Source organism: Flavobacterium sp. BFFFF1 (assembly GCF_002256285.1).
Taxonomy (GTDB): domain Bacteria; phylum Bacteroidota; class Bacteroidia; order Flavobacteriales; family Flavobacteriaceae; genus Flavobacterium.
In genome coordinates this window covers 65,246-122,916 of the sequence record NZ_NKJE01000005.1, presented here as the reverse complement: position 1 = coordinate 122,916, position 57,671 = coordinate 65,246, and the positions used below count along the sequence as shown (strand labels likewise).

Genomic DNA, 57,671 nt, shown 5'->3' with positions numbered 1-57,671 from the left:
AGCCGAATCGACTTTAGCGAGCCGCTTGACGCCGCTAAGAAAAAGGATGTCTGCCAAAACCTGCGCAGCATTAAAGGGATTACCTCCGACAGCATTATCGTCAAAAACAACGTGGTCGTGTACTTTCACGACAACCGTTTTACGGATTCCCAGAAAGTCTTTAACCAACTGATGGCAAAGGGCCACTATGATGCCAAAATGTTTACGGTACCCCGTGAACTGGCCTCAAAACAGGTTTGCCCGGCCATGGACCCGAAGAGCTTCAAATACAAATTCGCACTCGCGGTACAAAGCGTATTCAATTAATTCTAAATAATATCTTATGACAAAGTTTAACAAAGGCGCACTATTGGCGATGTTTCTATTCGCCGGCGTAACGTTCGTATCATGTAACAATGATGACGACAATGAACCAGTAACCCCTTCAATCTACGAAAGATTGGGCGGAACGACTATGGTTGCCGATCCGGACAATGCAGGGCAAATGATTGAGCAGGGACGTTTGAGCTACCGCAAAGTGGTAAACTCTACCGTTGGCCTGATTGTTGCCGACGTACAATCCAATGCTTCAGGGAATTTATCGGCGCACTTCGCCCCGTTACTTGCTGAAGTAGGCGCTGGCAATACGACCAACCTCGCCTTCTTAGTAGACAACCTTACCGACTTCTTCTCGTTTAACACAGGTGGCACCAATGCTGTAAATACGTACAACGGACTGTCTATGGCAGCGGCGCACAATCCTGCTATGAACTCGAGGATGGGTGTGAAATCAACAAACGCTGATTACACAAAATTTGAAGGATACGTAGGTGCTGCAGCACAGGCTAATGGCGTTGCTGCAAACACGCAATTGTATACAGACGTTGTAGCCGTCCTGGAATCACTAAGGCCGACTATCGTACAGGCCCCATAATGATTTGAATTAGTTATTCGCAGAACCGCCCCAAAGTATTGGGGCGGTTTTTTATTTTGCTTCGTCTGCCAGATGCTCCAGCATGTCGACGGTCATGGTTTCAAGATCGTACTGATGCGTCCAGCCCCAGTCCCTGCGGGCTTCCTGGTCATCAATACTGGCGGGCCAGCTGTCCGCAATCTTCTGCCTGAAATCCGGCGCATAGGTGATTTCAAATCCTGGGATATGCTTTTTAATCTCGGCGGCAATCTCCGTGGGTGTAAAACTCATCGCTGCCAGATTGTACGAAGAATGTATTTTAATTTGTTCAACCGGTGCCTGCATAATTTTAACCGTCGCATTAATCGCATCATCCATATACATCATCGGCATCCTGGTCCCGGCACTCAGGAAACATTCATACTTCCCCTGGGATAGCGCCTTGTGGTATATATCAACGGCATAATCCGTAGTCCCGCCTCCCGGAGGTGTTGACCAGCTGATCAGTCCCGGATAGCGGATGCTGCGCACATCGACACCATAAATGTGGTGGTAATATTCGCACCACCTTTCGCCGGACTGCTTGCTGATGCCGTACACGGTAGAAGGCTCCATGATCGTGTATTGCGGCGTATTTTCTTTGGGCGTGGTAGGTCCGAAAACCGCAATACTGGAAGGCCAGAAAATCTTTTTGATCTTTTTGGCTTTGCCTAAATTCAGCACGTGGAATAAGGAATTCATATTCAGGTCCCATGCAAATGCAGGGTTTTTCTCGGCGGTCGCGGAAAGCAGTGCGGCCATCAGGTACACTTCCTCGATATGGTGTTTCTCGACCAGGTGCTCAATTTGGTTGAAATCCAGCGCATTGACTACTTCAAACGGGCCCGAGTTCACCATTTCGGTATTGAGCTTCCGGATGTCCGAAGCGATTACGTTATCCGTTCCATAAATGCTTCGGAGTTTTTGGGTAAGCTCGGTTCCTATCTGTCCGCAGGCACCGATAATCAGGATTTTTGGCATGTTGTTGTTGTTTACTGACACAAATATAAGATTTTCACCTGCGGGAGCATTACATATTGAAACAGATTTTTTACGCTAAAAATTCTTTAAATTTACCGGGCCATTTACGCTCTTTTAGAACTAAAGAGTAACTTTGCGCTTCAATTCCTAAAAATGAGAAAAACCCTGCTGATCTTAAGCGTTTTCGCGATGCTGCTGTCTTCCTGCCAGGAGGACACGGTAAAACGCGTCGCGGAACAACAAAGAGACATCAAAAAGAAGGAAGCAGTATTTAACGTCATTGAGCGCTCCTGGAACTTTGCAGACCAGCCCATCAACGCCCAAACCCAGGCTATCGCAGGAAATTGGGGAGAATGGCGTTTATTTCTTACCGAATTGCGCCAAAAGCCAAAGAGCTCCATTGCCGCATTCCAGAAAAAGGCAAAGGAACTATCAACACGCGTGAACGATTTAAACAACAATATCCCAATTAAATTTTCGCAGCCGGAAATCAAAAGCCGGATTGCTGCACTGACGACAAAAGTGCGTTCATTGGACCTATACATCAGCCTTGATGACATTCCGCAGCAAAAGGTGGTAATGTGCATTTCAGACATCAACGCGACATTATTTTCACTTAAATTACAAATGGAGGAATTGGTTGCCAAAGACAACATTCCGGTGGAACAGGGCGAATCAGACATGATACGGATGCTGGACACCACAAGGGCAATCCCCAATAAACCCATGAAATAAAAGAAGCCAGATTGAGTAAAACGGCCCTGTTTAATAAGTTTGACCATTCCGAAAAGACGAACCAGATTGCCGCCAGAATGCAGTTGGGCGACCAGAAACTGCATTTGAAAGGCCTTGCGGGCTCGCAATATTCGTTTATTGTAAATGCGTTGTTCCGGGAATCAGAACACTCCTTTTTATTGGTGCTCGATGACAAGGAACAGGCAGCCTATTTCCTGAACGACCTGGAGCAGATGATCAATGCCGACGATGTCCTATTCTATCCCGGCTCGTACCGCAGCCCTTACCAGATTGAGGAAACCGACAACGCCAATATCCTGTTGCGCGCTGAAGTGATGAACCGAATCAATTCGCGGAAAAAACCTGGGATTATTGTCACGTATCCCGAAGCGCTGTTTGAAAAAGTGGTCACGAAAAAGGAACTGGATAAGAACACCCTGAAAATTGCGCTCGGCGATAAAATTTCAATTGATTTTATCAATGAAGTGTTGTTCGAATATGAGTTTAAACGTGTGGATTTTATTTCAGAGCCGGGAGAATTTTCTGTGCGCGGCGGTATTATCGATGTATTCTCTTTTTCCAATGACAATCCGTACCGCATTGAATTTTTCGGCAATGAGGTGGAAAGCATCCGGAGCTTTGACGTGGAAACACAACTGTCGATTGAACGGCAGAAGAAAATCACGATCATCCCCAATATGGAAAACAAGTTTTTCCGGGAAAACAGGGAAAGTTTCCTTGATTACATCAGCCCAAAATCGGTGCTGTTCTTCTCAAACACGGAAGGATTGGGCTACAAGCTGGACAAACTATACGAGAAAGCCGGCGAAGCCTTTGGGAAACTCAACACAGAGATTAAACATGCCAGTCCTGAGAAACTGTTTATCGACCAGGCCGCTTTCCTGAAAAAAGCTTTGCTTTTTACGGTAATCGAAACGGGTTCAAAAGCGGTATTTAAAACCGACAGGGTATTTGAATTCCATGGCCGCCCCCAACCATCATTTAACAAGCAATTCGATTTGCTGCTGAACAACCTCAGCGACAACCATTTTAATGGCATAAAAAACTACCTTTTCTGTTCCAATGAGCAGCAGGCCAAGCGCTTCCACGATATTTTTGAGAGCCTCGACGAAACCAATTCTGAGGACCTTAGGAAACAATATGAAACCATCGTAATGCCTTTGTACCAAGGCTTTATCGATGAAGAGAATAAGATAGCGTGTTACACGGACCACCAGATTTTTGAACGTTACCATAAGTTCAGCATTAAAAACGGCTATTCCAAAAAACAGACCATTACGCTAAAGGAACTTACCACACTTTCAGTAGGGGATTATGTGACGCATATCGACCATGGTATCGGGAAATTCGGCGGCCTTCAGAAAATTCAGGTCGAGGGCAAGACACAGGAAGCCATCAAGCTCGTCTATGCCGACAACGACATTGTGTATGTGAGCATCCATTCATTGTATAAGATTGCCAAATACAACGGCAAAGACGGCGCTCCGCCCAAGATATACAAGCTAGGCTCCAATGCCTGGAAGCTTTTAAAGCAAAAAACGAAGGCCCGCGTCAAGCACATTGCCTTTAACCTCATCCAGTTGTATGCAAAAAGGAGGCTGGAAAAGGGATTTCGGTACAATCCGGACAGTTACATGCAATTGGAGCTGGAGAGCTCTTTTATTTATGAAGACACGCCAGACCAGACGAAAGCCACGCAGGATGTAAAAGCGGATATGGAGAGCGATCGCCCAATGGACCGCCTGGTGTGTGGTGACGTAGGATTCGGGAAGACAGAAGTCGCCATCCGGGCTGCATTTAAGGCGGTAGACAACGGAAAACAGGTAGCGATCTTAGTACCTACGACGATTTTGGCCTACCAACATTTCCGAACTTTCTCTGAGCGTTTGAAAGACATGCCGGTGACCATAGGTTACCTAAACCGATTCAGGACCGCAAAACAAAAATCCGAGACCCTGAAGGACCTTGCTGAAGGCAGGCTTGATATCGTCATCGGGACGCACCAGTTGGTGAACAAAAATGTAAAATTCAAGGATTTAGGCTTATTGGTCATTGACGAAGAGCAGAAGTTCGGCGTGAATGTAAAGGACAAACTGAAAACCATTTCCGCCAACGTAGATACGCTGACATTAACGGCAACGCCTATTCCGCGTACATTGCAGTTTTCTCTAATGGCCGCAAGGGATTTATCGGTGATTACCACCCCGCCACCCAACCGGTATCCAATTGAGACCAACGTGGTAGGATTCAACGAAGAGTTGATCCGGGATGCCATTTCCTATGAAATCCAGCGAAACGGCCAGGTGTTTTTTATCAATAACCGAATCGAAAACATCCGGGAAGTGGCCGGGATGATCCAACGCCTCGTGCCCAATGCCAGGGTCGGTATTGGCCATGGCCAGATGGATGGAAAAAAACTGGAAGAGCTGATGCTGGCCTTTATGAATGGGGAGTTTGACGTTTTGGTAGCCACTACGATTATTGAAAGCGGACTTGACGTACCGAATGCCAATACGATTTTCATCAACAATGCCAATAACTTCGGGCTATCGGATTTACACCAAATGCGTGGCCGGGTGGGACGAAGCAATAAGAAAGCGTTCTGTTACTTCATCTGCCCACCGTATTCGGCAATGACTGATGATGCCAGAAAAAGAATCCAGGCATTGGAGCAATTTAGTGAATTGGGTAGTGGATTCAGCATTGCGATGAAAGACCTCGAAATCCGTGGTGCTGGTGATTTATTGGGGGGCGAGCAAAGCGGCTTCATCAACGAAATTGGCTTTGAGACATACCAGAAAATCATGAACGAGGCGATTGAGGAGTTGAAGGAAAATGAGTTCAAGGATTTATATGCCGATGAGGAAAGCGACCTCGAAAAAGAATATGTAAAGGAAATCCAGATTGATACCGACTTCGAGCTGTTGTTCCCGGACGATTATATCAACAACATTTCAGAGCGGCTGAACCTGTACAACGAGCTGAGCCTGATCAAGGATGATGACACCCTGATGGCTTATGAACAAAAACTAATCGACCGATTTGGTCCTTTGCCCAAGCCGGCAAAAGCACTATTGAACAGCATCCGCCTGAAATGGATTGCTACAAAAATCGGTATTGAAAAGCTGGTGATGAAACAAGGGAAGATGATTTGTTATTTTGTTTCCGACCAACAATCGGATTACTATGTTTCTGCCCAGTTTAGAAAAGTACTGCAGTTTGTGCAAAAAGAGCCCGCGCTTTGCCGTATGAAAGAAAAACAGACGCCAAACGGATTAAGGCTATTGCTGACATTTGAACAGGTTAAATCGATTGCAAAAGCATTGCAGTTGTTGGAGATGGTTTAAAGAAGTCCGTTTACAAACTATATTTTTTTAAACAGTAGCATACTGTTCCTTATAAACCAAAAAAAAGCCGTTTCATGTGAAACGGCTTTTTAAATATATACAGTTGAATTTAATTACATTTTCAACACTTTGAAATTGGCTTCCTTATCCTGAGATTTCATTTTGAAGAAATAGGTCCCAGCGGCAAATGATGAGATATCTACTGTGGTATCCACAGCATTCACTTTTTTGCTGTAAAGCAGCCTGCCTTCAATATTGTAAACCATTACCTCATCAATAGTGGTTTTAGCACTGATGTTTACAACGTCTTTAGTTGGGTTTGGATAGAATGCAAAATCAATTGTTGTATTGTCAATCACGCCAAGGTTACCCATTGTAAATAGCTTCTCTGAAAAAGTGGTATACAAGTATTCTGAACAGACTGGCCTTACTTTCACACGGTACTGCGCATTGGGTATCAAGTCGATCGCAGTATACGTCATTGTATTGACGATCTCGGACAATTCAAATTCGCTGCTTGCTTCGGTTACAGATACTTCCCATTGGTCAGCGCCATTTGTATCTGACCAGGTAACCGAAACAGAAGTAGTTGAAGTTGGGGAAACCATCACATTGCTGACACGATTTATACACGCTTCAAAACAGGTTGTGCTGAGACAGGATGAATTATTTACGAAACTCACCACAGCGTCAGACACTTGAGGCCCAAATCCATTATTAAATGAAATTCCAACCCCTGAAACGAGGTGGCAGTAACTCATAATCGTTCCTTTTGCAGATGCAGATGGAATAGGCCCTACGGCGCAGTCTCCCTCTGCATAACCCGCGCAACCGTCAATACACGTGTTATTGCCATTCCAGACACAGGCGTGCGTATGCCTTGCGCCAAAGACGTGTCCGTTTTCGTGAGTAGAAACCTGAACAGTCCAAGAATAGGTCGGTACGTCATTGTAGTATGGGTCAATATCTGCGTAGCTATAGTTAGAATTGGTACAGATTCCCCCAATACCTGCTGCCACGCCTCCAAGTCCTCCAGGGTCAACGCCCATTAACTGGCCTACGTCACCATCAAAATTTCCATGCAGGGTTCCGAACTGGTCGCGATAATCAGAAGAGCTTCCCCCACTGTACGGGTCCGGCGCAGTCCACATAAAAACCGATTTCAAGGCGATGTTAACGGTTTCATTTGCATAAAGCGTCTGGACATTGTTAAACATTGCAATGAGCCAATCAGCGTTGGCGTATATGTTATTTCCATTAGCCTGATACATGTTATAGTCCAGCTCATAATACATCGAAACACACTTAAATGTTTGCGGTGTCGCGGCTTCATTACGGTGTGTATCAAGATTGCCCTTGATGTTTTTGTCATCTGTATGACAGTCAAAATCCTGGCTTACCTGCATATTTTGATCTTCATATAGGATGTAGTTGTCCACATTTCCAGCTTGTTTAAGCTTTCCAATAACTAAATTACTGAGCGCCTGATTGGATATGATTGCACTAATCTGGCCGTTGTAGAAACTGAATGAAGCGATTGAATTTTCGTCATCCTTCACCATTCCGCGGTAATACACCCCAGGCGTATAATCGACATTCTTCCCTTTATCCGTATCAAGGTGAAAGCCCTCTGCCAAAACCTCTACACGATAAAGCTGCACTGTAATATTCTCATTGTGGTATGGCACTGAAACTTCAATTGTTGGGTATTTCTGTGACACGACATCGTTTACTGACGCCATATTGATTTTAGCATATGCGGCATCTTTAACGATGTTTTCACGACTTTTATCAATTGTGGTTACAGGCGTTAAAACCTGAATACTTTTGAAGACTGCTTTTTTAGCAATCAACTTTTCAACATCTTTTACTACGGCCTTCTGTGCCTGAAAGCTTATAGAAAAAAGGAATGCTGTTAAAAGGATAATTTTTTTCATAGTATTTTAAAAATTAAAGAAGTCAAATATAATATATAAAATTGTTAAATTTTTGATTTACAAAGTTTTCAGGTCTTTAATTACCTTAAAAGCGATATCAACATCATCTTCGCTGACCAAAACCGTAAATTCATAGGACGTAGAAATCACTTCATTGATAATGATTCCTTCCCACGCAAGCCGTTGGAAAATAAAATAGTAGACTCCAGGAGTAGATACGTTATCTTTCGGTAATTTGATTGTTATAGAGGCCAGATTTTCGAATTTATGCAGCAATTTTTCACCTGCAAAATGTTTGTCTACAAGGTGGCTGACACTGTCACTCACTACGATATTGGTTTCGCTGACACCTCTCGAAGACGTGTAAAATATGTCGGAATAGTTGTTGATTTCCGAAATCAGCTCAGCTTGTTTGTTTAAAATAGTATCCGAAACGGCAAAGGTAAAATCAGACAACGAAGACCGGACGGTAATTTCCCCAAGATTTTTCAGGACCTTTACAATTTTGTGGTTCAATCTGAAATCAAGGTCTTCCGAAAGTCTTTTAAGTGCCATTACGATAGCTCCTTGTTTCACGTCCTTTCCGAGTTCAATCTGCAGTTCAGGGAGCATATTTCTTGACAATGATGTCAGGTTAATGATTCCCTGCGACAGCGCGCTGAGCAGAAATGGCTTGGTCTTGATGTAGTTTTCGACCACAGCAGAAATTGTTTTCATAGATTTTAAAGTAGTGTTGTTGTCTGCAAACATACAATTAAAAAACAATTTGTTACAAATATAACATGCTAAAAATGGTAGAATGCGTCTTCCAAATGCTCCATTACAAAGGTGTTGTTTACGGCGTGAATGGCGATGATGTCGAAACGTACTTCGGCGTTAATATTGTTACTTTCGACATATTCATTAACTGCTTTTACGAGCAATTGGATTTTTTTTGCTTTTACAAATTCCTGCGGAAGGCCAAAATCAAGTGATGAGCGGGTTTTAACTTCAACGACCGCAAGTGTGCCGTTTTTTAGCGCAATGATATCAATTTCGGCTTTTCCAAAAGTCCAATTGGTTTCCAGAATTTGGTAACCGTTTGATTGTAAAAATCCAACGGCCTGTGCTTCCCCTTCTTTCCCAAGCTCATTATGACTTGCCATGTCTCATTCAAAAGTTACTTTGGAACCAATTTCATTTACGTCTACAGAAACTGTTTTCCCAAAAATCATCGCTCGGTTATCCTTGATATGGCCCGCGGGGAAGTTGAATATCACCGGGATTTTGTAATCTTTTAAAATATCCTGAATGATTTGCAGCGCATCTTTACCCCACGGAATATCGTTGTCATTCATCTCGGTCATGCCTCCTATGAGAACTGCTTTTAAACCGTCGAAATATCCGTTTCTCTTGAGATTCATCATCATGCGGTCGATATGGTAAAGGTATTCGTCAAGATCTTCGATAAAGAGGATTTTGCCTTTGTAATCCACTTCTGATTTTGAGCCTAGGATACTATACAAGACCGACAGATTTCCACCGACAATTTCGCCAGATGCCTTCCCGTTTTTGTTGTAGGGATGGTGTGTCATTTTATATTCCAGCTTTTCCCCAAATAACGCTTTTCTCAGCGATTCAATTGCTTCCGGCGTGGCCGTTTTCACGTTCATCGCCATCAGCGCATGCATGGTTTCTATACCCATATTGTTGATATGGCTATGCAGGACGGTCATATCGCTGAATCCGACAACCCATTTTGGTTTCTTTTTAAAGTTGCTGAAATCGATACGGTCAATAATGCGGACTGTGCCGTAGCCGCCTTTCGCAGCCCATATCGCCTTAATCGACGGGTTGTCCAGCATTTCCTGGAAGTCAGTGGCACGAATCCAGTCGGGGCCGGCGAGCTGGTGGTCTTCTTTTCCAATGGTTTTTCCAATGACGACATGCAGCCCCCAGCTTTCGAGCAGCTTGATCCCGGGCTGTAATGTGGCCATTTCGATTTTCCGCGCCGTGGCTAAAATACCCACGGTGTCGCCTTTCTTTAAAAATTCGGGTGTCATCATTTTTCTTTGTGCTTGTATGTTTTGGTGGATGAAAAATCCGCATATGATTAGTAAAAATAACGGGCCTGGCTTTTTCATAGTATTGTAAAACGGTATACAAAAGTATCAATAATTTTCCGGACGAAAAGTTGCATTGTCCGGCGAATCAACTCGCAAAGTATAAAACCGGACTGGAATTCGCATTTCTCTGGACGAGACATTGGGCTGACCGCATAGCCCTGATGGAAGCGGCATCCTTTTTATCCGCTTTTCGCGGTAAAAAGATATAGCGGACAGCAGGAAACAGCTCCAAAAAATCCTTATTTTTGCAATCAATTAAACTGAATCATGTTGCAAAATCCAAAAAGATATACGGTTACGGCCGCCTTGCCTTATACGAACGGCCCCATACATATTGGGCATCTCGCCGGTGTTTACGTCCCTTCAGATATTTACTCCCGTTACCTGAGATTACAGGGCCGCGATGTCGCATTTATTTGCGGCAGCGATGAGCATGGGGTTGCGATTTCGATGAAGGCACGAAAAGAAGGCATTACACCGCAGCAGGTTATTGATAAATACGACAGCATTATCCGTAAATCGTTTCTGGATTTTGGCATTTCCTTTGATAATTATTCCCGTACCTCTTCGAAAATCCATCATGAAACGGCGTCTGATTTTTTTAGAAAATTATATGAAGAGGGCAAATTCATCGAAGAAACGACTGAGCAATTGTATGATGCCCAGGCCAATCAATTCCTTGCGGACCGTTTTGTAATTGGGACTTGTCCTAAGTGCGGCAATGAAGAAGCTTATGGTGATCAATGTGAGCGATGCGGGTCATCATTGAATGCAACCGATCTGATCAATCCGAAATCGACGATTACCGGGACAGTTCCGGTGATGAAATCAACCAGGCACTGGTTTTTGCCGTTGGATCAATATGATGCTTTCTTAAACAAATGGATTCTTGTTGATCATGCAAAGGATTGGAAAACGAATGTTATCGGTCAGGTAAAATCGTGGCTTGACGACGGATTGAAGCCGCGCGCGGTTACGCGGGACCTCGATTGGGGCATTCCGGTGCCCGTAGACGGCGCTGAAGGCAAAGTGCTTTACGTCTGGTTTGACGCGCCGATTGGCTATATTTCTTCCACAAAAGAATGGGCGCAGCGTGAAGGAAAAGACTGGGAGCCTTACTGGAAAAGTGAGGATACCAAGCTGGTCCATTTTATCGGAAAAGACAATATTGTTTTCCATTGTGTCATTTTTCCCGCCATGCTGAAAGCAGAAGGGAGTTTCATACTTCCCGATAATGTTCCGGCAAATGAGTTCCTGAACCTTGAAGGCAATAAATTATCAACATCGAAAAACTGGGCGGTTTGGCTCCACGAGTATCTAGAGGATTTTCCGGGCAAACAGGATGTTTTGCGTTATGCGCTGACATCCAATGCGCCAGAGACCAAAGACAATGATTTTACGTGGAAGGATTTTCAGGCACGCAATAATAATGAACTGGTAGCGGTTTTTGGAAATTTCATCAACCGTGTGGTGGTGCTTACAAATAAATACTACAACGGCATTGTACCGGACCCAAACGACTTTTCGGAAGTTGATATTCAGACGCTCACCGAAATGCGTGCCTATCCTGACGTTATTGCGAGTTCTATCGAGCGCTACCGTTTCCGTGAAGCTTTGACCGAAATGATGAATCTCGCTCGGCTTGGCAATAAATATCTGGCGGACGAAGAGCCCTGGAAGTTGGTGAAAGAAAATCCTGAGCGCGTAAAAACGCAGATGTATGTTGCGCTTCAGATTGCGTCTGCGTTGTCCATTTTGTCGGCGCCGTTTTTACCATTTACATCGGATAAGCTTAAAAAGATGCTTAACCTTCAAACGGTTATAAGCGAAGGAAATGCGTGGGAAGCGGTCTCGGAAGACGAACAAATCCTTCACCCAGGCACGCAAATACTTGAAGCTGAACTTCTTTTTGCAAAAATCGAAGACGAAGAGATTCAAAGGCAAATTGAAAAGCTTGAAGCGACGAAATCTGCCAACAAGGCGGAAAACAAAAAAGCGGAGCCCCAGAAAGATTTAATACAATATGAAGATTTCTCTAAAATGGATTTGCGGGTGGGCACGATTCTCGAGGCTGAAAAAATGCCAAAAGCAAATAAACTCCTGGTGTTGAAAATTGATACGGGTATAGACGTAAGAACAATAGTCTCAGGCATCGCTGAAAGTTTTTCCCCTGAAGAGATCATTGGAAAGAAAGTTACTGTTCTTGCGAATCTTGCGCCGAGAAACCTGCGGGGTGTAGAAAGTCAGGGAATGATCCTTATGACCAATAATTCCGAGGGGAAACTTGTTTTTGTAAGTCCGGAGGAAGCGGGAGTTGCCAATGGCGAAACAATCAATTAATTGCAATATGGATATCAAAGTAATTGCATTTGACGCAGATGATACGCTATGGGTCAATGAGCCCTATTTTCAGGAAACAGAAGAAAAATTCTGTGAGCTTCTGGCGCCTTATTTATCAAGACATACGCTGTCACAGGAGCTTTTCAAAACAGAGATTGCTAACCTTCGCCTTTACGGCTATGGCATCAAGGGCTATATCCTTTCGATGATTGAGGCTGCCCTGGAGATTTCCAACAATACCATCAGCAATGAAATCATCTCGAAAATCATCGTGTATGGTAAAGAATTGCTGGAAAAACCAATTGAATTGCTCGACGGTGTGGAAGAAGTATTGGAAATCCTTAATCCCAAATATAAAATCGTGGTCGCCACAAAAGGTGATTTACTGGATCAAAGGCGAAAATTACATAATTCCGGCCTCGGAAAATATTTTCATCATATTGAAGTGATGTCTGATAAGCAGGAAAAAGACTATGCTGATCTAGTAACCCGGCTTGATATTCATCCCTCAGAATTCCTGATGATAGGAAATTCCCTGAAGTCGGATGTGCTTCCGGTGTTGGGCATCGGCGGACATGCCATCCACATTCCGTTTCACACGACGTGGGCTCATGAAAAAATTGACCATCAGGTGGTGCATGCAAACTTCCGCGACTTTGAAAAAATAAAAGATGTACTTTCTCTTTTTCAATCATGAAAAACTATCTGGAGCTGGAAAGCTGGCCGCGCAGGGAGCATTTTGAGTTTTTCCGAAAATTTGACGAACCTTTTTTTGGCGCGACGGTCACTGTTGATTGTACGCGGGCATATACAGTAAGCAAAGAACGTCGGTATTCTTATTTTCTCTATTATCTGCACAAAACACTTGTAGCAGCCAATGCGGTACCTGCTTTTAAGTACAGAATTTCAGGAGAAAAAGTAATCATTCATGAAGTTATCCACGGCTCTGCCACCATTGGCAGGGAAGATGGATCATTTGGTTTTTCGTTGATTGAGTTTGATCCGGATTTTGACCATTTTGCAAAAAAGGCACTTGTCGAAATTGAGCGTGTCAAAAAAGCCTCAGGCCTTTTCACAAGATCTTTTGATGAGGACAACCTGATTCATTTTTCTGCCTTACCGTGGGTTAATTTTACTTCACTGTCCCATGCCCGGAATTACGCATTAGCTGACAGCTGCCCAAAAATCTCTTTCGGAAAAATGCTCTCAGATGCAGCAGGCGATAAATCCATGTCAATGTCGGTGCATGTGCACCATGCGCTGATGGACGGTTTACATGTTGGCGAATTTATTGACTGTTTTCAGCAGCAAATGAATTTATAATTCCGTAATTTTCAACTTTAAATTTGCTTCGGAATGAAAAATATTGCTTGTCTCTTCATGTTTGTATTCGTTGGCTTTGGCTTTCGCCTTTCTGGGCAGACAGTCCTCAGCGCGACTGCTGTAGAATTAAAAAAAGGCAAAGACCAGTACGTTTCTTTCAATGCTGTTAATGAGCGGAACAACGAAGTATTTGCGCTGCTTTCAGACAAAGAATCTGTTCATTTTCTTCGGTACAACAGTGCCTTATTTCTAAGGGATACGCTCACTGTGGCCAGACCTGAAAAATCATATACTTTCATCCTGGGGTATGCTTTTGAAGACGATAACCCTATCGTATTCTGGTCAGATGATCCAATTAAAAAAATACTTGAAGTCAGTTTTGATGTAAAAAACAAAAAATCTACTTCACGGCAGCATGAATTATTTTCCGGCGATGAGCATTTCGTTTGCAGTTTTACAGAAAGGAATATTTTTTATGCAATCACCGCTTCAAAAAACGCTCAAAATTTAACGGTCCATTATTACGGTAGTGGGCGATTCATTTCTAAAACAATCGATTTGTCGGCATTTGAATTCCTGAATGCTAATAACGCCAAAGTCCCTTTTAATGACCTTATTACCCAAAATCCGATTGAAAAAATCGAACCAAAGAATGTTAACGGCCTTGTGTCCGGCATTCAAAAGATTAAATTGTACGTTGAAAACAACCAGGTTTTTATTACAAACGACCTAAACCATGTCGCCACCCAAATGTTGCGAATTGATTTGGGAAGCTTCGCCGTGACCGAACAAAACTTCCCGCACCAAACGTCTGAAGACAGCTCCAGACTTCATAATTCGTTTCTTAAAAACCAAAGATTGTATCAACTCGCTGTCAGTGACCAAAAGCTGTCATTGGCTTCAAGATCGATTGATAATACCTCAGATATTAAAATTTTCAGTAGCGCTGAGAAGGACACCATTAGTTTCCGGAATTCTCCTTTTTTCAGCGCAACTGGGACGCAGCGGCCTACAGTGATAAAGTCTCTGAAGAAATTTTTTCGAAAACTATCATCTTCGCGAACGGGAATTACTGTCTATGAATACAATTCAGGCCACTTGCTCATCACTGTGGGCGGCCTTCGCGAGACGAACACGACCGGCAGCGTTATTGCTGGGATTGCGCTGTCTGTAGGCACCATTGCTACAGGAACCGATGCAGACGTAACCGATCTCTTCGATAGCGACACGGCGGAAACAGTCTATTTTGAAACTGTCGTCGATGATCAATTTAACCATATGATTGCGGCTGACGAGCTATTGGCTGATGATTTTATCTCACAATTTCTAAACGAAAGTGAAGACGTAATCGTTTCAAACGTATTTTATTACCGGGGTTTCTATGTCCTTTCTTACTACGACAAAAGGGCGAAACAATATGTCCTCCGCAAATTTGAGGACGCTACAATGAATTAAGCTATTTGCCAAGTAGCAGCAAATCAGTTACCACTACTTCCGTTATGTATTTCTTTTCTCCGTTTTTATCATCATAACTCCTGTAGGTAAGCTTTCCTTCGATTGCGATCTCTTTCCCTTTTGTCACATATTTTTCTATTAAATCTGCTTGTTTTCCCCAAGCAATAATTCGGTGCCATTGTGTTTCTTCGACTTTCTCGCCTTTGTCATTCCTGTAAGTCTCATTTGTAGCCAGGGTAAGGCTCGCTTTTTTCTTTCCCTCCCCGAACTCCTTGATTTCAGCTTCTCCGCCAGTATGGCCGATTAATTGTACTTTGTTTTTTAATGCATTCATGGCTTTTCAATGTTGTTAATGTTACTAATCGTTGTGGAAATCCATATCCTGATTTCACTTTGCAAAGATTTTCTGGTTTACAATATTTAATCGGTAAACAAACAATTATTTTCGGTTGTAAGTGTTTACAAGCGTTTGCGAATAAATAATTATTGTTATATTTGACTGACTTTAAAACGCTTACACGCCACTATTTACGGAAGTTTTTCTATTATTTCTTAATCTATACGCCATGAAAAATTGTTTAGAATGCCATGAGAATATTGTCGGTCGCGAGGACAAAAAATTTTGCAGCGACGGATGCAGGAACTCCTACAATAACAGGATTAATAAGGATACGAATAACTTTATGCGAAATGTGAACAATGTACTGCGCCGAAATTATCGTATTTTGTCTGAGCTCAATCCTGACGGAAAATCCAAAACCGACAGGACCAAACTCTTGAATAAGGGTTTCGACTTTGTATTTTTTACCAATATATTAGAGACGAAGACCGGCAACATTTACCACTTTGTGTACGACCAAGGATACCTCGCGTTAGAAAATGGTTACTACATGCTCGTCAGAAAGGACATTTAACATCATCCCAAATGAAGAAAAAATTCGGTTCCCTGCCCATAATATTCTTTCTGACATTCATTATTGGTTTTGTCTTTTACACTTTAAAACCTACACAAAGTTCAAATGAAACGTTGCCATTGTCTGAATTTTCGGCAAAACGAGCTTTAAACATCGTTGCAAAAATTTCAAAAAACCCTCATTTTATTGGATCTAAGGACCATCAATCCGTTTCAGACTATATTATTCGCGAATTAATAACTCTGGGGCTTGAACCTGAAATACAAGAAGGCTATTCGCTTACGGAATGGGGTAATTTCACCAAATCAAAAAACATCATTGCCCGAATAAAAGGCAGTGGAAGTGAGAAAGCGCTGCTCTTGCTATCGCATTATGATAGTGCTCCGCACTCCAAATCCCATGGTGCCGCCGACGATGCGAGCGGTGTAGCGACTGTATTGGAAGGTGTTCGGGCCTATCTGCACAAAAATCCGGCGCATAAAAACGACATCATTATCCTGTTTACTGATGCTGAGGAACTAGGCTTAAATGGCGCGGCCGTTTTCGTTAAGCAACATCTTCTTGCCAAGTCCATTGGATTGGCTATTAACTTTGAAGCGCGGGGTACTTCGGGTCCATCTTACATGCTCATGGAAGTCAATCAGGGAAACTCTGAAATGGTGACACATTTTGCGAAGTCCCACGTGCCATTTCCAGCATGCAATTCGTTGATGTACAGCATTTACAAAATGCTGCCCAATGATACTGATCTTTCCATTTTCCGCGAGCATGGAAAGATACAGGGCTTTAATTTTGCATTTATCGATGACCATTTTAACTACCACACGCAACAGGACGACCTTTCCCATCTAAGCAGTGCTTCGTTAGCGCATCAGGGCAGCTACCTTATGCCACTGTTACACCATTTTGCAAACGCCAATTTGAACAGTCTCAGCACTGCAGAAGATTCCGTTTATTTCAGCATCCCATTCGGATTCGTGAGTTATCCTTTTTCATGGAATTTTCCATTATTGATTATTTCTATTGTTATTTTCTTCGGATTGATTTTTCTTGGATTTGGAAAAAGATTGCTAACGCTTCGGGATATTGGCAAAGGTTCCTTTTTGTTTACAATTGCTTTGGTCATCACTTCGGTGTTTGCGTATGTAAGCTGGGAAATCCTTCGTTATTGCTACCCTCAATATTCTGATATTCAGCAGGGATTTACGTATAACGGGCATTCCTATATTATTGCTTTTATTTCGGCCGGGCTTGGGATTTGTTTTCTGGTGTATCGCAGGCTAATTTCGGCGACACTTACAATGAACTATACTGTTGCGCCCATTTTGTTTTGGGTTGTAATTAATTTAATCATTGTGATCACACTGCCCGGCGCTGGTTTTTTTATTGTACCTGTTATTTCAGCATTAATTGGTTTTGCCTATTTCATAGTGACTCAAAAAACATCGGCGATTTTGAATGCAATGCTGTCAATTCCTGTGTTGGTTATTATCGTCCCTTTTATGGTTACGCTACCCGTTGGACTTGGGCTTAAAATGTTGTACGCAGCGGTTTTGTTTGGCACATTGGTTTTTGGGCTGTTACAGCCCTTATTTGGCACTATGTCTGGGAAACGAAATTTGGCTTTGCTTTTGTTTGGAATTTCCATCGGGTTTATGATATATGCACATTTAAATTCAGGATATGAGGAAGGAAAGGCAAAACCAAATAGCCTCGTATATTATTATGATGCCGACAAGAAAAGTGCGTCCTGGGCGAGTTATGATCGGGAGCCGGATGATTGGACGAAGACGTATTTGGGCGATCACCCCAAGACAGCTGGAGATTTAAACAGGTTTAAGTTGTACAGCAAATACAATGCGGTGTTTAAATGGCGTGCGGATGCACCTCTGAAAGCACTCAACTGCCCGCAAGTGGACTTTGTAAAGGATACCGTAATCGGTAACTTCAGGTACCTGGATATTAAAATCACACCAAAAAGGGATGTGAATCGCTATGACATCTTCGCTGCGGAAACAATGAAAATCTATAATTTAAGAGTGAACGGAATGGCACATGTTAATCAAAACGGTGCGCTTTATAAAAGATCCGGCGCAAAGATCTTATCCAATTATGTCGTGGATAACGAACCTTTCGAATTGCAATTTGCTGTAGAAAAAACGGGTAAATTCGATATGAGTTTGCTGGAATTATCGTTTGATCTGTTAGAAAACCCGCAGTTCGCTGTGAAAAAACGGCCAGCCATCATGATGCCTGCACCCTTTGTCCTTAATGACGCTGTAATCATCAGGCAGGAAATTAAACCGACCACCGTAAAAAAACTAATCGTGGCACCTCCGCCTGAAAATATTATCATACAAAATGCAGAAAATTAGCATTCTTGGCTGCGGATGGCTTGGACTTCCGTCGGCCGAAACATTAATCCTTGGAGGATATGCCGTAAAGGGATCAACCACCTCGCCTGAAAAAATAGAAACGCTTGAGTCCTGCGGAATCAAACCGTTTGTCATTACGTTGCATGAAAACGGTATTGACGGAGAAATCGAACTGTTTTTAGAGGGTTGCGATTGGTTAATTATCGATTTTCCTCCCAAACTACGCACTGGAACGGGCGAGAGCTTCCTGAAGAAGATAAACAATCTCGTTCCATATATTGAAAAGGCACAAGTTCCAAATGTCATTTTCATCAGTTCAACTTCTGTCTATGCTGATGGCGAATCTATCGTGACTGAAGAAACGTTAGCTATGCCTCTAACCGAATCCGGAAAGCAATTGCTCGCGGCTGAGAACCTTTTATTGTCCAAAGATTTCCTGACCACTATTATACGATTCGGAGGACTAATTGGCAATGATCGTCACCCTGTTTTCCATTTGGCAGGAAAGACAGATTTGGAGAACCCCAAGTCGCCGATTAACTTAATCCACCTATCTGATTGCATTGGCATCATTGATTTAATCCTAAAAAAACAACCGGGCAAAATAGTTTTCAACGCGGTCGCTCCGTTTCATCCATCAAGAGAAATGTATTACCAAATGAAAGCGTCTGCTTTGCACTTAGAAAAACCTATTTTTAAAACTGATAGTGAGCAATCTGGAAAACTCATTCTGAGTGACAAGCTTATCACCTTGCTGGACTATCAATTTAAAGTGACAGGAGAGATATAAAAAAAACCGGACTTAAAGTCCGGTTTTTGTATTTCATTGCAATCTTACTTTTTTACTATCAGGAATTCACTTCGCCTGTTTTGAGCGTGCTGCTCCTCTGTACATTCCGTACAACTAATCTTAGGTTCGCTTTCGCCGTAGCCTTTACCAGATATTCTTGAAGCGTCAACGCCTTTTGATATTACATATTGCACTGTAGATTTTGCCCTGCGGTCAGAAAGTTCCATGTTATATTCGTCTTTACCTCTGTTATCGGTGTGCGATTTAACGAAAATAACCATCTTATCATTGTTCTTCAAAACCTGTACCAACTTATCGAGCTCAAACGCCCCTTCAGGAGTAATGTTGGATTTATTATACTCAAAATTGATATCCTTAAGTACAACCTCGGTTTCGGTCACAATGACATCGATAGGACTTAAAGGAGCATCAACTTTAGTTTTTCCTCCTTTGTTTTTAGCGATAGCAAAAACTCCACTGTCGTAACCGTCTTTCGAGGCTTGTATACTGTATTCTTTGTTGCATTCAACCATATACATCACTTCGCCATTTGCGGCAGTGCTGCGCGTCTCAATGATGTTTTTCTTAGCGTCAAGAATTGCCACACGTGCACCTTCAATAGGCTGACCTGTTTTGGCATCTGTCACAATCGTGGTAGCTTCGACACTACAAACCGGCTCCGCAATAAAAATATCATCATTGCCGCCTCTGTTACTTGAGAAAAAACCAATATTTTTCGCTGTGTTAAAGCTAAATGCGAAATCGTCTTTCTCTGTATTAACCGGCTTTCCAACATTCTTTGCCATGCCATCTTCGCCCATTTTATTGAGATCAATTGAGAATACATCCAATCCGCCAAGACCCTGTCTGCCGCTCGAAGAAAAATAAAGCACGTTGTCATCGGTAATAAACGGGAATTGCTCCTTACCTTCTGTATTGATTTTCTTTCCAACGTTTTCCGGTGATCCGTAACTGTCATCACCGTTTACTGATACTTTCCAAATGTCAGATTGTCCCATAGTTCCAGGCATGTCCGAAGAAAAGTACAGTGTCTTCCCATCTTTACTGATACTAGGACTACTTGTAGAGTAGGTTTTACTGTTGAATGGAAGTGATTTGAGATTACCCCATTTTCCATCTTGTTTGGTGGCTTTGTAAATGTTTACAACGCCAAATTTTGTCCTCAATTTTTTATCATTGACAAAATTCTTATCAGCCTGGCTGTCCCTGGCAAAGTACATTGTGTTCCCGTCAGCCGTTATTGACACAGGCCCTTCGTGCCATTTGGTGTTAAGCTCCGTAAGTTCCTCAACCTTTCCGAAAGTAGCATCGGCAGCATTATAAGACACGTAATATATGTCAAGATAAGGCTCGTCATTCCAACCGTCAGTACGTTTAGATTTGTTACGCGTACTGGTGAAATAAACATTATTATCACCGGCTAACACCGCACCGAACTCAGATTTGTCAGTGTTAATTGCAGTGGTTTTGACATTAAACGCCTTTTGCCTGTCTAAAATCTTAGGTAAATAATCTGGATTCTCCATGAATGCCCTGGCCCTTTCGTCATTGGGCATTTTTGAGGCGAAAACCTTCATTTGCTTATTTGACTCTTCGTATTTCCCGTTTGCTTTAAGCATTTGGCCATACTTATAATAAGTTTCAGCATCTTGTGGTGTATCTACCACTTTAGCATACCACTTGGCCGCTTCAACAGTGTTAAACATATTGTAATATGCGTCAGCCAATTGTTTGTAAACATAGGCATCACCCTTTCCTTTATTAACAAGGCTAAGATATTCCTTCACTGCGTCCACATACTCTAGTTGCGCATACAGCTTATCAGCCTTCTGCGTATCCTTGTTCTGTGCCTTTATGGTATTGGCAGCGAACACTAAAATCAATACTATATATAATTTTTTCATTATCCGTGTGGCTTTTAGGTTAGAAATATCTTGGTGAACGTGATACCTTTTTCGGGAAGTTCAGGTCGAAGAGCAGGATGATCTCGTGTGAGGAGGTCGTCACCGTCTTCAGGTCAGAGATGATGTGGTCATACGCATATCCAATCCTAAGGTTTGGATTGATCGCATAATTCACCATACCCCCGAAGCTGTCATCAACACGGTAGGAGGCGCCAATCTCAAACTTCTCATAGAACAAACCATTCAGCGACACATCCAGAGAGCTCGGAGAATTGAATGCGCTCTTAAGCATCGCAAACGGCTTGAGCTTGAAGTCAGGGTTGATGTCAAAAACATAACCTCCAGTCAAAAAGTAATGCTGCGTCTCTGTACCATACTTAATACCGTTATAGTCCAGGTGGTTCGCCTTTAGCATGTTCGGAACCGAGAAGGCCACGTAGTAATGGTCAGTGTAGTAGAAGATACCCGCACCCATGTTAAGGTACACGTTGTTGGTGTCCTCACGGAACGCATCGTCATTAAGATCCGGAAGGCTCGGTGCGATATCGCTGTTCAGGCCAATCCGCTGGAAGGTCGCACCGGCCTTTAGGCCCAGTGCAAGGCGGTGCTCCCCGCCAAGGTTCAGCGTATAGGAGAAATCACCATATGCGTTCTGCTCCTTCACCGGACCGATCTCGTCCGAAATCAGCGAAAGCCCGATACCCACATTCTTGCCCACAGGCGTAGAGCCCGAGAAAGAGAACGTAGAGGGAGCACCATCTACATTCACCCACTGCTTGCGGTACAGAAGACCAAAGGAGAGGTTCTCCTTAGAGCCCGCATAGGCAGGGTTCATGACGTTCATGTTATACATATACTGCGTATAGTGGGGGTCCTGCTGCGCATGTGCGTCAAGGAAGACCAGCAGGAATAATAAGGCGGCTAATTGTATTTTCTTCATTTCTTTGATTTGTTTTTTCATTTGTATAGAAGCTGCCCCGAAGGGCAGCATATCCTGTTTCATCGCTATCGGTTAACGGTTAAGGTAAACCCAGCCTGTCTTCTGTTCCCCATCGGACTTGTCAATAACGTAGAAATAAGTACCGTCCGGAAGCTCATCCCCTGAGTTAGACTGACCAACCCATTGCTTGGTGTAGTTGGTGAGCTGGTACACCTCAGTCCCATAGCGGTTGTAGATCGTAAGGTGCTTAACATTTAGGGTCGTGAGGTCGAACGAATCGTTCTTCGTATCGTTGTTCGGTGAGATACCACGCTGGATGATACAGCTGATATCATCTATCTGGATCGAATCAGTAGACTCGCAGCCATCTGCAGTGGTAATCGTAACGGCGTAGTTGCCCGTTACACCAGCCTTGATCGACTGTGGCTCCAAAGGAACCTGGGAACCACCAGACCAGCTGTAGGTAACAGCAGCAGGATCAAACGAACCATTTACAGGTAAAGCAGTAATCACAAAGTCCTGACCCTCGCAGCCTGCAACGAAATCTATCAACACAGATGTCGTGTTCGCATTGACCATCACTGAGGCAACAGAAGTACAACCCAAAAGGTCTATCGTAAGCTCATACTCCCCAACCTGGTCCGCTACCAAAACATCCCCAGTAGCCGTACTGCCATCAGGTCGCGTCCACGTGTAAACTGCCGTAGGATCGTTGATGTCGAAGTTCGTACCAACAAACGATAAAGTAACCGACTGGTTCTGGCAGATCGTATAAGGAGTATTCTCAAAGCTAACTGCGTAGTTTCCTGTACCCGCTCCAACAGCAAAGGTTTCCGGGCCGCTTGTACAACCGAGGATGTCAACAGTCACGCTGTAGTTTCCAATGTTAGCTCCGGTAACCGGAAGCGTATTGTTGCTCGAGACAACCACAGACGAATCCGGAAGCGTATAAGTATAGGTCACCGGGCTGTTGTTCGTGTTGTTATTTACAGTTACCACCAACGATCCGTTTCCTTCAGAACATAAGGTGGCTGGTCCGGTTACGTCAAAGTCCCAAACCGTATTGCTATTTTCTATAACAAATACCTGGTTGGCGGTACACCCTGAGTTATTCACTGTTACCGAATACGTTCCGTAGTCATAATCCGGGCTTGTGAGGTCAATCAACAATGATTGGCCGGTTTGTCCTGGAATGGCAATATTGTTGAAATACCAGGTGTAAGTCACTAAAGCTGGATCGAAATTACCCGCTAGCGGCTGTACTGTGATCGTAGTCGAGGCTTCAGGGCAAATTTCAGTTGTTCCTGACAAATTAAACTGTGGCGTAAGATCCTGTACCACAATTCCGAATGACACCACCTGATGACAGGTCGTTGACAGCTTGTTTACCCTTACATAAATGGTTTGCCCATTGGTGCCTATAAAATTTGTCAGATCTGTTATTTCGTTTGCAAGCACATTGTCCTCAGCGTCTTCCGGAGTTAAGAAATAATGCACATCATGGGTTCCAGGAGCAAACGGTGCTAATATACCTGCCGTATTTTGCGTAAGGTCAAACGTTGATGTTCCTGAGGCATTACAGTCTATTAAGTTAGCTGGTGTCCCCGCAACTGCATCCTGAAAATACTCAACGGTAACCGAATCAGAAGCGACACAGGTTGTATTGCTATAAGTCGCCTTTACCGTGTAAACGCCTTGTGCTACTACGGTCAGCGTCGGATTATTTTCGTTTGGTATCAATGCATCACCAAGATACCATTCGAAATCGTAATCGTCCGGATCCAATCCTGAAGCGATAGTGACTTCATCACCAAGACATACTGCATTCCCATTGGCCTCAAGGAAATCTTCCCCAAGCTCCACATTACCTATATCAAGACTTCCTCCTTTAAGAAATACTACAGAATCATAAGAGTTGTCCTGCCTGTCTCCAATAACCAATTTGATGTGGTATAATGTTCCAGGGGTAACATCAGCATGGGCGTTAAGGTTTACGGTAATTCCATCGTAGTTGATTGGCGCACCAATCGGATTCACACCGTTGTCCCCATAATAGGTTTCAAAATCACCGGCGTGCTCGGAAGTGCAATTGTCATTATAAAGCTCGTCTCTCACATTGGTTACCGAAACCGGCGTGCCGTCACCCAATACCGCAATATTGGTAGTGATGTTCGTACTGGTATCGGTGAGTAGGAAAGCGAATGCGTCGGAATATTGACATTGAAAATCACCATATTCCTCTGAAGCAAACTTGTATTTGAAATTTAATTCATCGCCATACGGAATAAAATCAAACTCCAAAATGGTAGCGTTATGAGATGGTGCATCCATATTGGTTGCAGTCTCCAGCTCTGCATCTCCGGGCCAGTCATAGGTTCCATCGCTCAACGTACTGTCGTTAGGACCCGGCACACTGTTCGCATTTCCGGTCGAAAGGACGATTCCGTAGTCGTATTCGAAATCCGATAAAGACTTATTAAAATAACCAATACCATTTGTCGATCCGAAATCACTTCCCGTCGACCAAGTAATATTGCTTACTAAAGCACAGTCTGAGCCTAAAAACACATCCTGCACCAATTGTTCAACTGTGTACTGCGTTGTGTTGGTGGTGATTGGAGGCAATATCCTTCCAATACAAAGGTCGAAAGTTACATCCTGTAATGTATTTACATTGGTCCAAACCCGGATTTTATATTTGTCTCCTACAACCAGATTTTCAGCGATACTCTCTTCAGGGTCGCTGCAATAGAGGAAGTCCATCGTTCCACACACATCGCCATGGTACAGTGCGTGTACCAGGTTTGTTGTCGTACCAACAATATTATTAAGGTTGATAATCTGAGTCGGACTGTTACAGGTAAACTCAAACCAGATGTCGTCATCTTCCGCTCCGGCACAGGTACTTGTTTGTGGAGAAGCTGTTGCTCCGGTAATCGACCCCGGTGTCGAGGACACACATTCAATTCCGTTATTTACAACGGCAGTTGTTGCGGTGGCACACTCATCATTGGTAACCGGCGGAGGCGTCGTGATACAAATCCTGAATGACGCAGATTGTGCAGCGTTTCCACCATTTGTGTATACCCGTATTTTATAGAAATTACCAATTACGAGGTTCGTTGCAATACTCACATCGGGGTTGCTGCAATACATTTGCGTCAGCGCGGTACAATCGTTTCCGGAGTATAAGGTGTGGTTAAGATCCGCAGACGCAGGCGCTGTGGCGATGATATCGCTAATGGTAATAATGTGTATGGTCGAAGTAGCCTGAAAGCTAAACCAAACGTCGTCATCCGTATTCCCCGGACAGACCGGTGCCGTGTTTGGCAGCGAACGTGTCGCGCCCAGTGTGGTACCATTCGCGGAAAGCGCGCAATCCCTCGTAGGATTTACAGGAACCGGAGTAGCAAATTCACACTCATCATTTACTGGTTTGGTAGTAAAGGTTTTAGGATTCAGGATGGTCCAGGTACTGATGTCGGTATCTGAACAAACAGCCCGCACATAGTATATGTAAGTTGTTGATGGAAGTAAGCCAGTAAGCGTATAAGGCAGTTCCGTCACAATATGATACGATCCCGTTCCGTTTAACGGCGAGCCGTTTACAGGTGGTGTTGCTCCAATGACAGGCACGGCATAAACTTCCCATTTTATGGCACTTCCGCTTTCGGTCCATGTCAGCTCGACAGAATTTTGTGTGGTTTGCGCAATGTTTACATCTAAAGCAGTCGGTTTTGGACAAGTGGGTGGAACACAATTTCCAAGAACGTTGTCTGCATACAATACGGTCAACGGCGTGCCTGTACCGGGTGCTTTTGTAAACACGATATCGGTAAAAGGATTTTGGATCGAAACTCCTACTTCATCCGGTGCGGTTCCTGGAACACTCCAATAAAGGTCAAATGGAACGTTGTTACAAAGTGAGACATTTACGGTAGTAGGTCCTCCTCCTGCGATGGTCTGACCGATAGTCTGTATAATAATTCCATTTTGTCTTACCTGCATCCTGGCACCGTTCCAGCCGTTTGTGGCTGCATCGGTCATGATGAATTTGTAGACGCATTTGTCAGCAGCATCACAGGTGATCGTATTGAAAATGATCGGCCCTGACCAGGTACTCTTGTCATTGCCTGGACAAATGGTCCTGATATAATAATAGTAAATGGTAGCGGGTTCCAGCGTGCTAATCAAATGTGCCTGTGAATTCGTAGTCTGGAAAAAGAACCCTCCGGGCGGAACAGTAGGATCTGCAGGCGAAGGTGCTGGCGGTGCTGGCGCAGTTGGGCCAGGCAATAACAGGATTTCCCAGAGATTGTCTGTTGGCGTACCGTTAATCCAAGTCAGTAGAGCCTCTGTTGTTGTGATTCCTGAAACCCCAAGGGTTGTGGGTTTGGGGCATGTCGGCAATGTGGTAAACAAAAATGGTCCAGCCCACGCTGAATCGCCGGAAGGACAATTCACCCGTACATAGAATTCGTAAGCCGTATCAGGAGTGAGCCCGGAAACACCGTATGGATTGGTACTTATATCATTATAAGTTGGGGTCGTTGTGCCTATCGGCGCGGTAGACCCTTGTGTTACAAGATAAACGTCCCACGAAGTAGTTGCAGGAGCATCCCAAAACAAATCAGCAGTATTGGTCAGTACATTGTTTGCGCCCAGGCCTGTCGGCGTTAAATCGCATCGGGGTGTGTCACAATTTACAACATCACTGTAGAGGATTGAACCCACCGTTCCGGTTCCCGCTGGTTTCGTATAAATGGTCTGCCCAAATTTATTGATGATGGCCACAATGCGCTGTTGCGGTGTTGTACCTGCAACACTCCAGAACAAATCGAAAGGAACGTTGTTACACAATAGCACCGTGACATTGGTTGGTCCGGTACCTGTTGCAGTAGCGCCTACCGTCGCCACCACAATTCCGTTTTGCCTTACCTGCATCCTGGTCGCTCCCCACCCATTGGCAGTGGTATTGGAAAGCCTGAAAGTGTAGTCACACGTTTGTGAAGGGTCGCAGATTAATGTATTGAACGGGAAAGGTCCAGCCCAGGCGCTAAAAACACCAGATCCGGCACCACATTCTACCCTAACCCAATATTGGTACTGGGTCGCTGGGTTGAGTCCTGTTTTTACAAATTCGGGGTTGCCTGTGACAATGTCATCACCAGGCCCCGTAGGAACAGTAGATCCTAATGGCTGGACTGCCACCTGCCATGAGGTATTGTTACCGGGATTGTCCCAAAATAAATGGGCACTGTTTAATGTAGCGCCGTCAGCACCAAGGCCTCCCGGTTTTGGCGTACAATCTTCTTTTTGGATTAACAGATTGTAGGTAATGGACGGTGTAGTCGGCCCGGACGAAATTACAATAACATACTGTTGCCCGGCAGTAACATTAATGTTAAAGCTCCGCACGTTTGTATTGGCACTTGCAGCACCTGCAAAACAGGTGACGCCCACATTATTACAGCCTGCATAAACAAACACAGACGAGTTGGTCGAGGTATTTCCCAGCGGTGTCATGGTGACACTGATGATGCCGTTATCTGTCGCCGTGTAACTGTAAAAGACTTCATTTCCTGCAAGGTAATTGGTTCCCACAGGAGTAGCGCCGCATAAGGTTCCTTGTGGTGTGTCGATGTCATCACCGTATGTAGCCGTGTTCCCCGTGGTTTGATACGGCAGCGCATTCACAACGAGCGGATCACTGCAAACCGATCCCAAAGGCACGGTTGTCACGATCGTCGGCCCGACAGGTTCGCTGCTATTTCCGGGGCCGCAAATGGCCCGGACATAAAACTTATAGGTGATATCAGGTAGGAGGCCCCCCGCGGTAAAATTTATGGTAGCCTGAGCGGGATTGATGACGAGCGGCGTACCGGTACCTGTCGGTTCCTGACTGGCAGGAACAATTTCGTACTCAAAGTCCGTTGCGAGTCCCGGATTGTTCCAGGTAAACGTCACGCTTGTAGAAGAAATGGACGTCGGTATTACCTCGAGCCCAACGGGTTCCAAACATTTCTGAACCAAATTTACATCGTCGATTAACCATCGGTCCCCGGCCCTTGCGCCGGATGGTTGTGTAAATACCCTTACAAATGCAATATAAACATTTTGTCCTTGTAGTGCGGCTGGAAAGTCTACTTTGACTTCCTGATAATCTGCCAGAGGTTGTGTTGGGTCAATTATCTCGTCCTCTCCCCACGATTGCAGAACGGTATAGGCCGCCTGATTGGTCTGGGTAGCATTGGTGGACACCCGTATCTGGTAAACTGTACCCTGGTCTCCCACAGTGGTCAACCGCGTCCAAAACCGCAACTGCCCATTTGCGGGAATCAGCCGTTGGTCTGTGATAAGCCAATCTTCTTCAGTATTTCCCATGCCGATCTGCTCGTTGTTCACATAGGCTGCATTAAGCACGGCAGTGGGGTCATTGTGCGCCGCATAGGGTGACCGCGGCGAAGTAGGCAACGGCCAGTTACTGGTATTCAGAATCCAAGGCTGGAGCGCTCCAACGCCATTTGCTCCGTTCATCACCGCCCACGTAGAAGGTATCCCTCCTTCAAAAGTCTCTACCTGGCTTAAGGCCACTGTAGAAAAGAAAAGGAAGGTTAACAGTAAAGTAATTTTTTTCATAAAATGAAAAGTTTAGAAATTTGATAAGTTGAAAGGTATTAACTCAAAATTAACGAAAAATAAACGAAAAAAAGAAAATAGGAGTTATTTAACAAAATCCTCAACAACCGATGATAATGTAACATGTTTCTGCGTTTTATTTAACAGTTGTTCGGTTTAACGAACAATTTGAAAATTTGAAAATTCCGGAATCAAAAAGGTTCGTCAACAATTCCTATATTTACCCCAAACTAATAAATGATGCATCTGCCCCACGGTAAAAAAATATACTTCGCTTCTGATCAGCATTTTGGCGCCCCGACCAGAGAACTCAGCATTCCAAGGGAACAGAAATTCGTCAAATGGCTGGACCAAATCAAAGAAGATGCCGGCGTCATATTTTTGCTTGGCGATCTTTTTGACTTCTGGTTTGAATACAAGACCGTCATCCCGAAAGGGTTTGTCAGGGTGTTTGGGAAATTGGCAGAAATCCGCGACAGTGGCATTCCGATTTACTTTTTCGTTGGAAACCATGACTTGTGGATGCACGATTATTTTGAAAAAGAATTGAATATCCCTGTGTATCATGACAATCAGGAATATACCTTTGGAAATAAAACATTCCTGGTCGGTCACGGGGATGGAAAAGGCCCGGGAGACAAAGGTTATAAACGCATGAAAAAAGTGTTTGCCAGTCCGTTTTCGAAGTGGCTTTACCGTTGGCTACACCCCGACGTAGGCGTAAAAATCGCCCAATACCTGTCGGTTAAAAACAAGCTGATCTCAGGCGAAGCGGATGTCAAGTTCCTTGGCGAAGACAATGAGTGGCTGGTACTTTACGCCAAAAGGAAGCTGGAGAAGAAACACTACAATTATTTTGTATTTGGGCACAGGCACCTGCCGATGAAAATCAGTGTGGGCGAAAATTCAACTTATATCAACCTGGGCGACTGGATCGGTTATTTTACTTATGGCGTTTTTGACGGGGAAACATTCGAACTCCTCGAATTTAAAGACTAGTTATTGAATATCCTTCAAACGCAACTGTATACTCACCGATCCATTCCATTCATTCTCATCAATACAGAAAGCTGCATCAAAAGGCTTCTTTCCGGAGGTGATTTCCAGCTTTTTCCCCAAGCCGAAACCAATAGCACCAAATCCTTCCGAACCGTTTTGTTTTACGAAAAGCTTAAGGTGCTCTTTATCGCCTCCTATTGTTTTTGCAAAACCCGTGTCGCTAACATTCCTACTGACAAAAACGGGTGCCATATTCATCGGCCCGAAAGGTTCAAATTGTTTTAAAATCCGCATCAACTTTGGGCTAATCTGGTCAAGACTTACCTCGGCATCGATGGTTATTTCCGGTGTGCGAAGGGGTTCCGGGATACTTTCCTTCACACATTTCTCAAACGCCTGCTTAAAATGAGCATAGTTTTCTTTCTTTAACGTCATCCCCGCCGCATACATGTGTCCGCCAAACTGTTCGAGATGTTCTGCACAGGCATCCAATGCATTGTACACATCAAATCCACTTACGGAACGCGCTGATGCGGCATATTTGTCTCCAGACTGTGTGAACACAACGGTCGGCCTGTAATACGTTTCGATTAACCGCGACGCCACAATCCCAATCACCCCTTTATGCCAGTTTTCGTTGAATACGACGGTGGTAAAATGGTCCTGCTCGCCGTTTGCCTCAATTTGCGCCAACGCCTCTTGTGTGATTTGTTTGTCCAGTTGCTTGCGGTCCACGTTGTATTGTTCTATTTCCGAAGCATATACAATCGCCTGGTCAAAATCAGCCTCCGTCAACAGCTCGACAGCATGATTCCCGTGACGGATTCGGCCGGCGGCATTAATTCGTGGTGCAATGATAAAGACGACATCGGTAATGTCAAATTTTTGCTTTTTGGACAAATACACCAATGCCTTAATGCCATTCCTGGGAAACGAATTGATGACTTGTAAACCAAAATGCGCCAAAATCCTGTTCTCCCCGGTAATCGGGACAATATCGGCCGCAATTGCCGTGGCTACCAGGTCCAGGTACGGCAACAGGTCACCAATGGTTTGCCCACGCTCCGCGCCTACGGCCTGAATCAATTTGAAACCCACACCGCAGCCGCAAAGTTCATCGTATGGGTAACTGCAATCCGATCGTTTCGGGTCCAGCACCGCCACCGCGTCCGGCAAAACGTCTCCGGGACGGTGGTGGTCGCAAATGATAAAGTCAATATTTCTTTCATTGGCATAAGCGACATGGTCTATTGATTTTATACCGCAATCCAAAGCGATGATTAGCGAAATCCCGTTGTCATCAGCATAATCAATGCCCTTGTATGAAATGCCGTAGCCTTCATCGTAACGGTCCGGAATGTAGGTCGCAATATTGGGGTAAATCGTTTTCAGATACGAAGAAACCAATGAAACTGCCGTGGTTCCATCGACGTCGTAATCCCCGAAAACCATGATGTTTTCATTATTGGCGATGGCTTTCTCAATCCGAAGGACTGCCTTGTCCATATCTTTCATCAGGTACGGGTTGTGCAGGTCGTCGAGGCTGGGGCGGAAGAACTTCCGCGCCTGTTCATAGGTTTCGACGCCGCGCTGCAACAGCAACGTTGCAACAAGGGGTTCAACATTTAAGGCTTGTGAAAGCGAGTTTACCTTTTCAGGTTCAGGTGGGGTTTTGATGGTCCAGCGCATAGGTAATTTTGTATGGTGTATAAATAAGTGATCCTTCAAAAATAACATAAAATCCGTAAAAAAATCGTTTCTTGCCGGCTCAATTTATTTTCAAAACCTATGCAAATGGAGCTCAAGGGACAAATCGTCGACATCGAAAACAAGCGGATATTCCCTGGCATTGTCACCGTGAAGGATGGCAGGATCATCTCGATTATCGAAAAGCGGCATTGGGAAAAACAATACATCATGCCCGGTTTTATCGATGCCCACATCCATATCGAAAGCTCGATGCTGGTGCCTTCAGAATTTGCAAGGCTGGCGGCGCTTCATGGCACGGTGGCGACGATTTCTGATCCGCATGAAATTGCGAATGTACTGGGTATTAAAGGCGTGCATTACATGGTTGAAAACGGAAAAGATGTGCCGTTCAAATTTCATTTTGGCGCACCGTCGTGCGTTCCGGCGACTTCGTTTGAAACGGCGGGCGCAGTAATCGATTCAGACGGCATCAAGGAATTGCTCTCCTCTAAGGACATTTACTACCTCGCCGAAATGATGAACTATCCCGGCGTCATCCACGATGATCCGGAAGTTTTGAAAAAAATTAAATGGGCGAAACATTATAAAAAACCGGTGGATGGCCACGCGCCCGCAGTAACCGGCGACGCACTGAAGAAATATGTCGCCGCCGGAATCACCACCGACCATGAGTGTTTTACCAGCCGCGAAGCCCAGGAAAAACTGGCGTTGGGCATGAAAATCCTAATCCGTGAGGGCAGTGCCGCGAAGAATTTTGAAGCGTTGGTATTTTTGCTCTCAAAGCATTACCCGAATATGATGTTCTGCTCGGATGACAAACATCCCGACGACCTGGCTGTGGGCCACATCAATGATTTGTGCGCGCGCGCCGTGGCTAAGGGAATTGATGTGTTTAAAGTATTGCAGGCGGCTTGTGTAAATCCGGTGGTACATTATGGTTTAAAAGTGGGGCAACTGAAGGCAAATGATCCCGCCGACTTTATTGTGGTTGAAGATTTGGTTGATTTTAATGTGTTGCAGACTTATATCAACGGGCAGCTGGTCGCGGAAAATGGCCAGTCGTTTATTGACCGCGTGGTGTTTAAAAAGCCGAATAATTTTAAGGCAAAGCCAAAAACACCTGCCGATTTTGAAATCTCAGGTACGGGCGGAAACATTCGTGTGATTGAAGCGCTGGAAGGGCAGTTGATTACCAAGGAATTGCACCTGAAGCCGTTGGTTAAAGACGGGAAAATCGTCCCGGATACCCAAAACGACATCCTGAAACTGGTTGTCGTAAACCGGTATGACAAAGCGGCGAAGCCAGCGGTCGCTTTCATCAGGAATTTTGGACTGAAGAAAGGCGCTATCGCGAGTTCCGTGGCACATGACTGCCATAACATCGTTGCCGTCGGCGTTTCCGATGAGGAAATCTGCAGCGCGGTGAATTTAATCATTGAACACCAGGGCGGCGTTTGTGCTGTGGACAAGAAGGTCCAAAAAATCCTGCCGCTGCCCATTGCCGGCATCATCAGTGACCTCGATGGCTGGGAAACCGGAAAAAAATACCAGGAAGTCGATGCGTTGGCCAAAAGTTTCGGATGCCGCCTGCATGCCCCGTTTATGACACTGTCTTTTATGGCGCTGCTCGTCATTCCGGATCTGAAGTTATCGGATCAGGGATTGTTTAGTGGGAATGCGTTTCGGTTTGTAGATCTGGAGGTCGGGGACTAAAAATTACAATTTACGATTTTAAGGCCGCGAAGGCAAATGTTCGGACAGAAATGGCGTGTAATTCGACCGCGAAGGCTTGTGTTTCGACCGCGAAGGCAAATGTTCAGACAGAAATGGTGTGTGTTGCACGGTCATCGCCGGTGAATGACATTCGGTTTGTGGATTGGGATGTTTGAGAATTCAATAATATTTTAAAATAAAAACCCGATCTATAAAAACCCCATCTTTGTCCATTTTTTTTAGGCCAATAAGATTATCCTTGTCATCATAAGTATATATTTCAGTGAATGTATATGGCATTGGTGTCAACGAATCCATCGGTGTTAAAAAGAAAATCTCTTTTGTACTTTTCCATGTAGTTGTATAAATTTTTTTCTCTATCATCATGCATCGTTCATTGTATTTATAATCTACTGCAATGGTGTCCTTTCCCCAATATATTTTCATGTTTTGCAAATTGTCATTTTCATTGTAACTGTAATAGGTCTGTACATCAAAAGCTGGTAGACCGATTTTGTATTTTTCGACGCTTAGCCTTTTGTGGTTGTCATATTCAAATGTTTGTTTATCGACAAAATCTTTTAGGGTATCCCGCAGTTGGAATTCCTGCATTTCGCGCAATAACCCATCCTCGGAAAATTGATATTCATACTGCGTATAATTGTGCCGGTTTGAGGTTGAATATTGTCTTAAAACCGACAAATTATCATCGGTGTAATCATATTCGCTATTAAGGCCCATTCGGTCGTCAAATAGATTAACGGTTTTGATCAGTCTTCCTTTTTTATCATAAAGATATGTTCTGGTTTGCCTATTGAGTGTATCATTTGATTTCAGGGTGTAACTGTAAATTTTTTTGTATTCTCCTTTCGAATTATAGGTCGATACGCACACATCTTTCATTTTTCTTGCCTTATTATCCTGTTCCCAACGGTATTGGTTTTTTGGATAACTGGACAGGTAAGGTTCATTCCTTTTGTTATTCTCAAATCTCAAATATTCTACCCTTCGCCCCTGAGGATCATATTTGGCAATGAAGATCGTGTCATTAATTAGATGCTGCCATTTGTTAGATTTAGTTACATAAATAACTTCACTTATGCCTGCATTAGTCTTATTGTCATAATAAGGTTTGCCCAAATAGGGTTTAGGAATAACGTCAAAATCAGTAATATCCTGAGCCTGGACAAAGACACAGGATAAAATCATTAAAAATAAAAACGCCTTGTTTCTGTAATAAACTTGCATTTGATATTTAGGAATTAGAGTGCTTACTTTCTTTTGAAATTGCTTTACCCCCTACCACGACCACAATCTCCCCTTTCGGAGGTTTGGCTTCAAAATGCTTTAATACTTCAGCAGCGGCGCCACGGATGTTTTCCTCATGCATTTTCGACAATTCGCGCGACACACAAATCGGCCGGTCGGCACCGAAATACTGCACGAATTCTGCAAGGGTTTTTAGGAGTTTGTGTGGCGACACATAAAAAATCATCGTTCTGGTTTCTTCCGCCAGTGCTAAAAACCGCGTTTGCCGGCCTTTCTTTTCAGGCAAAAACCCTTCGAAGATAAATCGGTCATTCGGCAGTCCACTGTTGACGAGCGCGGGCACAAAAGCTGTGGCTCCGGGCAGGCATTCGACCTCAATGCCGTGTTCGACACAGGCGCGCGTGAGCAGGAATCCCGGATCGGAAATCGCGGGCGTACCGGCATCTGAAATCAGCGCGATGGTCTCGCCGCCTTTCAGCCTTGAAATGAGGTTTTCCACCGTCTTGTGCTCGTTGTGCATGTGGTGGCTGTGCATGTGTGTGGCGATCTCAAAATGTTTCATGAGTTTGCCGCTGGTGCGTGTGTCTTCGGCGAGGATCAGATCAGCTTCCTTCAGGATGCGGATGGCGCGGAAGGTCATGTCTTCGAGGTTGCCGATTGGCGTTGGAACGATGTATAATTTACCCATAAAAAAGAAAACCACGGCTTAGCGTGGTTGTAAAAATCAGTTGAATTTTCGCTCTACGATGTCCATGAACCGCTGTGCATAATCGTCCTTGCCTTCCCAGTTGTTGTAATCGGGTTTGACCATTTCCTCGATAAAATCGCGTGCCTCCTCAAACGTATCAAACGTGCTGAGCTGCGACACGACACGGTTCATGTCTTCGCCGCTGCCGCCAAACAGGTTTCTCTCAAACCCGATGCGGTCGTTTAATCCGAACGTAAATGAGCGTATGGTTTTCTCCGGTGCGATGGCCTCGATCTCCGGTTGTTTTTCAGGTTCGGCTGCGGGTTCGGCTGCGGGTTCCAGAACGGATTCTTCGGCTGCCGGCGTTTCTTCCACGACGGTTTCCGCTTCAGCGATTGCTGATGCGGGCGCTTCTTCCGCTGAATGCGCTTCTTCCATTTCCGGCTCAGTAACTTCCGGTTCAGCTGCTTCTTCCACAACGGGTTCTTTCTTATCGCTTATTTTCTCAAAGACAGGTTCGGTATAGTTGCCCAGGAAATCCTCGAACGAAATCTGCTTCGGTGTTTCTTTTGCATCGCTTTGGGAGGATTCTTCTTCTTTCCTTTCAAAGGAAAGCTCGAACGACGGCTTTTCGATTTCGGTCTCTTCGGTCTCTTCGGTTTCGACGTCTGTTTCTTCAGTCTCATCTTCTTCAGTCTCATCTTCTTCCGCTGTTTCCTCAGGATTTTCGTCATCGGTCACATCATCCAATTCAGAATCTGCTACCGTTTCATGTTCTTCGTCGGTCGATGCTGTTTCTTCCTCTTCATTTTCAGGCTCGGCGGCTGCTGGTTCTTCCGTAGCGGCGGCTGTGCTTGCGGCGGCTGTCGGCTCCGCAGCATCCCCGATCACTTCAGGCGCTTCAGTTTCCTCGTCAAAAACAACCTGCAGTGCTTCGGTGACTTCCTGGTGCCCGATGGTCGGTTTGGCATCGGCAAAATGGGTTTCAACGAATTTTAAAACAGCGAGTTTTTCATAAAGCTGTTGTGTTTCAAGATACAATTGGTCGAGTTCGGATTTGTTCTTCAGCTTCAGGATCCGGTGTGCGATACTGATCAGGTCAGCCTCGAGCTTTTTTTTCATAGTCTTTTGAATTATAATGAATTTGGCGTGTCTTAAAAAATAATCCTTCGCTGCGATATTTCATCGGATGAAGAAGTAACCTTGGTAAAAATTTTCTACATTTGAAACCAGGCAAACCACCGAAAATATAATCGGTGTGCCGGTGTTACAAAGTAATAAAAACTATTCATTTTTATCCGCAGAAAAATAAAAAATGTTTCTTGAAAATACAGTAAACCATAAAGAGCAATTTGGCTGGATCGAAGTAATCTGCGGTTCGATGTTTTCAGGGAAAACGGAAGAATTGATCCGCCGCCTGAAACGCGCCCAGTTTGCGCGGCAGAAGGTCGAAATCTTTAAACCCGCAATTGATACACGCTACCATGACGAAATGGTCGTATCGCATGACAGCAACGAAATCCGCTCTACTCCGGTTCCTGCTGCAGCGAACATCCGGATCCTGGCACAGGGCTGCGACGTGGTTGGCATTGACGAAGCCCAGTTTTTCGATGATGAGATTATCGGCGTGTGCAATGACCTGGCGAATTCGGGAATCCGCGTGATTGTCGCAGGACTCGATATGGATTTTAAAGGCAATCCATTTGGACCGATGCCTGCCCTGATGGCCACTGCGGAATATGTTACGAAAGTACACGCAGTATGCACCCGAACGGGAAACCTGGCACACTACAGTTTCCGGAAGAACGACAGCGACAAGCTCGTCATGCTGGGCGAAACGGAAGAATACGAGCCCCTAAGCCGCGCTGCCTATTACAACGCGATGCACCACACTCCGGAAAAAGAAGATTTTCAGGAAAAGAACGAACGCAACAAGACCGATTCGATCCTATAAATGTAACTTTGGTTAAAACCAAAAAGCGTGACGCTGAACCTCCAAAATATCATCCCAATCCTGAATGCCAACACAAATGGCGTTCCGGAAATCTCCGAAATCGATTCGGTTTCCATAGACAGCCGTTCGTTACAAAATGGTTCAGGAACCTTGTTTTTCGCATTAGCCGGCCCGAATTACGACGCCCATGCGTACATTGAAAACCTGATTGAAAACGGCGTACGCAATTTTGTCGTTACGCATATTCCGGAGCCGCTCGAAGGCAAAGCGTTTTTTTTAATCGTTGAAAATACGCTTGATGCGTTACAGCAGTTTGCTGCGTATTACCGCAACCTGTTTCACTTTCCTGTGATCGGCATTACGGGCAGCAACGGAAAAACGATTGTTAAGGAATGGTTGAATTTCCTGCTGAGTCCGGATTACAATATCATCCGCAGCCCAAAAAGTTATAACTCACAGGTGGGGGTGCCGCTTTCCGTCATTTCGATTAACGAAAACCACAACCTGGGTATCTTTGAAGCCGGGATCTCGACGGTGAATGAGATGGTAAAACTCGAGCCAATCATCCGCCCGACGATTGGATTGTTGACCAATATCGGATCGGCACATGATGAAGGGTTTTCAAACCTCGGCGAAAAAATAAAGGAGAAATTAAAACTATTTGCGCATTCAGACATCCTGATCTACCATAAGAATAAAACGGTCGAAGCATTCATTGTCCAAAAAGTAAAAACGTTTACCTGGAGCTGCAAAGACGATACGGCGGATGTTTTTATCGCCAAGACCAGCATCGTAGACAAGACAATGCTGAAGGTTTCCTACGCCGGTAAGACCTTTGATATAAAGATTCCATTCCAGGATGATGCTTCAATCGAAAATGCGATCCAATGCATGATGGTGTTGCTGCATTTTGGTTATAGCGCTGAGGCCATTGAGCAACGAATGGCGCTGCTGTATCCTGTGGAAATGCGGCTTAAGGTTAAAAACGGCATCAACAATTCGACGTTGATTGACGACAGTTACAGCTCCGATTTCCAGTCGCTGAAGATTGCGCTGGATTTCCTCGAGAGCCAGAAACAGTATAAAAAGAAAACGCTGATCCTTTCCGATATTTTCCAAAGCGGACTGGACACCACGGAATTGTACTCGCGGGTTTCCCAGCTGGTTATTTCAAACAAGATCAACCGGGTGATTGGCATTGGCGAAACGATTTCGGCATTTAAGAGCAAGTTCGTGAACTGTATCACATTTAAAAACACGGCCGATTTTACAGCTGCTTTTGATACGCTTTCTTTCGGGAATGAAACGATTTTGATTAAAGGCGCGCGCAGCTTTGAATTTGAGAAAATCGTATTGCTGTTGGAGGAAAAAACGCATGAGACCGTTTTGGAAATCAACCTGAATGCGATAACGCACAACCTGAATTTCTATAAATCCAAGCTGAAACCAGGCACCAAAATGATGGTGATGGTGAAGGCTTTCGGCTATGGCAATGGCGGATTTGAGATTGCCAAGCTGCTCGAACACCACCAGGTGGATTACCTGGGTGTGGCGTTTGCCGATGAGGGGATTTCGCTGAAATCGGCGGGAATAAAATTGCCAATCATGGTCTTAAACCCGGAAACGACGAGTTTCCAATCGATCATACAACATGGGCTTGAGCCCGAAATATACAGTATTAAAGGGCTAAAAGCGTTTCTGCAGATTGCAAGACAGAAAAAACTCGAGCATTTCCCAATCCATATCAAGATTGATACCGGCATGCACCGCCTTGGCTTTGAGGAAAACAATCTCGATGAGCTTATCGGGATTTTGAAAGAGCACCAATCGGTGAAAGTGAAGAGCATTTTATCGCACATGGCCACAAGTGATGATTTAGGATTTAAGGATTTTGCGCTTTCGCAGATTGCCTTGTTTGAAAAGTTATCGTCAAGGATGATGTCGGAACTCGATATCGATCCCATCAGGCATATGTTAAACACCTCCGGAATCACAAACTTTCCTGAGGCACAATACGATATGGTGCGTCTTGGCATTGGATTGTATGGCATCTCCAATGACGCTGCGGAGCAGAAACACCTTGAAAATGTAGGCACTTTAAAGTCGGTGATTTCACAGTTGAGAACCATTCCCAAAGGCGACAGCGTGGGTTACGGCCGGCGCTTTGTTGCCGATAAGGTCACGAAAATAGCGACGATCCCAATTGGTTACGCCGATGGCATCTCCCGACATTGGGGTAATGGGACGGGTTTTGTCGTCATCAGCAATAAAACCGCCCCGATAGTTGGCAGTGTGTGCATGGACATGCTGATGGTCGATGTTACCGGTATACCCTGTAAAGAAGGCGACCGCGTTGTTATTTTTGGTGAGAATCCGACTGTAAATTATATGGCGGAGCGACTTGGAACCATTCCCTATGAGGTCATGACCGGCATTTCGCAACGGGTAAAACGTGTTTTTTATAGGGAATAATTTAGTTGTTTGAGATTTTTTGTTAATTTTAATGTACCTAAACAATTAAAAAATAAAACAATTATGGGATTTTTCAGCGATTTTAAAGCGTCTTTGATGAAAGGCGATGTGCTTAGCCTTGCGACTGCGGTTGTCATTGGAGCGGCATTTGGAAAAATTGTCAGCTCTGCGGTTGACGATATTATTATGCCAATTGTAGGATTGGTTACTGGAGGAATTGATTTCACTACAAAATTTATTACACTTGATGGCAAAAGCTATGCGAATTTAGCGGAAGCTAAAACGGCAGGCGCAGCGGTAATTACTTATGGTAATTTTGTACAGGCAATAATCAATTTCGTCATTATTGCGTTTTTCATTTTTGTGGTTTTACGGGCCGCTGAGAAAACGAGGAAAAAAGAAGCTGCTGCCCCAGCCGCTCCACCGGCGCCAACCAATGAGGAAAAATTGCTGATGGAAATCCGCGATGCGCTTCGCAACAAATAGCCACCATACGCTACACTATATGTTCTAATTAAACCACGCTTCGGGCGTGGTTTTTCTTTTTAAGAAATCGCGCTTTGCAAGAAAAATAAATTAATACTTTTGCAAAGCAAAAAATACAAATTATGAGAGTTGCAGTTGTTGGCGCTACCGGAATGGTTGGCGAAGTGATGCTTAAAGTACTAAAGGAAAGGAATTTCCCAATTACGGAGCTGATTCCGGTTGCCTCAGAAAAGTCTGTCGGCAAAGAAATTGAGTTCAATGGAAAGACATACAAGGTTGTCGGGATGCAGACTGCGGTAGATATGAAAGCCGACATCGCATTGTTTTCTGCCGGAGGCGATACCTCGAAAGAATGGGCGCCGAAATTCGCTGAAGCCGGAACAACGGTCATTGATAATTCATCCGCGTGGAGAATGGATCCAACCAAGAAACTGGTTGTTCCTGAAATCAACGCCAATTTGTTGACGAAAGAAGACAAAATTATCGCGAATCCAAACTGCTCAACAATACAAATGGTGCTGGTTTTAGCACCGTTGCATAAAAAATACAACATTAAAAGGATTATCGTTTCGACGTACCAGTCCATTACAGGAACTGGTGTGAAAGCCGTTCAGCAATTGGAAAATGAATATGCCGGTGTGACCGGTGAAATGGCATACAAATATCCGATTCACCGCAATGCGATTCCGCAATGCGATGTTTTTGAAGACAACGGCTACACGAAAGAAGAGATGAAACTGGTTCGCGAAACCCGTAAGATCATTGGCGATGACAGTATCAATGTCACCGCAACAGCCGTTCGTGTCCCGATTGTGGGCGGTCACAGCGAAGCGGTCAATGTAGAGTTTACAAACGATTTTGATCTGAATGAGGTGCGCGAGATCCTGCACCATACGGATGGCGTCGTGGTCCAGGACAATATTGATACGTTTACGTATCCGATGCCGAAATATGCGCAGCACAAGGACGATGTTTTTGTAGGCAGGATCCGTCGCGATGAAAGCCAGCCGAACACGTTGAACATGTGGATTGTAGCGGATAATCTTCGTAAAGGTGCGGCCACCAACACGGTGCAGATCGCTGAGTATTTGGTGAAAAATAATCTCGTGTAAAATAACCAAGGCTTTCTCTACAGAAGGCCTTTTTTGTATTTAAATTTTGTTAAAACAGCGGTGCTTTAGACATCGGCTGATTACATTTGCTGCGATGATAAAACGACTTTCCTATATCAATGTGTGTTTTGCGCTATGCATCCTGCTTTCGATTGTTTTCCAATCGGTGCATGAAGTGACGCATTATGCTGAGATAAAAAGCGAACGCCGCTGCCTGCACAAAAACGAAGGTAAGGAGCGCCTGACGCACCAGCACCACGGACTAGATCATTGCAGCTTCTGCGATTTTGTGTTTTCGAATTTCATTTCGCCTGACATCATGCCGTTTCAAATGCTGCAACGTCCAGCAGGATTGCACGCACCTTTTCCTGATTATAAGGAAATCATTGAACATTTCCGCGGCAGCCTGTTTCAACTTCGGGGACCTCCGTCATTTAGTGTATAACTGTTTCCAGACTGCAAAATCCTTTGCAGTATTTTCTTATTTACACTAAATTCTTCAAAATGAAAAAAATATTACTGGCCCTTTTCATGGGGTCACCACTCTTGTTTTTTGCCCAAAACAGGCTGTCGGGCACCGTTACAGACAGCATCAGCCAACCGATAAAAGGCGTTTCCGTTTTCCTTCCCGATGTGCATAAATCCGCGATCACGGACGACCAGGGGCAGTACCAGTTCAACAATATTCCTTTGGGAACTTTGAAAGTCAGTTTCTCCTTTTTGGGGTACCAAACCAAAACGGCGTCGGCGTTGATAAATCCCGGCGAAAACACACTGTCTGTGACGCTTTCACAATCCGAATTTAAAATGGACGAAGTGGTGGTGTCTACGGTTTTCAACAAACTGCAATCCCAGAATGTGATGAAAGTCGAGCACAGCAGCATCAAACAGTTGCAGCATAAAGGCGCTGTAACTTTGGTCGAAGGCATTGCGACGATTCCGGGTGTTTCCCAGATTTCAACCGGTACTTCGATTGGAAAACCCGTTATCCGGGGATTAAGTGGCAACCGTGTATTGGTGTATTCGCAGGGTGTAAGGCTTGAAAACCAGCAATTCGGCGACGAACACGGATTGGGTTTAAACGACTCCGGCATCGAAAGTGTGGAAGTCATTAAAGGCCCGGCATCGCTATTGTATGGGTCCGATGCACTTGGTGGCGTATTGTATTTTAATCCTGAAAAATTTGCTGCGGCCAATACTTTTAAAGCCGATTTCGGGCAGAAACTGTTTTCGAATACGCTGGGCAGCAGCACGACGCTGGGGATGAAAACCTCGACAGAAAACCTCAAATTCCTTGCCCGTGGAAATTATACGACCCAGTCTGATTATGAAATTGCTGACGGTAAAAAAGTAACCAATACACGTTACAATGAGAGCGATTTCAAAACGGCAGTCGGCTTTAGCAATGACAACTATTCCGGTGTTTTGAGGTATAACTTCAACGCGTTGCGCCTTGGAATTCCCGAAAATGGTATTGCGGAACAGTCAAACAATAAAACGCCTGATTACCCGCGCCAAACGGTATACAACCACCTGCTCAGTTTAAACAATACGCTGTTTTTCCGGGATTCAAAACTGGACCTGGATCTGGGCTATATTTCCAATACGAGGAGCGAATTGGAAGAAAGTGCCACACCGAACCTCAAAATGCAGCTTAACACGTTCAATTACGATGCCAAATACCACCTGCCAAAAATCGGCAAAATGGAAAGTATTGTAGGGCTTCAGGGGATGCACCAATCGAATGTCAATAAAGCCGAGGAATTCCTAATTCCTGACGCTGTGACCAACGATATTGGCTTTTTCGGCACAACCAATTATGAATGGAAATCAAACGCGATTCAGGCCGGGCTACGCTATGACAACCGGAAAATCAATAGCGAGGCGCACGGGATTTCGGGCGATGAAGGCGCTTTTGATGCGATAGGACGTTCTTTTGACAGCTTTAATGCCTCTGTGGGTTATAAGACAAATTTGGCCAAGCCGGTAACGCTACGGCTTAACCTAGCATCAGGTTTCAGGGCGCCAAACCTTGCAGAACTTGCCTCAAACGGTGTTCATGAAGGTACCAACCGGTACGAGATTGGGAATAAAAACCTGAAAACGGAACAGAATGTACAAACCGACATCAACCTCGAATACAACAACAGCCATTTTGAGTTCTTTGCAAATGGTTTTTACAACCACATCAACCGATACATCTACACGTCGCCTACTGGGGAAATTCGCGAGGAAAATGAGGTATTTGAATACATTCAGAACAATGCCGCGCTATACGGCGGTGAAATTGGGTTTCACGTGCATCCACATCCGTTGGACTGGCTCCATTACGAAACCAGTTTTGAAACCGTAACGGGTAAAAAACAAGACGGAAATTACCTGCCTTTGATCCCGGCAAATAACTGGAACAATACCCTTCGTGGAGAATTCAGTGCGCTAAAATGGCTTTCAGATGGCTATGCTTCACTGAATGTTTCCCATACGTTTGCGCAGCGGAACGTGAGTGGTTTTGAAACTGCTTCAGCGGGGTACACGCTGGTCAACGTCGGTTTGGGAGGAAAGGTAAAGCTTGGAAAAAACGCATTTGACGTCAGCCTTAACGGCAACAATCTTTTTGATGAAAGATACATTGCGCATCTTTCAAGGCTCAAAACGGATGGCATCCCGAATATCGGCAGGAACATCATTTTGGGCGTGAATTTTAATTTATAGGTATTGGGTTTCAGGTGCGGGGGGTTGGTTAAGAAATAACCAACCCCCCGCACCAAACACCTAAAACCGATTATCCCCATCAAGCAGATTGCCCAATCCGCCGAGGAGGCTTCCTTCTTCGCGGCTGCTGCCTCCTGCCCGCGGTGCCGACGCGATGATCCTGTCGGCAAGCCTGCTGAATGGCAGGGATTGTACATAGACGGTTCCTGGACCGCGCAAGGTTGCAAAGAACAGGCCTTCGCCGCCGAACAGCGAATTCTTGATGCCGCCGATAAACTCGATATCATAGTCGACATCCTTTGTGAAACCAACGATACATCCGGTGTCCACTTTCAGGATTTCGCCTGACGCGAGGTCTTTCTTCGCCAGTGTTCCACCGGAATGGACAAAGGCCATGCCGTCGCCCTCTAGTTTCTGCATGATAAAACCTTCACCGCCGAAAAGTCCGCGGCCCAGTTTCTTAGAAAATTCAATGCCTACGGAAACGCCTTTTGCGGCACAAAGGAAGGAATCTTTCTGGCAGATGAATTTTCCCTGGAACTGCTGTAGATCAATAGGGATGATTTTGCCCGGATAAGGCGAGGCGAAGCACACTTTTGCTTTGCCGTAATTGTTGTTGGCATAGGCCGTCATGAAAAGGCTCTCGCCTGTCAGGACGCGTTTCCCGGCAGAAAGTAACTTCCCGAATAAGCCGGTTTGCTGGTTGGATCCGTCTCCGAAAATGGTTTCCATCTGGATGCCGTTGTCCATCATCATGAAGCTTCCCGCTTCTGCGACCACGATTTCCTGAGGGTCCAGTTCGATTTCAACATATTGCATTTCTTCACCATAAATGTGGTAGTCTATTTCGTGTGCCTGCATAATATTTATTTTTTGATTGTCTAAGTTAGTAGAATTTTCGAAAGATTGTTACGTCCCTGCTGGATGATTTTTGAAATGCGACCAATCGCCAGCCCTGATGGGAACGGCATCCTTTTTTCCCGTTCTTTAGGGAAAAAAGATATAGTGTACAGCAGGTTTATGCTCCAAAAAATCGACAATATTTTGCAAATGATTTTGCCGTGTTGCGTAAAATAGTATATTTGCCATACGATTTGGGGGATTAGCTCATTTGGCTAGAGCGCTTGCCTGGCAGGCAAGAGGTGACCGGTTCGAATCCGGTATTCTCCACAAAAAGCAGTGTCCCTTTGGCACTGCTTTTTTTATTGGCGACAAATGGCCGGTTCTCCCGAAGCTTCGGGACGGTATGCTCCACAAAAAGCAGTGTCCCTTTGGCACTGCTTTTTTTATTGGCGACAAGTGACCGGTTCTCCCGAAGCTTCGGGACGGTATGCTACACAAAAAGCAGTGTCCCTTTGGCACTGCTTTTTTTATTGGTGACAAGTGACCGGTTCTCCCGAAGCTTCGGGACGGTATGCTCCACGAAAAGCAGTGTCCCTTTGGCACTGCTTTTTTTATTGGCGACAAGTGACCGCAATATACTTTTCCAGACACATTGCCGTTTACCCATTTCCTAATCAGCTGAGACGATGGCCCCGTTGTGGAAATTTTATTTTGATGCCGTACTGTATAATCTGGGATTTACGGTGGTCTACTTTTTTGCCTTTCAGGATTTTATGGGTACGCTTCTGATATTCTGCAGCGTGGGCCCGCTGGTCAGTATCATGGGATACCGGCAGTTCAAAAAAGAACAATACGTTTTTTACCATAATCTCGGGTATTCGAAAAACCGCTTGCACCGCTTCCTATGGACGGTCAGTATCATGGCGGTGCTGCCTTTGTTTTTGTTAATTCTGGCGTTATAATAATGGCAAAACTTGAAATTGTCACCAGCAAACGGTTTGGTCAAAAATCAGTCCTTGCCAATGCTTCGCTGGAATGCGTTTCCGGGACCATTACCGGCATTTTTGGGCGAAACGGATGTGGGAAGTCGACACTACTCAAAATTATTTTTGGAACAGTGCGTGGTGATGCGGTGCAAATTAAGATTGACGACATGCGCGTTGATCCTTCGGCCATTATTCCGAAACAGCTCATTGCCTATTTGCCGCAGCACAATTTTCTTCCGAAGCATTTAAAAGTGCGGGATGTGATTCCGATGTATTATCCTGATGGCGGGTCGCAGGACCGGATTTTCTATGCCGATGGCATTTCAAAAATAGCCAACACACAAACCGGTGCGCTGTCTGCGGGTGAAATCCGGTATTTACAGCTTTTGATGGTGGGCAATCTCGCGCACCCGTTTGTGCTGTTAGACGAACCGTTTTCGATGGTGGATCCGCTGTATCGCGAACGTATTCAGGCGTATCTGCTGGCGTTGAAATCTACGAAAGGCATCATCATTACCGATCATTATTTCGAGGATGTGCTGGGTATCACCGATTTTAATTTTGTGCTGAAGGAAGGGCAACTGCTGCCTGTAAACGGGCGTGAGGATTTGTTGCGGCTGGATTATTTGCGTGGTTAATACGCGGCTGTCACCCAAAACGCAAAGCTAAGCCCATCGGCGGGATCGGCGTTCCATTTTCCCTGGCTGGCGGCGCGTGTGATCACCGGTGTTCCTTTATAATCGGCTATAAAATGCAGGCCGCCTTCGCCCAACCCTTCGATCAATTCTATGGATACAAAAAAGTCGCCTTCTGCCCAAATGTTGTAGGGTGTGAGGTCCACGTCCAACTGTCCCTTTTTCAACGTGCTTGTCACGATGATGTTTTCGCTGAGCAGGCTGTTGTTAGGGAGTCCGTCTTTCAGATCGTAAAAATTGAGCCGGAATTTCAGTTCGCGGTAGCGGTTAAAGTCAATCATAGCATGGAAAGACTTTAAGTATGTCGGTTTCTTTTTTAGCTTAATGGGCACACCGATTTCGTTTCCGAGAACATTGTTTACAAAACCTGCGGATTCGGTTTTTCTCGCGGGCATATTGCCCAGTATTCCGGTGGTCATTTTCTTTTTCTTGATCACGACTTCCTTTAGGTTGGAGGTGCTGCGTTCAAGGAACAGCACAGGATCAGTGGTGATTTTCTTCTTAAAATCGGCAGCCGGAAAAACCAATGCCTTATACCCGACCATGGAAATCCTGATCGTTTCGCCGTCAAAGCTGCTGTCGATGGCGAGCGCAAATTTGCCGTTGGCATCAGTTACGGTACCCACATTTTTATTTACGATCCCGATGTTTACATAGGCGAGGGCTTCACCAGAGGTCTTGTCCTTTACTGTGCCTGAAAATGTGGTCTGCGCATAGTTAAACGCGCTGCAAAGCAGCAAAAAGAGCACGATTGGTATTTTGTTCCGCATTACTGTTTCGTTTCGGTCTCAGCTGGCGCGGCCAAAATCGCCGGAACCTGAGTCGGGGCAGCGGTGGAGGTGGTCGCGGCTTTTGCCGGAGCAGAGCTTAACGGGGCTCCTACCGAAATATCACAGCGGTGTCCGGGTTCTCCGTGTGGTGGATTCATTCCGGGTGCTGTTTTAACGGCTTTGCCCGGCGTCATCGTGATTCCCGGCTGAATGGTTGACACGCCCGGTTTTGCGGCGGCCGCTTTTGGGGAATTCAGCGGTGCGCCTACGGCAATGTCACAACGGTGGCCCGGTTGCCCATGGGGCGGGTTCATGCCTGGCGCTGTGGCCTGTGCCGGTGCGGCGGTAGGTGTTGCCTGAACCGTTTGTGGTTGTTGCGGCATCGTTACGGTCTGTGCAGGCTGGGCGGGATTGGCTGCGGTGGTGTTCGCTTTATTGGGCGTATCGGAGCTTTCCTGCGGCATGAGTTCTTTTTTGCAGGAAACGAATAGTAATCCGGCGGCAAATAATATGGGTAAGGATCTTGACATCATAAATCGGCATTTTAATAATTTCAAATATAACTATTTTGATGGATATTTTATAAATGCAACTGGATTATGGCGCGCGATTATCCAGACTCGCTTAAACACGCACTAGTATCGCTTTAGTATCGCTTTAGTATCGCTTTAGTATCGGAGTAGTAATACACTAGTAACGCAGTATTGTCGTGGGGGTATTTGATCGATTGTGTAAGGTATTTTGATGGATGCAAGGGGATGTTGCTTTTTGGAAGGGAGGGTTGGATTGGATGGAACGACTTTACGAGCTTGTGTAAGTTCCGGAATTGTGCCTTTCAAGCCTGGCTTCTACGCTCTCCTATGTGGCACCTATATAAAACTGATTTAGCAAATTGCTATAGAGCATATAACAAAAATTCATTTTTGGCGTATAAAAAACCCCTCATAAAGAAGGGTTTAAATTCGTGGTCCCACCTGTCCCGAAGCTTCGGGAGAACCGGGGATCACCTGATTATAAGTCAGGCGCGTCTGTATTTTCTTTTTTTTTTAAATAAAAAAGCCTCCCATTTCTGAAAGGCTTTTGTGGTCCCACCTGGGCTCGAACCAGGGACCACCTGATTATGAGTCAGGTGCTCTAACCAGCTGAGCTATAGGACCGGTTAGGAGGTGCAATATTACCACTAATTTTTTTTCGTTGCAAGTGTTTTTCCGGATTTTACTCCAGCCCGGCTGCTAACTGTAACTGCGCCTGTTTGCTACACTATTTCCTGGCAAAGCTCGATCAATACGCCATTGGTGCTTTTGGGGTGCAGGAATGCCACGAGCTTGTTGTCGGCGCCTTTTTTGGGTGTTTCGTTCAGGACCACAAATCCTTCGCCTTTGAGCCGCGCAATTTCCGAGACGATATCTTCAACATCAAACGCGATGTGGTGGATGCCTTCGCCTTTCTTTTCCAGGAATTTCGCAATCGGGCTTTCCGGGTTGGTGGCCTCCAGCAGTTCGATCTTATTGGGTCCATTCATGAAAAATGACGTCTTTACGCCTTCACTTGCGACCTCTTCGGTTTTATAGGCCGGAGCGCCAAACAATTTCTCAAACACGCCATTCGAAATGTCAAGGCTGTTTACGGCGATGCCAATGTGTTCTATTTTTCTCATCTTCGAAGTTTAAAGTCCGTGACGCGAAAATAACTAACAATTAATAATTAACAGTTAATAATTAATAATGATTTGGTGGGATGGTTTCTATCGGTGGTCTTTCAGACTTTCAGACTTTCCGACTTTCGGACTTTCAGACTTAAATCGTACCTTTGCGGCATGGAAACGAACAGACAGAAAAAAATAGGCGGGGTATTGCAACAGGATTTGGTGGATATCCTACAGGGAGAAATTCGCAAAAACGGCATCAGTAACCTTGTCATTTCGGTATCGAAAGTCAATGTCACCAGCGATCTTTCTGTGGCCAGTGTGCACCTCAGCATTTTCCCGCAGGAGAAGGCCGCCGAGACCCTGGCTGCCATCAAATCGAATGGCCCGCTGATCAAACATGATTTGGCGCAGCGTGTAAAAATGCAACTGCGTAAGGTCCCGAACCTGACGTTTTACCTCGACGACTCACTGGACTACATAGAAAAAATCGACAATGCGCTTTCAAAGAAGGAAAACCCGATCGAGAACCGGGATTTGCTCGAGCGCCGTAAAAAATCCTGAGTTGAATTTCCCGTTTTACATCGCCCGGCGGTACCTGAAAAGCGTCAGCAAAAACAACGCCATCAATATCATCAACCGCATCGCGTCGGTTGGGATCATTACGGGCTCCGCGGCTTTGTTTATTGTACTTTCGGTATTCAGCGGGCTCGTGGATTTCAGCCTTTCCTTTTCAAACACCCTCGATCCCGATATTAAGGCCGAAGCCATTTCGGGAAAATCCTTTTTTATTTCACCAAAACAACAGGCAGAATTGCAGCGCGTCAATGGGGTTTGTGCATTCAGCAAGGTCATTGAAGAACGGGTTTTGTTTGTTTTCGACCAAAAATCTGAATTTACTTATATCAAGGGCGTCGACAGTTTGTTCAACAATGTCAGTACGGTACAGAAAAGCGTTGTCGATGGCGGATGGCTTGAACCGGAAAGCAACGAGGCCGTCATCGGTTACGGCATTTACGAGAAATTGTCAGTGGGCGTGGGGGAAATGACCCGCCCGCTTGAAATTTACGCACCAAAACCCGGGAAAGGCCTTATCGAAAATCCCGAAGACGCGTTTCGGAAAACCGCTGTGGTGCCGGTCGGCGTCTATGCCATCAGTGAGGAACTCGATTCGAAATATGTTTTTACGGATTTTAGTGTCGCTTCAGAACTATTGGGCTATCAACCCAACCAGGTTTCGGCCATTGAACTTAAATTGTGCGATGGCGCCAATGAGGCTGCCGTAATCGGTTCGATGCAAAAGATTTTTGGCAACAAACTGCTCATCCGGAACCGCGCGCAGCTGAACGATTCGCTTTACAAAATGCTCCGCACCGAGAATCTCGCGATTTATTTGATCTTTACGCTCGTAATCATCTTGATCCTGTTTGCCTTTTCCGGCGCGATCATCATGATGGTACTGGATAAAAAAGCCAATCTGAAGACGCTGTACAACCTGGGGGCCGAAGTGCGGGACTTGCGTAAGATCTTTTTGCTGCAGGGCACGTTGCTGTGTGTCATAGGCGGCACGATTGGTATCTCGATAGGAAGTGCCGTGGTGTTGCTGCAACAACATTACAAATGGGTGATGATTACGGAAACGCTGGCCTATCCTGTCGTCTTTTCGATTACAAACATCCTGATTGTCCTGGGAACCATCGTTTCACTGGGTTTCCTGGCCTCGTTAATCGCCTCTGGCAGGGTCAGCAAAAAACTGCTGGAGCAATAAAAAAAACGGACCACTTTTCCGCGATCCGTTTTCACTTATTAAAAAAATCTAAAATTCTTGTTTTTTATTTCTCAAGCGCATACCTCCTGGCCACTTCGGTCCAGTTGATTACGTTAAAAAACGCTTCAATATAATCGGGCCTCCTGTTTTGATAATTCAGGTAATACGCATGTTCCCAAACGTCCATGCCCAGGATTGGCGTACCACCGCAGCCTACATCGGGCATTAACGGATTGTCCTGATTCGGTGTGCCGCATACTTCAAGCTTTCCGCCTTTGTGTACGCAAAGCCATGCCCATCCAGACCCAAACTGGGTTGCGCCCGCCTTAGCGAATTTGGCCTTGAACTCGTCAAAACTATCAAAATCCCGTTCAATAGCCGCGAGCAGGTCGCCTGTGGGCTTTCCACCGCCGTTTGGCGCCATCACTGTCCAAAAAAGGTTGTGGTTGTAAAAACCACCGCCATTGTTACGCACAGCAGCATTTTTCTTGTCAAGATTAATCAGGATATTTTCTATCGTCAGGCCTTCCAAATCCGTTCCTGCAATTGCAGCGTTTAAATTCGTAGTATACGCATTGTGGTGTTTGGTGTGGTGTATTTCCATCGTACGCGCATCGATATGCGGTTCCAGCGCATCATAGGCATACGGCAATTTTGGTAATTCAAAAGCCATAAATTGTTGTTTTAAGGTTTATAATCAGAAATCAAATTTAAACATTTAACTTTGGAAAAGGAAATACTATTTGGTTATAATTGAATTAAAATAACTGATAGGAGCTGTATCCCGTTTTCCGCTCATATCTTTTCTTTTTTAAGAAAAAAAGAAAAGGATATCCGCTGCAACCGGGGCTAGGGTCCAGTAGTAAAATAACAACATTCCCTCCATGCAAAAACCTTCTTTTTCGCTGTATGACGCCTCGGCAGGATCGGGAAAAACCTATACGCTTGTCAAGGAATACCTGAAGATCATCCTGACCTCAGAAAAGAATGACGCCTACCGCAACATTCTCGCCATCACGTTTACGAACAAAGCGGTACACGAAATGAAATCGCGTATCGTGGACAGCCTGTCGGAATTTGCAAAAGACGAACCTTCAGAAAAGGCCATGGCGCTTATGGAAACGATCGCGGGGGAAACCAGCCTTTCCGTGACCGCGATAAAACAAAAGGCGCAGCAGATTATCCGGCACCTGATCCACAATTATGCGGCTTTTGACATTTCAACGATTGATAAATTTACGCATAAAGTCATCCGCGCGTTTGCACACGACCTCAATCTTCCCGTCACTTTTGAAGTGACCCTGGACACCGAAAGCCTTTTGACCGAAGCGGTGGATACGATTATTGCACGCGCCGGCGAGGATGAAACGCTTACCAAGCTGCTCGTCGATTTTACGATGGAAAAAACCGACGACGACAAAAGCTGGGACATTTCACGCGAGATCCTTGAAACCGGGCGGTTGGCACTGAATGAAAACAACCGGCACGAAATCGTCCACTTCAATGACAAGACGATTCCGGAATTTATTGCCATCAAAAATAAACTGATCGAAGGCATTCAGGAACTTGAAGCAGATTGTGTCGCATTTGCCGGGACAGCATTAGAAATACTCAAAAATAACGGCATCGATTCCGCTTCTTTTTCAGGCGGCTATTTTCCAAAACATATTGAAGGAATCCGCGAGGGACGCTTCAATCCGAAAAACAAGACCTACCACGAACCGGACGACATCCGCATTAATAAAACAGCAAAGGACCGGCACCTCATCGAAAATTACATTCCGGAATGGCTGGGCATCCTTTCGCAAATCTATAAGAATTACGGAAAAATTGATTTTTATCGCGCATTCCTGAAAAACATCACGCCGTTGTCGCTCTTAAACACCGTCAGCCAACAGCTGGCCGATATACAGAAAGAACAAAACGTGTTGTCGATTGCTGAATTTAACGCCATTATCCACCGCGAAATCCAAAACCAGCCGGCGCCGTTTATTTACGAAAGGCTGGGGGAGCGGTACCGCCATTTTTTTATAGACGAGTTCCAGGACACATCTGAAATGCAGTGGCAGAACTTGATTCCGCTGATTGACAACGCGCTTTCCGGCCAGGATGAGTTTGGCCAAAAAGGCACATTGATGATTGTCGGTGACCCAAAACAATCGATTTACCGCTGGCGGGGCGGAAAGGCGGAACAGTTTATCGAATTGGGAAAAGCACACAATCCGTTTAACAATCCTGACAAAGCGCTTTTTTCGCTCGACACGAATTGGCGCAGTTATTCACAGGTAATCGATTTCAATAATGATTTTTTTAAATTCCTTTCGGAAGCATTTGAGCATCCCGATTACCGTGCTTTATATGAGCAGAAGAGTTTCCAGAAAAGCAACCATAAAACGGGCGGCTATGTCAATATTTCATTTGTTTCCGACACCTCGGCAGCCGACGAGGATGCGCCGGAAAAAAATGATTTGTACGTAAAAGCCACTTTAGACACGATCAACAAAGTTCGTGCGCTTGGGTTTCACTACAATGACATCGCCATACTCACCCGAAAACGCGGACAAGGCGTGGCGGTGGCGGATTTTCTTACCGAGAATGACATTCCGCTGCTTTCTTCCGAAACGCTCTTGATTGGGAATGCCGCCGAAGTGCGCCTGATCATCAGCGTGCTGAAATACCTGCGAAACGGGAAAGACCTTGAAGCTAAAGCGCAATGGCTGGTGTTTGTTGCCGGAAATCTCCAGCAAAACTTACCCGTTCATGACTTTGTCGCGGAAGGAATGGCCCTGGACACCGAAACGGAATTTGAAACCTGGCTTTCCGGAACCGGGATTTCAATGGTATTCCAGGAGGTTCGGCGCAAATCGCTGTATGAAGCCGTAGAGATTATTATCGCCCGGTTTTTACACAAGAAACACAATGCCTACATACAGTATTTCCTGGACATCGTGCTGGAAAGGGATGTACGGGGGCAGGCCGGCATTTCTGATTTTCTCGAGTACTGGGAAAAAAATGCGGAGAAATTCAGCATTCCGTCCCCCGAAGGAAGTGCCGCGGTGCGCATCATGACAATCCATAAGTCCAAAGGGCTGGAATTTCCGGTTGTGATCATGCCTTTTGCGGAAGAGGATTACAGCCGCAAACCGAAAGAGAAACTTTGGCTTGAAACAGAGGAGGATGTCATCGGGCTGCCAAAAGCTTTGGTAGATAACAGCAGTGCAGTCGATGGTTTTGGTGAAAATGCATCAATCGTTTACCAACAGAAAAGACAGGAAGAATTGCTGGATAATGTCAATGTACTGTATGTGGCATTGACCCGCGCAGAAGAGCAGCTTTACATTATTTCGGGTAAAAATATCAATGCAAAAGGGGAGGTGAAGGCCAATGATATGTCTTCGTTTTTTGTAAACTACCTCATCCGGAAAAATCTTTTCGAGGAGCAAACCAATGAATATCATTTTGGAACGCCATCAAAGCTTTCTATTGCAACCGTCAAAAAAGAAGACAACCAGGTTATCGAAACAGTAGGGGAGTCGTTGAATATGGCCGATATCAGGATTGCGCAGCGCGAAGCCGTGATGTGGGGTACCAAACAACAGGAATCAATAGCATATGGAAATCTTGTCCACGAAATCTTGTCAGAGATCCGCACCAAAAAGGATGTGGCCATTGCAGTGGATAAAGCCGTTAGCGAAGGGTTGATTACCAATGCGCAGCAGGAAACGGTGCGGCAAACCATCCTGTCGATCATCGACCATCCTGAGATGACAGCGTTCTTTTCAGGTGAAAACAAAATCCTGAATGAGCAGGCCATTATCCGCAAAGAAGGAACGCTGATTAAACCTGACCGAATGGTGGTTACGCCGCAAAAAGAAGTTATGCTGCTCGATTACAAGACCGGTGCCCATCAGCCAAAATATAAACTTCAACTCGAAAATTACGAACAGGCGATTGAAAAAATGGGCTATAAAGTCACAAAAAAAATATTGGCTTATATCGGGGATGTTACAGAAGTGGTAACTTTGTAGCTGTTAGCTGTTAGCTGTTAGCTGTTAGCTGTTAGCTGTTAGCTGTTAGCAGTTAGCAGTTAGCAGTTAGACTTGTGACTTGTGACTTGAGACTTTAGACTTTAGACTTTAGACTTTAGACCTTAAACTTTAAAAAATAACGAATATATCATGTACGGAAAAATCAAAGATTACCTGCAAAGTGAGCTGCAGGCCATTGAAGACAACGGAATTTTTAAGAAAGAACGCATTATTACTTCTCCGCAGGGTGCTGAAATTACGGTTTCCACCGGGGAGACGGTGTTGAATTTCTGTGCCAACAATTACCTCGGATTGTCGTCGCATCCTGAAGTGATTCAGGCTGCTAAAGATGCATTGGATACGCATGGTTTCGGTATGTCGTCTGTACGATTTATCTGCGGGACACAGGACATACACAAAACGCTGGAGCAAAAAATCGCAGAATTTTATGGTACAGAAGACACCATCTTGTATGCGGCTGCTTTTGATGCCAATGGCGGGGTTTTCGAGCCGCTGTTTAACGAGCAGGACGCGATAATTTCTGACAGCTTAAACCACGCTTCGATCATTGATGGTGTGCGTTTGTGCAAGGCAGCGCGCTACCGATACGAAAACAGCAACATGGAAGACCTCGAACAGCAATTGATTAAAGCCAATGAAGCTGGCGCCAGGTTTAAGATTATCGTTACCGACGGCGTATTTTCGATGGATGGTCTGGTAGCGCCTTTGGATAAAATATGTGACCTTGCTGACCAGTATGACGCAATGGTCATGGTAGATGAGTGTCATGCGGCAGGATTTATCGGCGCGACCGGCAAAGGCACATTGGAGGCGAAAGGCGTTATGGGACGTGTGGATATCATCACCGGGACTTTAGGAAAAGCCTTGGGCGGCGCGATGGGCGGTTACACGACGGGTAAAAAGGAAATTATCGAATTGCTGCGCCAGCGCTCAAGACCTTATCTGTTTTCCAATTCTCTGGCGCCCGCCATTGTCGGCGCGTCGATCAAGGTGTTTGAATTACTGGAGAAAGACACTTCGCTGCGTGACAAACTGGAATGGAACACGAATTACTTTAAAGAGGGTATGAAAAAGGCTGGTTTTGATATTATTGATGGCGACTCCGCTATCGTTCCTGTGATGCTTTATGATGCGAAACTTTCGCAAAACATGGCCAATGAACTTTTAAAGAAAGGCATTTATGTGATCGGGTTCTTTTTCCCGGTAGTTCCTAAGGAAAAGGCACGAATCAGGGTACAACTGTCCGCGGCTCATAATCAGGAGCATCTCGATAAAGCGATAAAAGCATTTACGGAAGTTGGAACGTCGCTTGGGGTTATATAATTTTTTTGATTTGTTATAAAATATAAATTTTATAGTATTTTTCAGCGTTTTTTTTAACATCATATTTTGTAGTTATCTATTAACCGCTTACTTTTGCTCCATATTTAACGATGATAAATCAAATAAAAACAAGTATGAAAAATCTAAACAAAATTTTTGCTGCTGCCTTGTTGCTTCTTGGATTAAGTTCTCAGGCACAGGATGCTGACAACCCATGGGCAATTTCCTTTGGTGTTAATGCAGTTGACACAAGGACCAGCGCCGGTGACAAAGACTTCTTTGCCCATTTTGATCAGCCTTTCCACGTGAAAGATAATTGGAACATCCTTCCATCGGTTTCGTACCTGAACGTTTCAAAGTACATGGGTGGTGGGTTCACCTTTGGTGTAACCGGATCGATTAACAAAATCGACAAATTGGTTTACCGTTCGGAACTAAATCCAAAAGATTTCGAAGTTAGAAATCCTGGAGATTTAACTTACTATGCTGCTGATGCTGTGATCAAATACAGCTTTATGAACTTAATCGGTTCTAAAGTAATTGATCCTTCATTACATGTTGGTGGTGGTTATACCTGGATGGGAGACTACGAAACGGGAACTGCAAATGGTGGTCTTGGTTTGACTTTCTGGTTCTCTGAAACTGTTGGTCTTTCTTTGCAGTCTACTTATAAGCATTCTTTCGAGGATCACGATGACAGGGCGGTTGGCGTTCCTGGACACATCCAGCACTTTGCAGGTCTTACTTTCAAATTTGGAGGAAAAGATACTGACGGGGATGGAATCTATGACAAATACGATGCTTGTCCTGAGCAAGCTGGCCCAAAAGAACTTAACGGATGCCCTGATACTGACGGTGACGGTGTTCTTGATAAAGATGATGCTTGTGTTACTGAGGCTGGTTTAGCTCAATTCCAAGGTTGTCCAGACAGAGATTCTGACGGTATCGCTGATAAAGATGATGCTTGTCCAGATGAAGCTGGTCTTAAGACTTTCGGAGGCTGCCCAGATACTGACGGTGATGGTGTTCAGGATAAAGATGACAAATGTGTTACTGTAAAAGGTCCTAAAGAAAACAAAGGTTGCCCATGGCCAGATACTGACGGAGACAGCGTTCTTGATAAAGATGACAAATGTCCAGACGTAAAAGGTACTGTTGCCAACAATGGTTGTCCTGAAATCTCTGAAGAGCAAATCAATAAATTGAATGCTTACGCTAAAACAATCCTTTTCAACAGTGGTAAATCTACTTTCAAACAGGAAACTTATGCTGTACTTCAGTCAATCACTGCAATCCTGAAAGAATATCCTTCTTCTAAATTCAGCATTGAAGGTCACACAGACAGCGATGGTAAAGATGCCATGAACCAGAAATTATCTGAAGACAGAGCTGCTGCCGTTAAAAATTACCTGATTGAAAACGGAATCGGTACTGAGAGATTATCTTCTGCTGGTTTTGGTGAGTCTAAACCAATTGACTCTAACAAAACTGCTGCTGGAAAAGCCAACAACAGAAGGGTAGAAGTGAAATTGATCAAGTAATTTCTTTCTCCTAAATAATTTAAGAAACGCCTCGATTTATCGGGGCGTTTTTTTATTTTTATGCCATGCAGCAAAACTCCTTTCTCCATAAGCTGGCGGCAGTAATCTTAAAGGATTATGCTGAAAATCTCACCGAAACGACGATTATCCTTCCCAATAAAAGGGCCAAGGTGTTCCT

At 44.8% G+C, this 57,671-nt stretch carries 45 protein-coding genes and 2 tRNA genes (1 of these 47 cut by a window edge); 27 read left to right on the top strand and 20 right to left on the bottom strand.

The annotated features are described in order from the left end of the window. Both CFE23_RS04800 and CFE23_RS04795 read left to right on the top strand, forming a co-directional pair. A protein-coding gene (locus tag CFE23_RS04800) for a hypothetical protein (RefSeq protein WP_291084816.1) crosses the window boundary here: on the top strand, positions 1–306 show its 3' portion. The gene continues 132 nt to the left of window position 1, outside the view; only the last 306 of its 438 coding nucleotides appear in the window; the start codon falls outside the window, past its left edge; its stop codon occupies positions 304–306. 16 nt (positions 307–322) lie between these two features. Continuing rightward, the gene (locus CFE23_RS04795) at positions 323–913 is read left to right on the top strand and encodes a hypothetical protein (RefSeq protein WP_291084813.1); all 591 of its coding nucleotides are present in this window, start codon (positions 323–325) and stop codon (positions 911–913) included. Between the two features lie 51 nt (positions 914–964). On the opposite strand, the gene CFE23_RS04790 is transcribed toward CFE23_RS04795, so the two are convergent. Continuing rightward, complete coding sequence (locus CFE23_RS04790; protein WP_291085021.1) at positions 965–1,912, bottom strand: L-threonine 3-dehydrogenase; 948 nt, start codon at positions 1,910–1,912, stop codon at positions 965–967. A gap of 153 nt (positions 1,913–2,065) precedes the next feature. On the opposite strand from CFE23_RS04790, the gene CFE23_RS04785 reads away from it, so the two are divergent. Continuing rightward, positions 2,066–2,647, top strand: a complete 582-nt coding sequence (locus tag CFE23_RS04785) for a hypothetical protein (RefSeq protein WP_291084810.1) — start codon at positions 2,066–2,068, stop codon at positions 2,645–2,647. 77 nt (positions 2,648–2,724) lie between these two features. Continuing rightward, positions 2,725–6,015, top strand: a complete 3,291-nt coding sequence (gene mfd / locus CFE23_RS04780) for a transcription-repair coupling factor (RefSeq protein ID WP_291085017.1) — start codon at positions 2,725–2,727, stop codon at positions 6,013–6,015. A 113-nt stretch (positions 6,016–6,128) separates the two neighbouring features. Here mfd and CFE23_RS04775 read toward each other — a convergent pair whose 3' ends face one another. The 4 genes from CFE23_RS04775 to CFE23_RS04760 form a co-directional block, all read right to left on the bottom strand. After that, a complete protein-coding gene (locus CFE23_RS04775; RefSeq protein WP_291084808.1) occupies positions 6,129–7,952 on the bottom strand; it encodes a M12 family metallo-peptidase in 1,824 nt (607 codons plus the stop codon). Between the two features lie 57 nt (positions 7,953–8,009). Continuing rightward, positions 8,010–8,669, bottom strand: coding sequence for an aspartate kinase (locus CFE23_RS04770; protein WP_291084804.1), 660 nt, complete (start codon positions 8,667–8,669; stop codon positions 8,010–8,012). A gap of 68 nt (positions 8,670–8,737) precedes the next feature. Next, positions 8,738–9,097, bottom strand: a complete 360-nt coding sequence (locus tag CFE23_RS04765; protein ID WP_291084801.1) for a YraN family protein — start codon at positions 9,095–9,097, stop codon at positions 8,738–8,740. 3 nt (positions 9,098–9,100) lie between these two features. Next, the gene (locus tag CFE23_RS04760; protein WP_363331551.1) at positions 9,101–10,075 is read right to left on the bottom strand and encodes an LD-carboxypeptidase; all 975 of its coding nucleotides are present in this window, start codon (positions 10,073–10,075) and stop codon (positions 9,101–9,103) included. 249 nt (positions 10,076–10,324) lie between these two features. Here CFE23_RS04760 and metG point away from each other — a divergent pair, with 249 nt between their 5' ends. The 4 genes from metG to CFE23_RS04740 are packed head-to-tail and all read left to right on the top strand — an operon-like array spanning position 10,325 to position 15,175. Continuing rightward, positions 10,325–12,397 (top strand): methionine--tRNA ligase, encoded by a 2,073-nt coding sequence (metG, locus tag CFE23_RS04755; RefSeq protein ID WP_291084798.1) that lies wholly within the window; start codon positions 10,325–10,327, stop codon positions 12,395–12,397. A 7-nt stretch (positions 12,398–12,404) separates the two neighbouring features. Then, entirely contained in the window at positions 12,405–13,094 is a 690-nt protein-coding gene (locus tag CFE23_RS04750) for an HAD family hydrolase (protein ID WP_291084795.1), read from the top strand. Then, positions 13,091–13,720 carry a chloramphenicol acetyltransferase gene (locus CFE23_RS04745; RefSeq protein ID WP_291084792.1) on the top strand — a complete coding sequence of 210 codons (630 nt, stop codon included), beginning with the start codon at positions 13,091–13,093 and terminating at the stop codon, positions 13,718–13,720. Before CFE23_RS04750 ends, CFE23_RS04745 begins: the two co-directional genes overlap by 4 nt. A 33-nt stretch (positions 13,721–13,753) precedes the next feature. Continuing rightward, entirely contained in the window at positions 13,754–15,175 is a 1,422-nt protein-coding gene (locus CFE23_RS04740; protein ID WP_291084789.1) for a hypothetical protein, read from the top strand. 1 nt (position 15,176) lies between these two features. Here the strand turns inward: CFE23_RS04740 and ssb are convergent, their stop codons facing one another. Continuing rightward, positions 15,177–15,509 carry a single-stranded DNA-binding protein gene (gene ssb, locus CFE23_RS04735; protein ID WP_291084786.1) on the bottom strand — a complete coding sequence of 111 codons (333 nt, stop codon included), beginning with the start codon at positions 15,507–15,509 and terminating at the stop codon, positions 15,177–15,179. A gap of 232 nt (positions 15,510–15,741) precedes the next feature. On the opposite strand from ssb, the gene CFE23_RS04730 reads away from it, so the two are divergent. Genes CFE23_RS04730 through CFE23_RS04720 form a run of 3 tightly spaced genes read left to right on the top strand, consistent with a single transcriptional unit; the run spans position 15,742 to position 19,254 of the window. Continuing rightward, positions 15,742–16,089: a hypothetical protein gene (locus CFE23_RS04730; protein WP_291084783.1), complete on the top strand. Its 348-nt coding sequence runs from the start codon at positions 15,742–15,744 to the stop codon at positions 16,087–16,089. 11 nt (positions 16,090–16,100) lie between these two features. Next, positions 16,101–18,464 (top strand): M20/M25/M40 family metallo-hydrolase, encoded by a 2,364-nt coding sequence (locus CFE23_RS04725; protein WP_291084780.1) that lies wholly within the window; start codon positions 16,101–16,103, stop codon positions 18,462–18,464. Beyond that, positions 18,451–19,254, top strand: a complete 804-nt coding sequence (locus tag CFE23_RS04720; RefSeq protein WP_291084777.1) for an SDR family NAD(P)-dependent oxidoreductase — start codon at positions 18,451–18,453, stop codon at positions 19,252–19,254. Before CFE23_RS04725 ends, CFE23_RS04720 begins: the two co-directional genes overlap by 14 nt. 44 nt (positions 19,255–19,298) lie before the next feature. Here CFE23_RS04720 and CFE23_RS04715 read toward each other — a convergent pair whose 3' ends face one another. The 3 genes from CFE23_RS04715 to CFE23_RS04705 all read right to left on the bottom strand — a co-directional run bounded on the left by CFE23_RS04715 (position 19,299) and on the right by CFE23_RS04705 (position 28,758). Further along, positions 19,299–21,179, bottom strand: coding sequence for an OmpA family protein (locus CFE23_RS04715; protein WP_291084774.1), 1,881 nt, complete (start codon positions 21,177–21,179; stop codon positions 19,299–19,301). A gap of 19 nt (positions 21,180–21,198) precedes the next feature. Continuing rightward, on the bottom strand, positions 21,199–22,119 hold the full coding sequence (locus CFE23_RS04710) for a type IX secretion system membrane protein PorP/SprF (RefSeq protein ID WP_291084771.1): 921 nt from the start codon (positions 22,117–22,119) through the stop codon (positions 21,199–21,201). Positions 22,120–22,191: 72 nt separating this feature from the next. After that, entirely contained in the window at positions 22,192–28,758 is a 6,567-nt protein-coding gene (locus CFE23_RS04705; RefSeq protein WP_291084769.1) for a choice-of-anchor L domain-containing protein, read from the bottom strand. Between the two features lie 240 nt (positions 28,759–28,998). Between CFE23_RS04705 and CFE23_RS04700 the strand changes: the two genes are divergently transcribed. Next, a complete protein-coding gene (locus CFE23_RS04700; RefSeq protein WP_291085011.1) occupies positions 28,999–29,757 on the top strand; it encodes a UDP-2,3-diacylglucosamine diphosphatase in 759 nt (252 codons plus the stop codon). Here the strand turns inward: CFE23_RS04700 and recJ are convergent, their stop codons facing one another. Beyond that, positions 29,758–31,446 (bottom strand): single-stranded-DNA-specific exonuclease RecJ, encoded by a 1,689-nt coding sequence (gene recJ / locus CFE23_RS04695; RefSeq protein WP_291084765.1) that lies wholly within the window; start codon positions 31,444–31,446, stop codon positions 29,758–29,760. It lies immediately after the preceding gene. A gap of 105 nt (positions 31,447–31,551) precedes the next feature. On the opposite strand from recJ, the gene ade reads away from it, so the two are divergent. After that, a complete protein-coding gene (ade, locus tag CFE23_RS04690) occupies positions 31,552–33,180 on the top strand; it encodes an adenine deaminase (RefSeq protein ID WP_291084762.1) in 1,629 nt (542 codons plus the stop codon). Between the two features lie 180 nt (positions 33,181–33,360). Here the strand turns inward: ade and CFE23_RS04685 are convergent, their stop codons facing one another. The 3 genes from CFE23_RS04685 to CFE23_RS04675 are packed head-to-tail and all read right to left on the bottom strand — an operon-like array spanning position 33,361 to position 36,259. Further along, positions 33,361–34,389, bottom strand: a complete 1,029-nt coding sequence (locus tag CFE23_RS04685) for a hypothetical protein (protein ID WP_291084759.1) — start codon at positions 34,387–34,389, stop codon at positions 33,361–33,363. A gap of 46 nt (positions 34,390–34,435) precedes the next feature. After that, positions 34,436–35,137 carry a 16S rRNA (cytidine(1402)-2'-O)-methyltransferase gene (rsmI, locus tag CFE23_RS04680; protein ID WP_291084756.1) on the bottom strand — a complete coding sequence of 234 codons (702 nt, stop codon included), beginning with the start codon at positions 35,135–35,137 and terminating at the stop codon, positions 34,436–34,438. Positions 35,138–35,173: 36 nt separating this feature from the next. Next, entirely contained in the window at positions 35,174–36,259 is a 1,086-nt protein-coding gene (locus tag CFE23_RS04675) for a hypothetical protein (RefSeq protein WP_291084753.1), read from the bottom strand. A 193-nt stretch (positions 36,260–36,452) separates the two neighbouring features. Between CFE23_RS04675 and CFE23_RS04670 the strand changes: the two genes are divergently transcribed. From CFE23_RS04670 to CFE23_RS04645, 6 genes are all read left to right on the top strand, one after another. Then, entirely contained in the window at positions 36,453–37,091 is a 639-nt protein-coding gene (locus CFE23_RS04670) for a thymidine kinase (protein ID WP_291084750.1), read from the top strand. Positions 37,092–37,118: 27 nt separating this feature from the next. Further along, positions 37,119–39,563 (top strand): bifunctional UDP-N-acetylmuramoyl-tripeptide:D-alanyl-D-alanine ligase/alanine racemase, encoded by a 2,445-nt coding sequence (locus CFE23_RS04665; protein ID WP_291084747.1) that lies wholly within the window; start codon positions 37,119–37,121, stop codon positions 39,561–39,563. A gap of 63 nt (positions 39,564–39,626) precedes the next feature. Then, positions 39,627–40,049 (top strand): large conductance mechanosensitive channel protein MscL, encoded by a 423-nt coding sequence (gene mscL / locus CFE23_RS04660; RefSeq protein WP_291084744.1) that lies wholly within the window; start codon positions 39,627–39,629, stop codon positions 40,047–40,049. Between the two features lie 122 nt (positions 40,050–40,171). Beyond that, entirely contained in the window at positions 40,172–41,161 is a 990-nt protein-coding gene (locus CFE23_RS04655) for an aspartate-semialdehyde dehydrogenase (RefSeq protein ID WP_291084741.1), read from the top strand. Positions 41,162–41,255: 94 nt separating this feature from the next. Further along, positions 41,256–41,606, top strand: coding sequence for a hypothetical protein (locus CFE23_RS04650; protein WP_291084738.1), 351 nt, complete (start codon positions 41,256–41,258; stop codon positions 41,604–41,606). A 59-nt stretch (positions 41,607–41,665) separates the two neighbouring features. Continuing rightward, complete coding sequence (locus CFE23_RS04645) at positions 41,666–43,873, top strand: TonB-dependent receptor (protein WP_291084735.1); 2,208 nt, start codon at positions 41,666–41,668, stop codon at positions 43,871–43,873. Between the two features lie 60 nt (positions 43,874–43,933). On the opposite strand, the gene CFE23_RS04640 is transcribed toward CFE23_RS04645, so the two are convergent. Beyond that, entirely contained in the window at positions 43,934–44,734 is an 801-nt protein-coding gene (locus CFE23_RS04640) for a TIGR00266 family protein (protein WP_291084732.1), read from the bottom strand. A 235-nt stretch (positions 44,735–44,969) separates the two neighbouring features. Between CFE23_RS04640 and CFE23_RS04635 the strand changes: the two genes are divergently transcribed. Beyond that, positions 44,970–45,043: transfer RNA gene (locus tag CFE23_RS04635), tRNA-Ala, on the top strand. A gap of 163 nt (positions 45,044–45,206) precedes the next feature. On the opposite strand, the gene CFE23_RS04630 is transcribed toward CFE23_RS04635, so the two are convergent. Next, positions 45,207–45,383, bottom strand: a complete 177-nt coding sequence (locus CFE23_RS04630) for a hypothetical protein (protein WP_291084730.1) — start codon at positions 45,381–45,383, stop codon at positions 45,207–45,209. A gap of 19 nt (positions 45,384–45,402) precedes the next feature. On the opposite strand from CFE23_RS04630, the gene CFE23_RS04625 reads away from it, so the two are divergent. Both CFE23_RS04625 and CFE23_RS04620 read left to right on the top strand, forming a co-directional pair. After that, positions 45,403–45,678: a hypothetical protein gene (locus CFE23_RS04625; protein ID WP_291084728.1), complete on the top strand. Its 276-nt coding sequence runs from the start codon at positions 45,403–45,405 to the stop codon at positions 45,676–45,678. 2 nt (positions 45,679–45,680) lie between these two features. Beyond that, the gene (locus CFE23_RS04620) at positions 45,681–46,340 is read left to right on the top strand and encodes an ATP-binding cassette domain-containing protein (RefSeq protein WP_291084725.1); all 660 of its coding nucleotides are present in this window, start codon (positions 45,681–45,683) and stop codon (positions 46,338–46,340) included. On the opposite strand, the gene CFE23_RS04615 is transcribed toward CFE23_RS04620, so the two are convergent. The 4 genes from CFE23_RS04615 to mce form a co-directional block, all read right to left on the bottom strand. Next, positions 46,337–47,167, bottom strand: a complete 831-nt coding sequence (locus CFE23_RS04615) for a carboxypeptidase-like regulatory domain-containing protein (RefSeq protein WP_291084722.1) — start codon at positions 47,165–47,167, stop codon at positions 46,337–46,339. The two genes, CFE23_RS04620 and CFE23_RS04615, sit on opposite strands and share 4 nt — an antisense overlap. Continuing rightward, positions 47,167–47,700, bottom strand: a complete 534-nt coding sequence (locus CFE23_RS04610) for a hypothetical protein (RefSeq protein ID WP_291084719.1) — start codon at positions 47,698–47,700, stop codon at positions 47,167–47,169. Before CFE23_RS04610 ends, CFE23_RS04615 begins: the two co-directional genes overlap by 1 nt. A 550-nt stretch (positions 47,701–48,250) precedes the next feature. Next, a tRNA-Ile gene (locus CFE23_RS04605) sits at positions 48,251–48,324 on the bottom strand. 98 nt (positions 48,325–48,422) lie between these two features. Further along, entirely contained in the window at positions 48,423–48,824 is a 402-nt protein-coding gene (gene mce / locus CFE23_RS04600) for a methylmalonyl-CoA epimerase (protein ID WP_291084716.1), read from the bottom strand. Positions 48,825–48,983: 159 nt separating this feature from the next. Between mce and rbfA the strand changes: the two genes are divergently transcribed. Both rbfA and CFE23_RS04590 read left to right on the top strand, forming a co-directional pair. After that, the gene (rbfA, locus tag CFE23_RS04595) at positions 48,984–49,376 is read left to right on the top strand and encodes a 30S ribosome-binding factor RbfA (protein WP_291084713.1); all 393 of its coding nucleotides are present in this window, start codon (positions 48,984–48,986) and stop codon (positions 49,374–49,376) included. Next, complete coding sequence (locus tag CFE23_RS04590) at positions 49,309–50,580, top strand: FtsX-like permease family protein (protein ID WP_363331550.1); 1,272 nt, start codon at positions 49,309–49,311, stop codon at positions 50,578–50,580. Before rbfA ends, CFE23_RS04590 begins: the two co-directional genes overlap by 68 nt. A gap of 64 nt (positions 50,581–50,644) precedes the next feature. On the opposite strand, the gene CFE23_RS04585 is transcribed toward CFE23_RS04590, so the two are convergent. Then, positions 50,645–51,253 (bottom strand): superoxide dismutase, encoded by a 609-nt coding sequence (locus CFE23_RS04585; RefSeq protein WP_291084710.1) that lies wholly within the window; start codon positions 51,251–51,253, stop codon positions 50,645–50,647. Between the two features lie 211 nt (positions 51,254–51,464). Here CFE23_RS04585 and CFE23_RS04580 point away from each other — a divergent pair, with 211 nt between their 5' ends. The 3 genes from CFE23_RS04580 to CFE23_RS04570 all read left to right on the top strand — a co-directional run bounded on the left by CFE23_RS04580 (position 51,465) and on the right by CFE23_RS04570 (position 57,493). Beyond that, the gene (locus CFE23_RS04580; protein WP_291084707.1) at positions 51,465–54,608 is read left to right on the top strand and encodes a UvrD-helicase domain-containing protein; all 3,144 of its coding nucleotides are present in this window, start codon (positions 51,465–51,467) and stop codon (positions 54,606–54,608) included. 150 nt (positions 54,609–54,758) lie between these two features. After that, entirely contained in the window at positions 54,759–55,952 is a 1,194-nt protein-coding gene (gene kbl / locus CFE23_RS04575) for a glycine C-acetyltransferase (protein ID WP_291084704.1), read from the top strand. 134 nt (positions 55,953–56,086) lie between these two features. Continuing rightward, positions 56,087–57,493, top strand: a complete 1,407-nt coding sequence (locus tag CFE23_RS04570) for an OmpA family protein (protein ID WP_291084702.1) — start codon at positions 56,087–56,089, stop codon at positions 57,491–57,493. Positions 57,494–57,671 lie beyond the last annotated feature (178 nt).

Coding starts and splice junctions, on each gene's coding strand:
- CFE23_RS04740 (WP_291084789.1), top strand. CDS start 13,754: ATGAAAAATATTGCTTGTCTCTTCATGTTTGTATTCGTTGGCTTTGGC.
- mscL (WP_291084744.1), top strand. CDS start 39,627: ATGGGATTTTTCAGCGATTTTAAAGCGTCTTTGATGAAAGGCGATGTG.
- CFE23_RS04775 (WP_291084808.1), bottom strand. CDS start 7,952: ATGAAAAAAATTATCCTTTTAACAGCATTCCTTTTTTCTATAAGCTTT.
- CFE23_RS04570 (WP_291084702.1), top strand. CDS start 56,087: ATGAAAAATCTAAACAAAATTTTTGCTGCTGCCTTGTTGCTTCTTGGA.
- CFE23_RS04590 (WP_363331550.1), top strand. CDS start 49,309: ATGCGCTTTCAAAGAAGGAAAACCCGATCGAGAACCGGGATTTGCTCG.
- CFE23_RS04580 (WP_291084707.1), top strand. CDS start 51,465: ATGCAAAAACCTTCTTTTTCGCTGTATGACGCCTCGGCAGGATCGGGA.
- CFE23_RS04620 (WP_291084725.1), top strand. CDS start 45,681: ATGGCAAAACTTGAAATTGTCACCAGCAAACGGTTTGGTCAAAAATCA.
- CFE23_RS04770 (WP_291084804.1), bottom strand. CDS start 8,669: ATGAAAACAATTTCTGCTGTGGTCGAAAACTACATCAAGACCAAGCCA.
- CFE23_RS04625 (WP_291084728.1), top strand. CDS start 45,403: ATGGCCCCGTTGTGGAAATTTTATTTTGATGCCGTACTGTATAATCTG.
- CFE23_RS04700 (WP_291085011.1), top strand. CDS start 28,999: ATGCATCTGCCCCACGGTAAAAAAATATACTTCGCTTCTGATCAGCAT.
- CFE23_RS04795 (WP_291084813.1), top strand. CDS start 323: ATGACAAAGTTTAACAAAGGCGCACTATTGGCGATGTTTCTATTCGCC.
- CFE23_RS04670 (WP_291084750.1), top strand. CDS start 36,453: ATGTTTCTTGAAAATACAGTAAACCATAAAGAGCAATTTGGCTGGATC.
- CFE23_RS04760 (WP_363331551.1), bottom strand. CDS start 10,075: ATGAAAAAGCCAGGCCCGTTATTTTTACTAATCATATGCGGATTTTTC.
- recJ (WP_291084765.1), bottom strand. CDS start 31,446: ATGCGCTGGACCATCAAAACCCCACCTGAACCTGAAAAGGTAAACTCG.
- CFE23_RS04790 (WP_291085021.1), bottom strand. CDS start 1,912: ATGCCAAAAATCCTGATTATCGGTGCCTGCGGACAGATAGGAACCGAG.
- rbfA (WP_291084713.1), top strand. CDS start 48,984: ATGGAAACGAACAGACAGAAAAAAATAGGCGGGGTATTGCAACAGGAT.
- CFE23_RS04745 (WP_291084792.1), top strand. CDS start 13,091: ATGAAAAACTATCTGGAGCTGGAAAGCTGGCCGCGCAGGGAGCATTTT.
- CFE23_RS04750 (WP_291084795.1), top strand. CDS start 12,405: ATGGATATCAAAGTAATTGCATTTGACGCAGATGATACGCTATGGGTC.
- CFE23_RS04655 (WP_291084741.1), top strand. CDS start 40,172: ATGAGAGTTGCAGTTGTTGGCGCTACCGGAATGGTTGGCGAAGTGATG.
- CFE23_RS04705 (WP_291084769.1), bottom strand. CDS start 28,758: ATGAAAAAAATTACTTTACTGTTAACCTTCCTTTTCTTTTCTACAGTG.
- CFE23_RS04630 (WP_291084730.1), bottom strand. CDS start 45,383: ATGGGTAAACGGCAATGTGTCTGGAAAAGTATATTGCGGTCACTTGTC.
- CFE23_RS04645 (WP_291084735.1), top strand. CDS start 41,666: ATGAAAAAAATATTACTGGCCCTTTTCATGGGGTCACCACTCTTGTTT.
- CFE23_RS04675 (WP_291084753.1), bottom strand. CDS start 36,259: ATGAAAAAAAAGCTCGAGGCTGACCTGATCAGTATCGCACACCGGATC.
- CFE23_RS04615 (WP_291084722.1), bottom strand. CDS start 47,167: ATGCGGAACAAAATACCAATCGTGCTCTTTTTGCTGCTTTGCAGCGCG.
- CFE23_RS04715 (WP_291084774.1), bottom strand. CDS start 21,179: ATGAAAAAATTATATATAGTATTGATTTTAGTGTTCGCTGCCAATACC.
- metG (WP_291084798.1), top strand. CDS start 10,325: ATGTTGCAAAATCCAAAAAGATATACGGTTACGGCCGCCTTGCCTTAT.
- CFE23_RS04640 (WP_291084732.1), bottom strand. CDS start 44,734: ATGCAGGCACACGAAATAGACTACCACATTTATGGTGAAGAAATGCAA.
- rsmI (WP_291084756.1), bottom strand. CDS start 35,137: ATGGGTAAATTATACATCGTTCCAACGCCAATCGGCAACCTCGAAGAC.
- CFE23_RS04725 (WP_291084780.1), top strand. CDS start 16,101: ATGAAGAAAAAATTCGGTTCCCTGCCCATAATATTCTTTCTGACATTC.
- ssb (WP_291084786.1), bottom strand. CDS start 15,509: ATGAATGCATTAAAAAACAAAGTACAATTAATCGGCCATACTGGCGGA.
- CFE23_RS04650 (WP_291084738.1), top strand. CDS start 41,256: ATGATAAAACGACTTTCCTATATCAATGTGTGTTTTGCGCTATGCATC.
- CFE23_RS04785 (WP_291084810.1), top strand. CDS start 2,066: ATGAGAAAAACCCTGCTGATCTTAAGCGTTTTCGCGATGCTGCTGTCT.
- kbl (WP_291084704.1), top strand. CDS start 54,759: ATGTACGGAAAAATCAAAGATTACCTGCAAAGTGAGCTGCAGGCCATT.
- CFE23_RS04685 (WP_291084759.1), bottom strand. CDS start 34,389: ATGATTTTATCCTGTGTCTTTGTCCAGGCTCAGGATATTACTGATTTT.
- CFE23_RS04710 (WP_291084771.1), bottom strand. CDS start 22,119: ATGAAGAAAATACAATTAGCCGCCTTATTATTCCTGCTGGTCTTCCTT.
- mce (WP_291084716.1), bottom strand. CDS start 48,824: ATGAGAAAAATAGAACACATTGGCATCGCCGTAAACAGCCTTGACATT.
- CFE23_RS04730 (WP_291084783.1), top strand. CDS start 15,742: ATGAAAAATTGTTTAGAATGCCATGAGAATATTGTCGGTCGCGAGGAC.
- CFE23_RS04585 (WP_291084710.1), bottom strand. CDS start 51,253: ATGGCTTTTGAATTACCAAAATTGCCGTATGCCTATGATGCGCTGGAA.
- CFE23_RS04610 (WP_291084719.1), bottom strand. CDS start 47,700: ATGATGTCAAGATCCTTACCCATATTATTTGCCGCCGGATTACTATTC.
- CFE23_RS04720 (WP_291084777.1), top strand. CDS start 18,451: ATGCAGAAAATTAGCATTCTTGGCTGCGGATGGCTTGGACTTCCGTCG.
- ade (WP_291084762.1), top strand. CDS start 31,552: ATGGAGCTCAAGGGACAAATCGTCGACATCGAAAACAAGCGGATATTC.
- CFE23_RS04765 (WP_291084801.1), bottom strand. CDS start 9,097: ATGGCAAGTCATAATGAGCTTGGGAAAGAAGGGGAAGCACAGGCCGTT.
- mfd (WP_291085017.1), top strand. CDS start 2,725: ATGCAGTTGGGCGACCAGAAACTGCATTTGAAAGGCCTTGCGGGCTCG.